The organism is Spiroplasma helicoides, assembly GCF_001715535.1.
In the GTDB taxonomy this organism is placed as follows: domain Bacteria; phylum Bacillota_I; class Bacilli_A; order Mycoplasmatales; family Mycoplasmataceae; genus Spiroplasma_A; species Spiroplasma_A helicoides.
Genome location: NZ_CP017015.1, coordinates 634,386 through 692,056, shown reverse-complemented (window position 1 = coordinate 692,056; position 57,671 = coordinate 634,386). Strand labels below are relative to the sequence as shown.

At 25.0% G+C, this 57,671-nt stretch carries 57 protein-coding genes (2 of these 57 cut by a window edge); 45 read left to right on the top strand and 12 right to left on the bottom strand.

The window, feature by feature from the left end; translation table 4 throughout:
- From recD2 to SHELI_RS03065, 9 genes are all read left to right on the top strand, one after another.
- Window positions 1-244, top strand: the 3' portion of a protein-coding gene (gene recD2, locus SHELI_RS03105) for an SF1B family DNA helicase RecD2 (protein WP_069116589.1). It extends 1,958 nt beyond the left edge of the window; only the last 244 of its 2,202 coding nucleotides appear in the window; the start codon falls outside the window, past its left edge; its stop codon occupies window positions 242-244.
- Window positions 245-270: 26 nt separating this feature from the next.
- Complete coding sequence (scm1, locus tag SHELI_RS03100) at window positions 271-1,497, top strand: motility-associated protein Scm1 (RefSeq protein WP_069116588.1); 1,227 nt, start codon at window positions 271-273, stop codon at window positions 1,495-1,497.
- A 51-nt stretch (window positions 1,498-1,548) separates the two neighbouring features.
- On the top strand, window positions 1,549-2,694 hold the full coding sequence (gene nagA, locus SHELI_RS03095) for an N-acetylglucosamine-6-phosphate deacetylase (protein WP_069116587.1): 1,146 nt from the start codon (window positions 1,549-1,551) through the stop codon (window positions 2,692-2,694).
- Window positions 2,684-3,289 carry a hypothetical protein gene (locus SHELI_RS03090; protein WP_069116586.1) on the top strand — a complete coding sequence of 202 codons (606 nt, stop codon included), beginning with the start codon at window positions 2,684-2,686 and terminating at the stop codon, window positions 3,287-3,289. The genes nagA and SHELI_RS03090 overlap by 11 nt, the downstream gene beginning before the upstream one ends.
- Window positions 3,290-3,291: 2 nt before the next feature.
- Window positions 3,292-4,284 (top strand): Gfo/Idh/MocA family protein, encoded by a 993-nt coding sequence (locus tag SHELI_RS03085; protein WP_069116585.1) that lies wholly within the window; start codon window positions 3,292-3,294, stop codon window positions 4,282-4,284.
- A complete protein-coding gene (gene deoC, locus SHELI_RS03080; RefSeq protein ID WP_069116583.1) occupies window positions 4,275-4,937 on the top strand; it encodes a deoxyribose-phosphate aldolase in 663 nt (220 codons plus the stop codon). Before SHELI_RS03085 ends, deoC begins: the two co-directional genes overlap by 10 nt.
- A gap of 276 nt (window positions 4,938-5,213) precedes the next feature.
- The gene (locus SHELI_RS03075; protein WP_069116582.1) at window positions 5,214-8,156 is read left to right on the top strand and encodes a lipoprotein; all 2,943 of its coding nucleotides are present in this window, start codon (window positions 5,214-5,216) and stop codon (window positions 8,154-8,156) included.
- Window positions 8,157-8,270: 114 nt separating this feature from the next.
- Complete coding sequence (locus SHELI_RS03070; RefSeq protein WP_069116581.1) at window positions 8,271-10,457, top strand: coiled-coil domain-containing protein; 2,187 nt, start codon at window positions 8,271-8,273, stop codon at window positions 10,455-10,457.
- A 19-nt stretch (window positions 10,458-10,476) separates the two neighbouring features.
- Complete coding sequence (locus SHELI_RS03065) at window positions 10,477-12,390, top strand: PTS transporter subunit EIIC (RefSeq protein ID WP_069116580.1); 1,914 nt, start codon at window positions 10,477-10,479, stop codon at window positions 12,388-12,390.
- An 8-nt stretch (window positions 12,391-12,398) separates the two neighbouring features.
- Here the strand turns inward: SHELI_RS03065 and coaBC are convergent, their stop codons facing one another.
- Window positions 12,399-13,571: a bifunctional phosphopantothenoylcysteine decarboxylase/phosphopantothenate--cysteine ligase CoaBC gene (coaBC, locus tag SHELI_RS03060; RefSeq protein ID WP_069116578.1), complete on the bottom strand. Its 1,173-nt coding sequence runs from the start codon at window positions 13,569-13,571 to the stop codon at window positions 12,399-12,401.
- A 184-nt stretch (window positions 13,572-13,755) separates the two neighbouring features.
- Between coaBC and rpsU the strand changes: the two genes are divergently transcribed.
- From rpsU to SHELI_RS03015, 9 genes are all read left to right on the top strand, one after another.
- Window positions 13,756-13,920, top strand: a complete 165-nt coding sequence (rpsU, locus tag SHELI_RS03055; protein WP_023789442.1) for a 30S ribosomal protein S21 — start codon at window positions 13,756-13,758, stop codon at window positions 13,918-13,920.
- Between the two features lie 110 nt (window positions 13,921-14,030).
- On the top strand, window positions 14,031-14,507 hold the full coding sequence (locus tag SHELI_RS03050; protein ID WP_069116575.1) for a hypothetical protein: 477 nt from the start codon (window positions 14,031-14,033) through the stop codon (window positions 14,505-14,507).
- A 56-nt stretch (window positions 14,508-14,563) separates the two neighbouring features.
- A complete protein-coding gene (locus SHELI_RS03045; protein ID WP_069116574.1) occupies window positions 14,564-15,121 on the top strand; it encodes a Holliday junction ATP-dependent DNA helicase RuvA in 558 nt (185 codons plus the stop codon).
- A complete protein-coding gene (gene ruvB, locus SHELI_RS03040; RefSeq protein WP_069116573.1) occupies window positions 15,105-16,055 on the top strand; it encodes a Holliday junction branch migration DNA helicase RuvB in 951 nt (316 codons plus the stop codon). Before SHELI_RS03045 ends, ruvB begins: the two co-directional genes overlap by 17 nt.
- Before the next feature lie 54 nt (window positions 16,056-16,109).
- Window positions 16,110-16,985, top strand: a complete 876-nt coding sequence (locus SHELI_RS03035) for an LD-carboxypeptidase (RefSeq protein ID WP_069116571.1) — start codon at window positions 16,110-16,112, stop codon at window positions 16,983-16,985.
- A gap of 65 nt (window positions 16,986-17,050) precedes the next feature.
- Window positions 17,051-17,611 carry a hypoxanthine phosphoribosyltransferase gene (gene hpt, locus SHELI_RS03030; RefSeq protein ID WP_069116569.1) on the top strand — a complete coding sequence of 187 codons (561 nt, stop codon included), beginning with the start codon at window positions 17,051-17,053 and terminating at the stop codon, window positions 17,609-17,611.
- Window positions 17,612-17,707: 96 nt separating this feature from the next.
- Window positions 17,708-18,241 (top strand): hypothetical protein, encoded by a 534-nt coding sequence (locus SHELI_RS03025; protein ID WP_069116567.1) that lies wholly within the window; start codon window positions 17,708-17,710, stop codon window positions 18,239-18,241.
- Window positions 18,242-18,284: 43 nt separating this feature from the next.
- The gene (locus SHELI_RS03020; RefSeq protein ID WP_069116566.1) at window positions 18,285-19,769 is read left to right on the top strand and encodes a hypothetical protein; all 1,485 of its coding nucleotides are present in this window, start codon (window positions 18,285-18,287) and stop codon (window positions 19,767-19,769) included.
- A gap of 7 nt (window positions 19,770-19,776) precedes the next feature.
- Entirely contained in the window at window positions 19,777-20,622 is an 846-nt protein-coding gene (locus SHELI_RS03015; RefSeq protein WP_157087581.1) for a hypothetical protein, read from the top strand.
- 28 nt (window positions 20,623-20,650) lie between these two features.
- On the opposite strand, the gene SHELI_RS03010 is transcribed toward SHELI_RS03015, so the two are convergent.
- Window positions 20,651-21,466, bottom strand: coding sequence for a hypothetical protein (locus SHELI_RS03010; protein WP_069116562.1), 816 nt, complete (start codon window positions 21,464-21,466; stop codon window positions 20,651-20,653).
- A gap of 109 nt (window positions 21,467-21,575) precedes the next feature.
- On the opposite strand from SHELI_RS03010, the gene SHELI_RS03005 reads away from it, so the two are divergent.
- The 3 genes from SHELI_RS03005 to SHELI_RS05940 all read left to right on the top strand — a co-directional run bounded on the left by SHELI_RS03005 (window position 21,576) and on the right by SHELI_RS05940 (window position 25,646).
- Entirely contained in the window at window positions 21,576-22,508 is a 933-nt protein-coding gene (locus tag SHELI_RS03005) for a hypothetical protein (protein ID WP_069116560.1), read from the top strand.
- A gap of 301 nt (window positions 22,509-22,809) precedes the next feature.
- On the top strand, window positions 22,810-24,432 hold the full coding sequence (locus SHELI_RS03000; RefSeq protein ID WP_069116558.1) for an amino acid permease: 1,623 nt from the start codon (window positions 22,810-22,812) through the stop codon (window positions 24,430-24,432).
- Window positions 24,433-24,503: 71 nt separating this feature from the next.
- Window positions 24,504-25,646 carry an IS3 family transposase gene (locus SHELI_RS05940; protein ID WP_084449221.1) on the top strand — a complete coding sequence of 381 codons (1,143 nt, stop codon included), beginning with the start codon at window positions 24,504-24,506 and terminating at the stop codon, window positions 25,644-25,646.
- Window positions 25,647-25,692: 46 nt separating this feature from the next.
- Here the strand turns inward: SHELI_RS05940 and SHELI_RS02990 are convergent, their stop codons facing one another.
- Window positions 25,693-26,076, bottom strand: coding sequence for a hypothetical protein (locus SHELI_RS02990; RefSeq protein ID WP_069116556.1), 384 nt, complete (start codon window positions 26,074-26,076; stop codon window positions 25,693-25,695).
- Window positions 26,077-26,199: 123 nt separating this feature from the next.
- On the opposite strand from SHELI_RS02990, the gene SHELI_RS02985 reads away from it, so the two are divergent.
- The 6 genes from SHELI_RS02985 to SHELI_RS02960 all read left to right on the top strand — a co-directional run bounded on the left by SHELI_RS02985 (window position 26,200) and on the right by SHELI_RS02960 (window position 31,647).
- Window positions 26,200-26,781: a YqeG family HAD IIIA-type phosphatase gene (locus tag SHELI_RS02985; RefSeq protein ID WP_069116554.1), complete on the top strand. Its 582-nt coding sequence runs from the start codon at window positions 26,200-26,202 to the stop codon at window positions 26,779-26,781.
- Window positions 26,768-28,066 (top strand): ribosome biogenesis GTPase YqeH, encoded by a 1,299-nt coding sequence (yqeH, locus tag SHELI_RS02980; RefSeq protein ID WP_084449244.1) that lies wholly within the window; start codon window positions 26,768-26,770, stop codon window positions 28,064-28,066. Before SHELI_RS02985 ends, yqeH begins: the two co-directional genes overlap by 14 nt.
- 71 nt (window positions 28,067-28,137) lie before the next feature.
- Window positions 28,138-29,103: an ROK family protein gene (locus tag SHELI_RS02975; RefSeq protein WP_069116553.1), complete on the top strand. Its 966-nt coding sequence runs from the start codon at window positions 28,138-28,140 to the stop codon at window positions 29,101-29,103.
- A gap of 31 nt (window positions 29,104-29,134) precedes the next feature.
- Window positions 29,135-29,359 (top strand): DUF896 domain-containing protein, encoded by a 225-nt coding sequence (locus SHELI_RS02970; RefSeq protein WP_069117603.1) that lies wholly within the window; start codon window positions 29,135-29,137, stop codon window positions 29,357-29,359.
- A gap of 50 nt (window positions 29,360-29,409) precedes the next feature.
- Window positions 29,410-31,380, top strand: a complete 1,971-nt coding sequence (gene tkt, locus SHELI_RS02965) for a transketolase (RefSeq protein ID WP_069116551.1) — start codon at window positions 29,410-29,412, stop codon at window positions 31,378-31,380.
- 51 nt (window positions 31,381-31,431) lie between these two features.
- The gene (locus tag SHELI_RS02960) at window positions 31,432-31,647 is read left to right on the top strand and encodes a YneF family protein (protein ID WP_069116549.1); all 216 of its coding nucleotides are present in this window, start codon (window positions 31,432-31,434) and stop codon (window positions 31,645-31,647) included.
- Between the two features lie 78 nt (window positions 31,648-31,725).
- Here the strand turns inward: SHELI_RS02960 and SHELI_RS02955 are convergent, their stop codons facing one another.
- Window positions 31,726-34,107: a hypothetical protein gene (locus tag SHELI_RS02955; protein WP_069116547.1), complete on the bottom strand. Its 2,382-nt coding sequence runs from the start codon at window positions 34,105-34,107 to the stop codon at window positions 31,726-31,728.
- Between the two features lie 221 nt (window positions 34,108-34,328).
- Here SHELI_RS02955 and SHELI_RS02950 point away from each other — a divergent pair, with 221 nt between their 5' ends.
- Window positions 34,329-34,610 (top strand): MBL fold metallo-hydrolase, encoded by a 282-nt coding sequence (locus SHELI_RS02950; protein ID WP_069116545.1) that lies wholly within the window; start codon window positions 34,329-34,331, stop codon window positions 34,608-34,610.
- Between the two features lie 209 nt (window positions 34,611-34,819).
- Window positions 34,820-35,011, top strand: a complete 192-nt coding sequence (locus SHELI_RS02945) for a hypothetical protein (RefSeq protein ID WP_069116543.1) — start codon at window positions 34,820-34,822, stop codon at window positions 35,009-35,011.
- 6 nt (window positions 35,012-35,017) lie between these two features.
- Here SHELI_RS02945 and plsY read toward each other — a convergent pair whose 3' ends face one another.
- The gene (plsY, locus tag SHELI_RS02940; RefSeq protein ID WP_069116541.1) at window positions 35,018-35,797 is read right to left on the bottom strand and encodes a glycerol-3-phosphate 1-O-acyltransferase PlsY; all 780 of its coding nucleotides are present in this window, start codon (window positions 35,795-35,797) and stop codon (window positions 35,018-35,020) included.
- Window positions 35,798-35,905: 108 nt separating this feature from the next.
- Between plsY and SHELI_RS02935 the strand changes: the two genes are divergently transcribed.
- From SHELI_RS02935 to SHELI_RS02865, 15 genes are all read left to right on the top strand, one after another.
- Complete coding sequence (locus tag SHELI_RS02935) at window positions 35,906-36,589, top strand: hypothetical protein (RefSeq protein ID WP_069116539.1); 684 nt, start codon at window positions 35,906-35,908, stop codon at window positions 36,587-36,589.
- Window positions 36,590-36,610: 21 nt separating this feature from the next.
- Window positions 36,611-36,895 carry a hypothetical protein gene (locus SHELI_RS02930; protein ID WP_069116537.1) on the top strand — a complete coding sequence of 95 codons (285 nt, stop codon included), beginning with the start codon at window positions 36,611-36,613 and terminating at the stop codon, window positions 36,893-36,895.
- A 71-nt stretch (window positions 36,896-36,966) separates the two neighbouring features.
- Window positions 36,967-37,257: a hypothetical protein gene (locus tag SHELI_RS02925; protein WP_069116535.1), complete on the top strand. Its 291-nt coding sequence runs from the start codon at window positions 36,967-36,969 to the stop codon at window positions 37,255-37,257.
- Between the two features lie 56 nt (window positions 37,258-37,313).
- Window positions 37,314-38,210 (top strand): riboflavin kinase, encoded by an 897-nt coding sequence (locus SHELI_RS02920; protein WP_069116533.1) that lies wholly within the window; start codon window positions 37,314-37,316, stop codon window positions 38,208-38,210.
- Window positions 38,211-39,116 carry a deoxyribonuclease IV gene (locus SHELI_RS02915; RefSeq protein ID WP_069116531.1) on the top strand — a complete coding sequence of 302 codons (906 nt, stop codon included), beginning with the start codon at window positions 38,211-38,213 and terminating at the stop codon, window positions 39,114-39,116. It begins immediately after the preceding gene.
- 67 nt (window positions 39,117-39,183) lie between these two features.
- The gene (locus SHELI_RS02910) at window positions 39,184-40,320 is read left to right on the top strand and encodes a hypothetical protein (protein WP_069116529.1); all 1,137 of its coding nucleotides are present in this window, start codon (window positions 39,184-39,186) and stop codon (window positions 40,318-40,320) included.
- An 83-nt stretch (window positions 40,321-40,403) separates the two neighbouring features.
- Window positions 40,404-40,811 carry a transcription antitermination factor NusB gene (locus SHELI_RS02905; protein WP_069116527.1) on the top strand — a complete coding sequence of 136 codons (408 nt, stop codon included), beginning with the start codon at window positions 40,404-40,406 and terminating at the stop codon, window positions 40,809-40,811.
- 80 nt (window positions 40,812-40,891) lie between these two features.
- A complete protein-coding gene (gene xseA / locus SHELI_RS02900) occupies window positions 40,892-42,169 on the top strand; it encodes an exodeoxyribonuclease VII large subunit (protein ID WP_069116525.1) in 1,278 nt (425 codons plus the stop codon).
- A complete protein-coding gene (gene xseB / locus SHELI_RS02895; RefSeq protein ID WP_069116523.1) occupies window positions 42,169-42,375 on the top strand; it encodes an exodeoxyribonuclease VII small subunit in 207 nt (68 codons plus the stop codon). The genes xseA and xseB overlap by 1 nt, the downstream gene beginning before the upstream one ends.
- Window positions 42,376-42,403: 28 nt before the next feature.
- The gene (locus SHELI_RS02890; RefSeq protein WP_069116521.1) at window positions 42,404-44,035 is read left to right on the top strand and encodes a 1-deoxy-D-xylulose-5-phosphate synthase N-terminal domain-containing protein; all 1,632 of its coding nucleotides are present in this window, start codon (window positions 42,404-42,406) and stop codon (window positions 44,033-44,035) included.
- A 67-nt stretch (window positions 44,036-44,102) separates the two neighbouring features.
- Window positions 44,103-46,124: a hypothetical protein gene (locus SHELI_RS02885; RefSeq protein WP_069116519.1), complete on the top strand. Its 2,022-nt coding sequence runs from the start codon at window positions 44,103-44,105 to the stop codon at window positions 46,122-46,124.
- Window positions 46,109-46,936, top strand: a complete 828-nt coding sequence (locus SHELI_RS02880) for a TlyA family RNA methyltransferase (RefSeq protein ID WP_069116517.1) — start codon at window positions 46,109-46,111, stop codon at window positions 46,934-46,936. Before SHELI_RS02885 ends, SHELI_RS02880 begins: the two co-directional genes overlap by 16 nt.
- On the top strand, window positions 46,923-48,233 hold the full coding sequence (locus SHELI_RS02875) for a Y-family DNA polymerase (RefSeq protein WP_069116515.1): 1,311 nt from the start codon (window positions 46,923-46,925) through the stop codon (window positions 48,231-48,233). Before SHELI_RS02880 ends, SHELI_RS02875 begins: the two co-directional genes overlap by 14 nt.
- A gap of 19 nt (window positions 48,234-48,252) precedes the next feature.
- Window positions 48,253-48,897: a SprT-like domain-containing protein gene (locus SHELI_RS02870; protein WP_069116513.1), complete on the top strand. Its 645-nt coding sequence runs from the start codon at window positions 48,253-48,255 to the stop codon at window positions 48,895-48,897.
- 127 nt (window positions 48,898-49,024) lie between these two features.
- Window positions 49,025-49,744, top strand: coding sequence for a hypothetical protein (locus SHELI_RS02865; protein ID WP_069116511.1), 720 nt, complete (start codon window positions 49,025-49,027; stop codon window positions 49,742-49,744).
- A gap of 3 nt (window positions 49,745-49,747) precedes the next feature.
- Here the strand turns inward: SHELI_RS02865 and coaE are convergent, their stop codons facing one another.
- From coaE to SHELI_RS02850, 3 genes are read right to left on the bottom strand one after another with little or no spacing between them, the layout of a single operon-like run.
- Window positions 49,748-50,314, bottom strand: a complete 567-nt coding sequence (gene coaE / locus SHELI_RS02860; protein ID WP_069116509.1) for a dephospho-CoA kinase — start codon at window positions 50,312-50,314, stop codon at window positions 49,748-49,750.
- Between the two features lie 27 nt (window positions 50,315-50,341).
- Entirely contained in the window at window positions 50,342-51,415 is a 1,074-nt protein-coding gene (locus SHELI_RS02855; protein WP_069116507.1) for a hypothetical protein, read from the bottom strand.
- A gap of 16 nt (window positions 51,416-51,431) precedes the next feature.
- Window positions 51,432-51,710, bottom strand: coding sequence for a hypothetical protein (locus tag SHELI_RS02850; protein ID WP_069116505.1), 279 nt, complete (start codon window positions 51,708-51,710; stop codon window positions 51,432-51,434).
- Window positions 51,711-51,873: 163 nt separating this feature from the next.
- Here SHELI_RS02850 and SHELI_RS02845 point away from each other — a divergent pair, with 163 nt between their 5' ends.
- Window positions 51,874-53,241, top strand: a complete 1,368-nt coding sequence (locus tag SHELI_RS02845) for a hypothetical protein (protein WP_069116503.1) — start codon at window positions 51,874-51,876, stop codon at window positions 53,239-53,241.
- A gap of 28 nt (window positions 53,242-53,269) precedes the next feature.
- Here the strand turns inward: SHELI_RS02845 and SHELI_RS02840 are convergent, their stop codons facing one another.
- The 4 genes from SHELI_RS02840 to holA all read right to left on the bottom strand — a co-directional run.
- Entirely contained in the window at window positions 53,270-54,424 is a 1,155-nt protein-coding gene (locus SHELI_RS02840; RefSeq protein WP_198146114.1) for a MalY/PatB family protein, read from the bottom strand.
- Window positions 54,417-55,271 carry a DUF3737 family protein gene (locus SHELI_RS02835; RefSeq protein WP_069116500.1) on the bottom strand — a complete coding sequence of 285 codons (855 nt, stop codon included), beginning with the start codon at window positions 55,269-55,271 and terminating at the stop codon, window positions 54,417-54,419. Before SHELI_RS02835 ends, SHELI_RS02840 begins: the two co-directional genes overlap by 8 nt.
- Before the next feature lie 91 nt (window positions 55,272-55,362).
- On the bottom strand, window positions 55,363-56,808 hold the full coding sequence (locus tag SHELI_RS02830) for a hypothetical protein (protein ID WP_069116498.1): 1,446 nt from the start codon (window positions 56,806-56,808) through the stop codon (window positions 55,363-55,365).
- A 7-nt stretch (window positions 56,809-56,815) separates the two neighbouring features.
- A protein-coding gene (gene holA / locus SHELI_RS02825; RefSeq protein ID WP_069116496.1) for a DNA polymerase III subunit delta crosses the window boundary here: on the bottom strand, window positions 56,816-57,671 show its 3' portion. 101 nt of this gene lie beyond the right edge of the window; the window shows 856 of its 957 coding nt (coding positions 102-957); its start codon lies beyond the right edge, outside the window; its stop codon occupies window positions 56,816-56,818.

Below are 57,671 nucleotides of genomic sequence, written 5' to 3'. Positions count from 1 at the left end.
ATGTAGTATCCACAAAACACAAGGTAGTGAATATGATTTGGTTATTTTAGTTTTGGACAGCAGTAATAAAATGTCAAATATTTTTTTAAATAATAAAATGCTATATACAGCTGTCACAAGAGCTAAGAAGAAACTGTTTATTGTGAGTTCTAAAACTACTTTTATAAAGGCTTGTTTAAATGACCCGATAAAAAGATTTACAACACTACAAGAAAGAATAAAAAATATTTTTGATGAAATATAGTTATAATAATAAAAAAGGAGTATATAATGAGACGTCATAAGATATCATTTTCATTTATGATAATTTCTACAGCAATATTTTTTTCTTTAATAGTGGCTTGTTTTATTATTGCTTCATCAGTTAATGTAGATGATGAATTTAACAGAATAAAAGAATATTCTTCATCAAGCGAAATTTTCAATTTTGCTGAAAAATGTAAATCTCACATAAGCAACAAGCTAGATCTTGCATATTTTATAATGGGTGTTGAAGGTTTATCAACAATGACTGCAATTCACTCTTTTTCGGCAGTTGTTTTAACTTTATTATGAGCTTTTATCATACCGATATTCGGAATAATATTTGGTGTAAGTGCACTGCAACAAATTATTCTAATTTTTATCGAAAAAATTAGAAGAGAATATGAATACAGAAATATGTATATTACAGTAAAAATTCTTTTGATAGTATTTATTTCACTTTTTTCATTATTTGCTTTGATTGGAATAATAACTACATCTATTATTGAAAACTCATTGAATAGCGTAGATTCTGATATGAAAAACTATCTTACTTTTTTAAATGGAAACTCAAGTCATCATATTTTCTCATATTTAACTGCATATAAATATTTCATTGATGGTGGTATCAATGAAATAATGAAAAATGGTTTTGAAAATAGTAATATCAATAATCCTGGTGATTTACATAATAATTTAGTTGGTGCTTCAGCTATTATTTCTGCTGTAATTATGCCATTGCTTTTTGCAATAATTTTATTAATACTACCAATATTTTTAGCTTCAATAATTTCAAATAGAGATAATTCAAGTTCAAGATTTTCTAATTGATTGCATAATTTAAGAATTGATTCTAAAAAAGAGTATTGATCTAATTTAATTAAAAATCCATGATTTTGAATTGCTTTTATTGTTTTTGTTGTTTCAATAATATTTCCTGGTTTTATTCATCCTTACAAAAATCAAACACAAATATTTATAACAATTTTTGCAGCACTAATATTACCTTTAGGATTTATACCATTAATTATTGCATACATGAAGATTGTCAAAATAAGAGTATTTAACTATAATAAAACAATGTTTAACCAAATTATTATTTTTAATATAGCAATAATATTTATTCAATTAAACTATTGAATTTTATTTAGAGAAGAAATGACTTATCCTGTTTGAGTTTCTCTAACTTGACCTTTTATATCAATATTTTTATCTTTAATTTCTTTAGTAGGATTTACAAGAACAAAAAAATAATGGTTATTGTATTAAAATTGGAATAGAATATTTTTATAGGAGATATTTTAAATGATTTTAAAAAATGCAAAAATAATTTTGGAAAAAGAAACTATTGAAAACGGATGATTAGAAGTAGAAAATTCTAAGATAAAATCAATAAATTCTGGATTAACAGAAAAAGAGGGAATTGATTTAGAAGGAAATTGTTTACTACCTGGTTTTATAGATTGTCACCTTCATGGTGGATATGGTGTTGATTTTGAATCTGGTACAACTGAGGCTTATTATAAGTTATCAAAATTATTGCCACAAGAAGGTATAACATCATATATACAAGGTTCAGTTACAAACTCAATGGAAAACAATAAAAAGTATATGAAAGCATTTAGTGTGTTTATGAATAATTGAAATAATGATGGAGCTAAGTGTTTGGGTATACATATGGAGGGACCTTTTATTTCACCTGAAAAAAAAGGAGCTCATGAACTAGCTTTATTAGAAAATCCAAATATCGAAAAAATGAAAGAGTTAATGGAACTAAGCGGTAATAATATAGCTATTGTAACTTATGCACCAGATCTTCAAGATGGAAGTTTTACACAATTTCTATTAAATAATAATATATTGCCATCTGCAGGTCATACAAATATGACTTTTGATCAATTTGTTAAAGATTACAAAATTGGTATTAGACATATTACTCACTTATATAACGGAATGAGTGAAATAAATCACCGTAGACCAGGTTTGGCAGCTTCTGGATTGTATTATAATGATGTTTTATGTGAGTTAATAACTGATGGTATACATCTACATCCTGATATTTTAAGATTTACATATGAGATTAAAGGTTATCAAGGAATATGTATAATTACTGATGCTATGAATGCTAAGGGTTTAGCTGATGGGGAATATAAACTTGGTAACTTGGAAGTTATTAAAGAAGGTATGAAAGTCTATTTAAAAAATGATGGTAATTTAGCAGGTGCAGGTGCCACATATGATCATAATGTTAAAACAATGATGCAAGAAATTCCAAATTTATCATTGAATAAATTAATTTATATGACTTCTATTAATATTGCCAAACAGCTAAATATATTTGATAAGACTGGAAGTATTGAGGTAGGTAAGTTAGCTGATTTAACTGTATTAGATGCTAATTTAAATGTACAAAAAACTGTAGTTAATGGAAAAATAGTATATGAAAAATAATATTAATCCTAAGTCTTACACTTTAATAAAGTACCTACTTACTATTTCAATGTTGTTCTTTTATTTGATTGGGATATTAGGAATTGTATATTCTATAAAAACTAAAAACTCAATAAATTATGATGACTTTTGAGTATCAAATTATTATTATCTAGCTGTTGTTTGTTTATTTATAGCAATTATGAGTGCCGTGTCTTATTTGATTATAAGAAATTATATGCATAAAAACTCAGGTCATAAATTTAATAAAAAAGAAAAAATTTACACATATTGTTATAGTTTTAGTTTTATAGTGGTTATATTTTTTACTCTAATAATTATTTTTGCAAAAGAATTTGCAGGATCGAGTTTATTGATAGTTGATTCAGTTGTTTTGTTTGTAGTTTTTGCAATAGGAATAGAAATCTCATTGCTAGAAACATATTCTAGAATAACTGAGCAAGCTCTTATTAATAAGATGTGATTTTTGAGAAAAGAGCAAGAAAAAAACGAAGCTATCAATGAAACTATAAAAGAAAACAATATTGAAAAATCAGAAAATAAAAAAGTTGAACTTAAAGATAAAAAAGACAAAAACCCATTTATGGAGGAGTAACAATGATAAAAGTTGGCACAATAGGTACAAGTGAAATTGTAACTAAATTTATTAATGCTACAAAAGAAAGTGAAGAGCTTAAAGTCACATGTTGTTATTCAAGGAATAAAGAACGTGCTAAGGAATTTATAAAATCAAATGATTTATTGGCAAAACCAGTTGATTCTTTTGAGGTTTTGATAGATGAAGTAGATGCAATATATATTGCATCACCAAACGGTCTACACTATCAGCAAGCTAAATATTTTTTGAGTCAACAAAAACATGTTTTGTTAGAAAAACCATTAACATTAGATTACAAAGAAGCGTGTGAGCTTGCTGAAATTGCAGAAATAAATGATGTTATATTGATGGAGGCTTATAGAACAGTACACTTACCACACTTTGCAACTTTGTTAAATGCATGTACAACAATTCAACCTTTTTTAGCAAATTTTAGTATGACTCAATATTCTTCTAGAATGGAAAAAGTAAAACAAGGTATTTATGATTCTGTATTTGATTCTAAATTAGGAAAAGGTTCAACATATGATATGTTAGTTTATCCTGTGGAATTAGCTATATCATTATTTGGTCCAGTAAAAGAAGTTAAATCAATGGGTTTAAAGCTTCCAAATGGGAGTGGATTAAATGATGTCGTTATTCTAAAACATGCAAGTGACGTTATTGTAAGTATTACTTGTTCAAAAGCAGCAAAAGGGAAAAACTATAACGAAATTTTATCAGATCAAGCAACAATACAATTTAAGGATTGTACTAATTTAAGAAAAATGAGTTTGCAAAAAATACTGGAAAAAAATGCATCTGAATTATTTAATGAAAATGATGATGTTAATCCTTTTGTATATGAAATCAAATCTTTTTCTAAAATGATTAACGAAAATAACTTTAGTTTGAGAAATTATTTATTGGATATATCATGTGAAACTATAAGAGTATTAAACTTAGTCGAATATAATCAAGGAAAAATAGGAGAAAATGATATATGGAATTAAATAAATATATTGATCACACTTTATTAAAAGCAGATGCAAATAAAGAAGATATTATCAATTTATGCAAAGAAGCAATGGAATATAATTTTGCAACAGTTTGTGTTAATCCAACCCATGTTAAATTAGCTGCTGAAATTTTAAAAGGCAGTGATGTAGGAATAACATCTGTAGTTGGTTTTCCTTTAGGGGCATCAACTACTGATTCAAAAGTATTTGAAACAAAAAATGCCATTGAAAATGGGGCAACCGAAATAGACATGGTCATTAACGTTGGAGCTATCAAAGATAAAAATTGAGATTTAGTACTTTTTGATATGCAACAAGTAAAAAAAGTTGCTAAAAATTCAATTGTTAAGGTAATTTTAGAAAATTGTTTATTAAAAAAAGATGAAATAATTAAAGCATGTGAATTGGCGGTTGAAGCTAAATTAGATTTTGTGAAAACATCAACAGGTTTTTCAACCAACGGTGCAATATTTGAAGATGTAAAACTAATGAAAGAAACAATAAAAGATAAAGCATTAGTTAAGGCTGCTGGCGGAATAAGAAGTTATGAAGATGCGATAAGGATGATTGAATCGGGTGCTTCAAGACTAGGTACAAGTGGTGGAATTGCTATAATAAAAGGACAAAAAAACGATAAAAGTTACTAAAGTTTTTTTATTTTTTTTAATTTCTATAAAAAACCTTATAAAATAAGGGTTATTTATTAGTTTTTAACACTTATAATAGTTAAAAAAAGTTTAAAAACTTGTATCATAATATAAAAATGTTAAGATAAATGTAGATTCTTTATGGAATTATTTTTTGGTAAATACTCAAAAGAATATTATATTAGTATTTTTGCTATTATCCAAAACAATAAACCACCTGGGCAATTGATTTATTGTTAAAGATATCTAAATATAAATATTAGGGAGGTTATAAATATGAAAAAATTATTAAGTACATTAGCAGCACTTACATTGATTGGTTCTTCTTCATTTAGTGTTGTTTCTTGTTATTCACCATTATTTTCGAAAGGTGCAAATAGCAATAGTAACAATAATGGAAGTGATAACGGAGATGACGGAGTAAATGTTGATTCACAAAGTAAAGCTTTGGCAAAAAGAGCTTTAAATCAAGAAGCTGATAAAGCATTATATACAGATTATTCAAAAAATAACGGAAACAATATAACAGTTCATAGTAATGATCCTAAAGTAACAACATTAAAAGGAAAAGACTATTTGGGATCAAAATTAGATGGAAATACTAAATTCACACCTTATGCAGATGCAGGAATTGTGCAAGATGTTGCAGAATATGCACTAAAACAACAAGGATTATCAGGAGCTTATAGACAACAAGCAATTGAAGCAATAAAGGCTCAAGGAATAGAAAATATTGACTATAGTATTGGTGGATATATCAAACACGTTCAAGAACAAAATCAATCATTTGATGGATTTAAACTTGGATTTATGCAAAATGCATCAGATACTGGTGAATTAGTTCCTATGTGAAATGCAGCTCCTGCAAAAATGCGTGAAGCGGCTGGAAAATTAGGGATTACAGCTGAAAGTGGTCAAGGTACAGAATATGCAAATTGATTTAATGAACGTATAGCAAGTTGATTAAATGATGGAACACTTCAACAAGATCAAATCACAGTCTCTTTTGGTCCATTTGCAAATTCATTCTGACATACAGCATGACAAAATAATAAAACACCAGAAGAATTAGCACAAGTAATTAAAAATATCGGAAATAGATATAAAACAAGTAAATTTGAATTTTATTTTGCAGCACCATATCTAACTGCAAATGGTGATTACATGGCATCACAAAAATTACTTGCAGCAGCACTTAAAATTTTAGTAGAAGAAGATTCTAATTATGATTTTTCATTAGCATTAGTAACATCAACAAAAGATGGAGTAGCTGTTTCTGATGACGAACAAGCAATGATTTTAGGAGATGAAGCTTCACCTTTATATACATTTACTAAGTATTTAGGTATGAACTTCAGATTAAATCTTGTTCCATACTTAACAGTGGCAGATACTGCGGCTGTTGAAGCACCAAGTATAAATGGTGATTGAGAAGAAAAAACTATTGAAGCAGCTGTAACTAATACTTCAAAAGTTTGAATGAATCTTGCTAAAAAATTATTAAGTGATGAATCATTAACAGGAATAAATGAAACTAATATTTATCAAAGAATGGGAGTTACACCTTGAATTGGTAGAAGAGCAGAAAAAGCAGCTTATAACTTTACTCAAAATGATGCTGTAAATTTAAGAAGCTGAGCTATCAAAAACAAATTAGGTAACTTATCTATGTTCTATATATCAAGAGATGTACCAAGTGAATTTATTTCAAATAACTCAGGTAATGTTAATGATTTAGCAGATCAAAATCCATTAGATCAAAACATTAGAAGTGGAACATTATATAAACAATATTCATATGCTGATGCACTAAGCGGACTTGTAACATCAAAAGAACAAGAAGCTGCTAACGTAGGTGAAGCAAAAGGTGTGGATTATGCAAAAGATATTATTGGAGGAAAAGTTAAAGAAGCTTTAGATGCAATATCTAAGCAACAAGGTTCAAAAGGATGAACTACCCCTGGACAAGCAACTCCAAATCCGTCTGGAGAAGGAAACAATGGTGAAGGAGCAATTCATGATCCTAATGTACCTACAGAAATTCCAACAGGATTTGGAAGTAGCAGATTTGATGATGTTAAAACTGCAAATCCAACTAGAACATCATATGATATAGCTAAAACAAGTAATGTAAATAGTAATTATTATTACTCACCATATGTTGATGCAGGTTTAAGTCAAGGAAATGACATTGCAGGTATTCAAGGAGCAACTGGACTAGATCATTTAACTTTAGCATTTGTACAACAAGCAAATGCACAAGATGATACTATGGAATTATCAGTTGCAGGTATGAGTACTACTGGAGATGCTTACACTTGATGACAAGACAAACAATTATGAGAAAAAATGTTAAAACCGATGGCTGAATCAGGAAACTTACAAAACGTTAAAGTTGCTTATGGTGGAGCTGCAACTGGAGGATATTATCAAAAAAATCCTTGAGATTGAGCATTAACAAAAGCTGGAAACGTTGATGGTGCTGTAAATATGTTAGAAGAAGGTCTAACAAAATATCAAAAAGGTTTATATGATTTAGCAGTATCTAAAAAAGTAAAAAATGTACAAATGCCAAAATCAATAGACTTTGATATTGAAGGACCAGCACAATTCAGACAACAACCAAATGAAGTTCTTGCAAAAACATTAGCAAAAATGAAAAAAGCTGATAGTCAATGAGACTTCTCAATCACATTACCTGTTTTACCGGCTGGTTTAACAAATGAAGGTTACAATGTAATGGATACATTTATAAAAGCTTATAAAGAAGCTGGACTATCACTAGCTGATTTACCAATTATAAACTTAATGCTGATGGATTATGGAGATCCAATTTACCAATCAGCAATGAGTGCTGGTAAATCAAATTATGATTTAGCAGTTGAAGCTATTGAAAGTACAAAGAAAAATCTAAGCAGTTCAATAAACTCAAACTTTGGAACTACTGGTGAAGATAGTTTATTGTACTCAAAAATTGGAGCTACTCCAATGATCGGAGTTAATGATACTATTTATGGTGTATTTACTGTTGAAGATGCAAAAGACTTATACAACTATGTTAATGAAAAAGGTCTTGGATACATTGGAATATGATCAATGAATGATGACAGAGGAAAAGACTTCTATAGCAAACAAGGTGCAAATAAATCATTGTTAACTCATGGTCTAACATACTTAGATGACTATGATTTTTCAAAAGCATTTAATGGTAAATTTTAATAAGTAAATAAAAAAAACACTTTATAGTGTTTTTTTTATTTACTTTAAAGAACCATTAAAATGTGCTTATAAATTTGTTATAATATATTAAATAGTTTATTTAGGAGGGTTTTTATGGCAACAAGACATGGTATAAAAATTGAAGATTATGGGTTACCAGAAACAATAACTAAAAGAATTGAAGATTTATTTGAATTAAATTTAAATCCTTCTACAATGAACTTATTGACTAGTGAATTTTCTGTATTTGATGAAAAAGTAAAAAATAATATTAGTAGGTATATAGCCGAAATTTTATTGGTAGAAAATGAAGTTTTAGATAATCAAATGAACTTATTAAAAAAGGATAATTTTGGTAGTGCAAAACAAGAAATGATTTTGAAGCAAAGAAAGTCAAATTTAATAAGACTACAACAAATCTTAGTATCAAAAGAAATTATAATTACTAAGCCAAAAAGTAAAGTGAATAATAATAGTGAGAAAGTAAAAAAAATAGAAAAACAAAATCAAGCTGTTATTAAAAAAATAGATTTGTTAAATATTGACAACGCACTTAAATTGAATCTTAATAAATTGACTGATAGAAAAAATAATTTAGAAAATGAAATAGAACAAAATCAAAAAAGTATTAAAAAGTTAAAAAAAGATTTAGAATCAAGAGAAACAGAGTTAGAGTCTATCAATAATCAGCAAACAATAGATGATTTTTTTAGTGTCGAAGGATTTGAAAATAGGGATCGAAAAAATAATGATATGCTAGAAAAGGGTATTATTGATTTAAAAGATAAAATAAATAAAATAGAAATAAGTTTAGAAAAACAAAACAAAGAATTAAAGCAACTATTAAAAGATGAAGAAATAGAATTAAAAAACATCAGTCAGACTTTAGAAAAAGAAGAAAAACTAGCAAAGGAAAAAGAATTAAAAGAAAAACAAGAACAAGAAAAACTAGCTAAAGAAAAAGATGAACAAGAAAAAAAACAAAAAGAAATTGAAAGACAAGAAAAGATAGCTAAACAAAAAGAATTAAAAGAAAAAAAAGAACAAGAAAAACTAGCAAAAGAAAAAAAAGAACAAGAAAAACTAGCTAAAGAAAAAAAAGAACAAGAAAAATTGCAAATACAAAAAAATAAAAATGAAAATTTGAATAAAGAAGTTAAATCTTCTAACATTTCATCATTAGCAGATATTGCTAGAAAAAAAATAGAAATAAATAGCACAATCAAAACTTATGATCATGAAAATGAGTTTGGTATAAATTATGAAGATAATGATGACGAAATTCTTATGGATAGTAAAGCTGAAAGTATTTTTTTAGAAAATCAAATAAATAAATTACTTAATGATAAAGAAGAAATACAGTTGCTTATTAAACTGCAAAAAGCAAGAGAAATTGCAAGACAAAAAGAAGAAGAAAGAATACTTTTAGAAAGAGAAGCAGAAAGAAAAAGATTTGATAGAGATCAAAAAATAGCAGAAGCGCAAGCAAGAGAAATTTGAAAAAATGAAAGAATAATAAAAAAAATCAAGAAAAACTCTATAGCTAAAGACAGAAGATTAGAAAAAATGGCTAGAGAAATAAAATATATAGCTCAAGAATTAGAAGATCTAAAATTAAAACAAAAAGTTGAAGAACTTAGAAGAATAGAAATTTTAAAAAGAAAAGCGGAAACATCAACAGATAAAATTTTAAAAAAAGATAAACAAAAAGTAGATACATTTTACAATATTTTGGAAAGAAAATGGCTAGCATCTAATATTGAATCAACTTTATTTTCAAAAGATAAAGCTTTAAGAGTTGTAAATAATATGAAGAAAAAAGCGGAAGAAGTTGATAAAAAGTATGGTAATAAAAATTTTAAAACACAATCTTCAGAAGTAAATAAAGAAAATGTAATAAATAATTACACAAATACAAAAAACGATTTAAGCGATACAACTAAGAAAAGATTAGAAGAATTTATTTTTAGACTTAACAAAAATAAAGAAAATAATTTTAGTGAAACTCTTCAGTCATCAATTCAAAAACCATTAGATAATTTTAAAAGTTATGATAAAAATTCTATTAAGAACTCTTTTAATAAAAGTCATTCTATAACAAATAGCAAAGATTACAAAGAATTTTTAAAAGATGAAAGTGATTTTGAAATAAATAAAAGAATTGAATATTTAGAAAGAAAAAAAAGTTTGAATATAATTACAAAAGAAGAAATCAAAGAATTAGAAAACAAAAAAGAAAACATAAAAAATAAAAGTATAAAAAAGAATATGAACTTAAAAAAAATAATAAGCTTAAGTTAAAATGTAAGGATTAAAATGAATGAAAAAAAATCAATTCAACAATAAAGACTTTGATAATTTACAAATAGATTTTAATTCAGATAGTTTTAAACAAAAAGTGTTTAATAAATTTGAACTTTCATGATACACAAAAAATAGTTTGAAAGGTTTTTTAAGAAAAGTAGGTACAAGTTTTGGGTTTGTGATAATACTTATGCCAATATTCGGTATTACATTATCTATAGGATACATTTTAGATACATATAAAGTATCTTCAACTGCTGTAAATGTTTTTAAAAGCATTGGATCTGTTTTATTTGCAAACATAGGAATTTGGTTTGCATTATCAATTTGTATAGGTTTTACTAATAATAAAGGAGTCTCTGTTTATTCCTCTATTATTTTTTATATTGTATTTAACATAGCAATATCTGCTTTTGTTAAAAATAATAATGATATTTTTTTTGATATTTTATTTTGAAAAAACTTAGAAAGTAAAATATATTTATCAAATTCTTTTGGAGTTAAAACATTTAACACTGGAGTTATTGGAGGAATATTTTGCGGATCAATAACAGCTTTAATATATAACAAGTTTAAAGATGTTAAATTAATAAAAGGATTAGAATTTTTTTCAAAAGAAAAGTTTGTTTTAATAATAGTACCTTTTTTTGCTTTCATTGGTTCTATTTTATTTATGATGATTTGACCTATAATGGGTTATTCATTGAAATACATAGGTTCATTGGTTGATAAATCTCCTATAGGACTAGATTCTTTTATATTTAGAACTATCCAAAGGATTCTAATACCTTTTGGTTCTGGCTTACTATGGCAAGCTCCAATGTGATATACAGATTTGGGCGGTAACCTATCAAATTACCAAGGTCAATTGTTTGCTGAGTACCTATTAAGAAAAAATTTTGTTGATTCAGCATCAGAAATTTATCAATTTCTGTCTAACTCAAAATCAATGGTGTGATCTAATTTATCAAATATAGTTAATAACTTCGATTCTGGTAAATACAACAATATTTTTGAAGACTGAATTAAAAATACAAATCTAGAAAAGCTTTGAGACTTGAAAGGGGATCAAGTAATCTCGGTAGGGGTTATGAATAGCGAATATATAACTGCACAAGATTGTTGAAATTGTGGTATTAGAGTTACAAGATTTCTAACTGGGGGTTTTGTAAATTCGATTTTCGCTTTACCTACAATTGGTATAGTAATTTACTTAAGAATAGAAAAAATTGAAAGAACTAAATATTTAGGATCTTTTGTTACAGCTATTTTAACTTCATTTTTATTGGGGATTACAGAACCAATCGAATTTATGTTTTGTTATATTTGTCCTTTTTTTTTCTTTGCCATTTATGCACCATTGGTTGGGTTTATGGGTTTAACAACATCACTTTTAAATGTAAAAATAGGTACAACGTTTTCAACTGGATTATTTGATTTTGTATTTAATGGAATTATACCTACAATTAATGGTCAAAAAACAAACATTTGAATGCTGCCTATAATTGGAATTGTTTTTATAACTATTACTTTTTTAATAACTTGATTTTATTTTAAAAAAATAAAATTTGATCCACTGGAAAAAGCAGTAGAGAAAAAAGTTTATATAAAAAATACAGTATTAGAAATTAAGAATTTTTTTATTAGTACAAAAAATATAAATAATATATATAATAATGAAAACTGTATTGAGGTTACAACAAATAAACTTTTAACAAACAATGAATTTGATAAATTTTTTGATTGCGTTGAAGTTTTAGGAAATAAAAAATATAAATACAAAATCAAAAATAATCTAAAGGAATCATTTCAAATATTTATAAATGCATATGATGCAAATAAATTTATAAATTATCTAAAATTAAACTATAAAGTTGAGTATAAAAAAATAAAAAAAGAATACATAAAAAAAATAAAGTCTAAAAAATAAATATATCTTTAAATTTCATCATGTATTGTTTTTAATATCATATGAGCTAGATTGTTTTTATTATCAAAATCAAATTGCACTACTTTTTTATTTCTTTTAATAATAATTTTTATTTCGCTTTCTTTTGCATTGATTGCTGAAACCAGATTAACAATAAGCATATCTAAATTTTTTTCTTCTAACTTAATTCATGCTTTATCAAAGTCAAAATCATTTGCCAAACTAAAACCCACTAAATACTGTTTATCTTTTTCTTTACCCAATTCTTTTAAAACATCTACACTATGTTTTAAATCAATTTTTAGCTGTTCATTTTCGATTGATCTTTTTTCAATTTTTTTATCTACTTTGTTCAAAACTTCAAAATCATTCAAAGCCGCTGAACAAATTACAATATCAGAATCAATGTATTGCTTTTTCATTTCTTCTAACATTTCATCGTTAGTTTGTGCATAAATATTATTTTCATCTAAATTAACAATATAATCAGTATCCCCAAAAATTGTTTTAACATCTTTAAAATGAGGTTTGGCATTATTTCTAAGAGATATACCCATTAGACCACTACTTGCGTTTGTTATGTATCTTACTTTATCTATTCAACTTCTTGCTCTTCCAACATTTATTAGTATTTTCTTATCATTAAACTTTTTAAATTCTAAAAAATGTTTATCAACTATATCTGAAACTTCTTTTGGCTCTAAGGCTCTACCTATACCTATATGTCCACTGGCCATTTTACCCATTTTTGGTTCAATTCATACTATATTTGATAACTTTAATAATTTGTTTTTATTTTCCCTCAAAATTGGATTAGAATACATGTTAAAATTCATACTTGGAAATAAAATTAAAGGTGATTTGCTAACAGCAAAAACCAATGAGCATATATTTGAGGCTAAACCATTAGCGATTTGTCCAATAAAATTGTAACTTGCTGGATACACAACATTTAGGTCAGCTTCAAAAGCTAATTTTATATGATCTCCATATGAGTGATTATTATAAAAATCTTGTTCAAATATTTTGCTTATAGTCTTGATTTGTTCGAAATTTACAAATTTTGAAGCATTATCACTTAAAATTATATTTACTTTATATTTTTTAGATAATAATTCATATATTTCTTTTGATTTAGAAGCGGCAATACCACCTGTAACTATCAAATTAACACTTTTCATTGACTTATCTCCATTTATACCTAAATATTACATACTTTTTTAAAAAAATATCATAAAAAAATATCAATTTTATCTTTTTTTTGGTATAACTATCTTGAAAAGTATTTGCAGTTTATAATTTATTTATATCTAGCAATTCTTTAGAAACAAGTGAATACTTTTAATTTTAGGAGTTGAAAAATTAATGGCAAGCGTTGTAGTACGTGAAGGTGAACCAATTGAAAAAGCTTTAAAACGTTTTCAAAAAGTAGCTGCTTCCTCAAAAGCTGAAGCAAGAAAACGTGAATATCACCTAAGTAAGAAAGAAAAAAGAATTTACAAACAAAAACAAAACAGAAAATTTGGGTAATTACCCATTTTTTTATTGATAAATAATTTTTTAATATATATTTATTTTACTTAGTAGTTTTTAAATACTTAACTTTAATATATAATATTAATAGTTACAGGAGTAGACATATGGAAAAACAAGCAAGAAAAAAGAGTGTAACTCAGCCAAAAGGTATGATGGCAATTAAAGAAACAGGTTCAGATGAAAAAATGAAATCTGGAAGGGTTGTTCAAAAACCTAAGATTTTAGAAACAAAGGTATCTAGAACTGATATGATGGCTCAATCTAATGCTATAAATGCATTCAAAAAAAAGGGTAAAAACGATATTTCTATATTACCAAAAGGTATACAAGAATCATTAAAACAAAAAGAACGTATTGATAAGGCTTTAAATGCTGAATTGGGAAGTAATACAGTTGATGCAATTAAGAAAAAATATGAGTTTTACTCAAAGCCAATTAATTTAAAGAAAGCTAAGGAAATCACAGAGTCTAGAAATAGTTATTTCGAAGAAAAAAGAAATAAAAAAACTAAGGGACCTGTTATTGCCAAAGAATCTAAAAAAGTTAATAAACATCTTGCTCAAAAAGTAAACCCAAAATAATAAAAAAATGGCTAAAAAGCCATTTTTTTAACGATTAACTTATTGGAGGTGACATTATGTATTATTTAAATGCTAAATTAGTAAATGTTTCTTCGAATGAAATTATAGTTGAAAGTAATGATATTGGATATAAAGGTTTTATTGTTGATTCATATGATAAAACATTTAATGTCGATAATAATATAAAATTATATGTTTTAAACTATAAGAACGAATATGTGGATGAATATTTATTTTTTCAAAACCTAGATGTTTATAAAGTGGCTAATTTATTATTAAGCATAAAAAATTTTGGGATTAAATCTTTATTAGCAATATTCAGTAATATAGATTATGAAAAATTTATAAATTATGTAAAAAATAAAGAAATTATAGAACTGGTAAGAGTTACTGGTATTGGCGAAAATAAGATTAAAGACATTGTCACGGTAATATCCAAAAACTTATTAAATGAAAAATACAGTAAAAATCAAATGGTTGTTATAAGTTCATTGCATAAACTAGGTTATAAAATATCTAGTATCTACAAAGTGATTTCACTAATTGATGGAAAGTCTGATCAAGAAAGCATTTTTAGAGAGGCGGTAATAAAATTAAATGAAGTTGAAGTTTAATGAAAATAGACCCTCAAGTTTTGATAATTATATTGGACAATCAAACATAATAAAAAATCTAAAAATATATATAAAATCTTGCATAAAAAGAAAATCAGTTTTAGATCATTTATTATTTTATGGACCAAGTGGCCTTGGTAAAACAAGTCTAGCATATCTTATTTCTTTAGAAATGAACAAAAAAATTTATGTTTTAAATGGCACTTCACTACAAAAACCAAGTGATATAATTTCGCCTTTAACAACTTTAAAAGAGGGAGAAATACTTTTTATAGATGAAATTCATGCAATATCAAGAGAAGTTTTTGAAGTTTTATACCCAGTTTTAGAAGATAATAATTTAAGTATTATAATTGGTAAAGATTATAATTCAAAAGTAGTTAATATTAATTTACCTAAATTCACATTAATTGGAGCAACCACAGAATTGAATAAACTTACTAATCCTTTTATAAATAGATTTCCTATTAATTTCTATTTTCAAGGATATTCTAATGAAGAAATAGCAAAAATAATAGAAATTAATGCGCCTAGACTTAATCTAGAACTCAATAAAAATGTATTGAGTTTTATTGCAATTCATTGTAAAAACAACCCCAGAATTGCTATAAATGTCTTAAAAAGACTAAATGATTATATAGTCATCGAGAATCCTAAAATTATAGATATAGAATATATCTGTAAAGTGCTTAAAAGCCTAAATATTTATAAATATGGGATAACTGCACAAGATATATTTTATTTAAAAATATTAAAAGAAAATAAAATAATAGGATTAGAATCAATAAAACAAATAATGAACACTCAAACTTCTACAATTATTAATAATATTGAACCGAATTTACTATTTAATAACCTGATTGTTAAAACAAATAAAGGAAGATCTATTACGAAAAAAGGAGAAGATTTTTTAAATGAAATAAAATTTTCTTAATTAAATAAATAAAAAAATGTAATATTAAATTATAACCAAAATAGGAGAAAGATTATGAAGCTAGGTTTATATCATCCATCAGACTTTATAAATGATAATGAATTTGAGTATGAATTGGCACAAAAGTTTTTCGTTAAAAAGGGTTTTAAAATAATAAAGCCAAATGAAGATAGCATAAAACATGGCTTAAACGTTGCTCTAGCATTTGAATTTAATAAAATGATTTCTAGAAAACCTTATTTAGTTTTACCTACATATTGCTTTGAAAACACCAATTCTTTTTTAGATCTTATTGATTATAAGGCTATCAAACAATCTAAGGCTATTTTTTGTGGAAATTCATATACAACATCAATATTAAGCTCTATTTTCAACAAGACTGGTAATAGCACATTTTATGGTCCAAATTTTATTAGACAATTTAATCAAGTTGCAAAAAATGAAATTTATGCTGATCTGATAGATAGTATTACAAATAAAGTTTCTTTTAAAGGTAACTACGATAAAGATAATATTTTACAGAATGAATGATTATTTGATGGTAAGGGTGAAATAACGGGTTATTTTTATGGAGGAGAAATAGAATCTATAATTAAAATATGAAATACAGAATATATACCAAAAATTAGTTCAAAAACTATATTTTATATTGACGGAATTATAAATGACAGATATAAAATATTATCATTTCTAAACTTTTTTAAACAAAAACAAATATTCAGCAAGTGTAAAGCGGTGATTTTTGCTAAATCATTAGTCAATGATGAAGAATTAAAAAAAATGGTTGATAGTCTACTTATAGGTTCAAAAAAAGCTAATGTTGTTTATGGTGTTGAAGGCATGTTTTCTGAAAAAATGATTATATGAAAATTAAATGCAAAAACTACTATAAACTTCAGTAAAAAAACTATATATCAACAAAACTATTAGTTATAAATATTTTTTAGACAAAAAATATTTATAGTATAAAATAATTTTGTGAGAGGAAAATTTAAATGCACCCATTAGTAAAAGAAGTTCTGTATACTGAAGAACAAATAAAAGAAAGAATAAAAGAATTAGGAAAAGAAATTAGCGAATATTACATAGAAAATAATCAAAGTAATGATGCTGTTATTATGTTAGGTCTATTAAGAGGATGTATTACATTTATGGGAAACTTTTTAACCACTTTTACACCAGAGTGTGAAATTGATTTCATGACTGTTTCATCATATAGCGGTACTGAAAGTTCTGGAAAATTAAAAATAACTCAAGATGTTAAAACATCTTTGAAAGATAGAACAGTTCTTATTGTAGAAGATATAATTGATACTGGATTAACATTAGAGTTTGTTAAAGACTATTTATATTCTCAAGGGGCAAGAGATGTCAAAGTTGTTGTTTTATTTGATAAACCAGGCTCAAGAAAAAATAATATTCAAGCTGATTGAAGAGGTTTTTCGATAAAAAATGATTTTGTTATAGGATTTGGTTTTGATATTGATAATAAACTTAGAAATTTACCATATGTAGGAATATGTGATACAGATAAGTTAAAAGACTGAAAATGATAATTATTTTATATTAATTAATATTTATAACGTATAACCTATTAATAATAGGTTTTTTAGTGTATAATATTCTTAACACTCAAAGAAATGAGGTAAATTATGGATAAAAAAATTTATAATTTAAAAGAATCTAGTTTGGGAAAAGTTACTTTTTTAGATGGAACTGCCTTTATCGCTATTGCCTTTACAGCAGATAATGGAGAAAGAATTAATGAAGTTTTAATTTTAGCAAGTGCTGAAGAAGCTGTTAAAAGATTTCCATCTTATATAATGGAATTAGTATTCAAACACATTCAGGATAAACAAAGTTTTCACAATAGTATGTTGGATTGATTGGTAGAAAATTGATTTGATCCAGGAATTTTAACTTTACAAAAAGAATTAGCAACTCAATATGGTTTCCCAGAAATAATGAATCAGGACCCTATTGAATGAATAAAATCTGAACCAGAAATGGTGCCTTTATGTTTAGCGCATATTGCAGCAAGGTTCACAAATGGTTATATTAAATTACCTAGTTCAATAAGAGACATGGAGTTTACATGCCGATTTGTAAAAAACGTATTAGCTATAAATTTTTGAGAAGAGGGTAATCCCAAAAGTAGTGAACCAATAAAAAAACAAGATTTTTAAATCTTGTTTTTTTATTGGTATAATTTAAATAATAGGTGGTTATATGGTTATTAATAAATTATTTAAAACTGGTTTAGGAGTCGTGTTATTAATGCCGAGTTTATTTACTATATCTTGTTTTCAAAACTCAAATATTATTGCTCACTACAAAATGAATAATAATATGGCATATCAAAAAGTTTTTTCTATAAAAAACAACAAAACAATACCAGATCAAGAGTTTAGCTTGCTGCCATTTTTAAAAGAAAAAAATCAGCAAAATGATTTTGCTAGCACAAAAGATAGCAATTCTCAATTAAAACAATTAAAACTAGATAATGAAGATAATTATTTACAAATAAATACATCTAAATATGTATTAGAAAATGAATACACTTATAATGGTTCAAGTCTTTCGATAAATCATTATAATAATTTAGATAATGATTATAAATATAAATATCAATATGAAGAAAATCAAAAAGCACAATTTGCTTATGATTATCTTGCAAGTAAATATCAAATTAGTGCTTTTAGCGGAAAAAATAAAGATGAAATATATGATTTCTCAAAAATAAATATTAGAACTAATTTTAATAATACTAAATATTACTTTAATCAATCATATGATGCCCAAGAATTGTTTTTAAATTCAAATCAAGAAATTAAATATATGTTTGAAAGTAGACAAGATAGTTCATCAACAGATTTATATGATTACAACCTAAAATTAAATATAAACACTTTAAATTATTTTTTAGAATCTGAAGGTATATCGATTAAAAATAATGAAATTATAATAAATGTTGATGAAAGAATTTTTTTATCTTCAATTATAAAAGTTTTAGATTTGGGTTTAATAGATAAACCAATCGATGTAACCTCTATCCTAAAAGCTTTGAATAAAGTTAATAATATAAACTTAAGTGAAAAAGATGTAAAAATTGAAATTGATGAAACTCATAATAAAGCTAAAATAACTGGATTAGGAAAATATAAAGGAGTTGTAGAAGTATCATATAAAGTAAATGAAATAATAGACATTAATAATTTGATAAAAATAAAAGAATTAAGAGAAATTAACATTAGTGGTGAAAAAATAACTAATGAAGAATTATGAACAGCTATTCAAAAAATCAATAAAGATACAATTGAACCTTTAACATTAGAGGATGTTAAAATAACTGGAATTGATGATAATCAAACAAAAGCAACAATAAGTGCAAACAATACAAAAAAATATAAAGGAACTTTAGATGTTACGTTTAGTGTAGTGTCAAAGAATCAAGAATCAAAATTAATAAAACAAGAGGAAAATGAAGATATTCCAACTTCTTCAAAATCTGTGGTTGAATATAGATTGAATAAGATATTTTACTTTTTTAATAATTATGAGAGTTTTGGTTTCAGACTTACAGAAAAAAATAATGAAAATGAAATTTACTCAGCTAATTTTATAAAAAAATTTTTGATAGATGATGTTTTGGTTTCCAAAATAAAAATTATAAAAACTTTCAATATACAACCAGAAGTTGAAGGTGAGGAATAAAGATATGATGAAGTTATTTAAATTTTTTATGGTGTTTAACTTTTCTGTTCAAACATCACTATTTGTTGCATCATGTGAACCAGTTAAATCATTTCCATCAATCAGTTCTAAGACGGATTTGACTACTTTAAATTATTTGTTTGAAAAAAATAACATAGAAATTATAAATTTTGATTACTTAAATTACATTAATGGTTATTTTGAACATAATGGTTTCACAGATGTTCTAGAAACAAAAAAAATAACAAATAATATTTTAGAAGTTAATAATAGTTGAACTGAAGAAATAAAAAGCTACTATGAATCTCTATCTAAAATATATTTGCCAATAATTAATGAAAATGTTTATGATTTTACAGGAATGACTTTTATAGTTGAAAACATTTTTGTTGATGACTTTTCATTTTTGATTCAAAGCAGTGATGATAATGATAACGATTTAAAATCTAAAGTAAGTTGCACAATGGCTATAACAATTTTAAAAGGATGAGAAACAATGGGTAAAATACTTTTAGATGTTAGCATGAATGAGAGTGATTATTTTACAGGTACAGATTCATTTCAATTTATAAATAAATGAATGGAAACTATCTATAGCGACATCAAAATTATTGGATTAGATGATGAAAATAGATTTATAGTAAATAATTTTAAGTTAGATGAAAATTCAATAGAAAATTTTAAAAAGACTTTAATTTCTAGAGAATCTGATCTTAAAAATTTATATTTAAAAGAAGATGATATTAATTATTGATCAGAAAACGAAAAAGTTATTGATGAATCAACAGGTAAAGAAACAATTGATAAAATAGAAGGTTTTACAATTAAAAATCAAAAATACGTTTTTAATTAAAAAAAGCAGAGTATTACTCTGCTTTTTTTTAATTTTCTAATAATTTTTCAATGATTATAGATAGTTGTATTTTTGCTGTTAATTCTTCACAAATAACAACACCTTTATTATAATTTATTATTTTAGCTGCTTCTTTTCCCTCTGGTTTAGACATAACGGCTATTTCTGATTCAGTCAACTCATTATTTATTACATTGTCAAAATAGTGCGTGATTATTTCGATTGCATCTTCTTTAATAGAAAATTTAGAGTTTGACATTAAAATTATTAATTCTTCTTCAAAATTTTTACTCATTTTTGAATTATTTATCGATCATTCTTTTAATTTATCAACACTTTTTAAAATCTCTGTTTGCAGAATGTAATAAACATCTTCTCGGTCTATATCTGAAAATATTGTATCTTTACCTAATTTATTTAGTAAAGAATCAATCATAGAAAAAGCTTTTGAACTACTTTTCAAAATATTTCCTATTTGCATTTTAATAATTAGCTCAGTTATTTTCTCGGCTACTTTATCTGGATTTTCTTTTATAGAATTTATTAATTCTTCATCTAAAGCAATATTAGCTATTTTATTATCCTTACTTCTTTGTTTTAATGAATTTTTATCAATAAATTCAGTAATTTCCTTCATTGTTAACAATTGTTCGGCTTGCTTTTTAAGAGAAACAAGAGTTTGGTTCATTAGTTCAATGTCAGGAATAAATTCTGTTCTAAAAGTATCGTTTGTTCCTTCCATTAAACCATTTTTTAATTCATCAAGTTTATCATTAAAAAACTTTCTAAACCATTGTTGTGAAATTATATCAATAAAATCTTGTAATAGAGCATAATTACCCATATTTAATCTCTCCTTAAATATTATCAACTATATAATATAACAATAAACTAAAAAAAATGAAAAAATTGTTATAATAGAATTAATAATAGTTCTAAGAAGGTACTTATATATGAAGAAAAATTCAATCAGTATTATTGATGAAGGTTACTTTTTATTAAATGAGAATCAAACTTTTAGATTTGATAAGGAAGTTGCTAAAAAGTTTTTAGAAAATATACAATTTCCTATAATAGTTTTAGATACAGAATTTTTTAATCACTCTCATGATAGTGGGGAATATGAAAAAACACTTTTTACAGAAACACAAAAAGATTTGGTTTATGTAATACAATATAGTTTTGCTAAATCTCTTAAAGAAATATCATATAGAGATAATCACAAAGCAATAAAATCAATAACTATAAAAAGAGGGCATAATGAACCTAATTATGATTTTCATGATCAATATTCAAAAATGATTACAAGTTTTTTAAATATGTGTAGAAATAAAGATATAAGAACAATTGTGTGTGCTGGTGCTAGTAATGATGTAAAAATAATAAATCAATGAATTAACGATAATAAGAAAATATTTGCTAGAAAACCACTAAGTATGGCTTTTTATAATAAAGATAAAAAAGAGCTTAATGCTAATTATTTTGATATTTATGAAATATTAGAGAATGCATTTAGTTTTTCAAACACCAACTCAGAGGGAAATGAGTTTTACAATCCTAATAATTTACCACCAGGCAAGCAATCAAGTGAAATGATAGCTTTAACAAGTAGTAAAAAGTTTTTTGATTGATTTGAAGTAATTGATGACAACATACTAAAAGATGAGGATGATGAAATAAGGAATATGTGTAAAATAGCTTATAGTTTTTATGCATGTCCAAAAGATAAAAAAATAAGTTTCGACCAATATAAAAGTATGAATAAAACAATCAAAAAGGTTGTTGATCACTGCTATAATGATGTTTTAAAAGTTTTGATTTTTTTAGATTTTGTATTTCAATTTACAGCTCTTCCCTATGCCAAAAATAGTTATATAAAAAAATAAAAAAAATAAAAAAAATAAAAAAAAGTAGTTTTTTTATTTTTTTTATTTATAATAGTTATATATTTGAGTGAGGAAAGAATATGTTTAATTTATGAATTAACAACAAAATTGGAGGACGAAAACTTTAGCACAAAGTATCTTTTGTTTTGCTAGAAAGATATTGGTGTGCGTTTTTTAAATAATATAATTTAGTATTAAATTACTTTTTGTATTATTTTTTTTATAGCAAAATTATAGATTAAGGAAGGTGAAAAAAATGTCGTCGAGGGCGAAATCTTTAACCAAAATGACCATAATTTTTATGAGTTTTGCTATCATTTTTGGTTTTAGAAATATTGTTAACAACCAAAATCAATTTGGTTTTCTAGCCTGCATATTATTTTTGGTAGGAGGGGCTATTTATGCAATTCCAATGGTTCTTATTACAGCAGAATTTGGAAGTGTAAAAAAACTTAAAGATCAAGAAGCTGGTCTTGGAAGTTTCTGTGTATTTGCTTTAGGTGAAAGAGGAGGTTTCTTAGCTAGTTGATCAAGCTACTTTGGTAATTTATTTTTCTTTGCAACATTAGCACCATTTACAATTATAGCTTTGAGTTATGGTTTTTATGGTAAAAATGGATTTGATGAATTAACACAAACTTTTGTAGATAAAAATATGCTAAGCACAGATGATTCTGCCAGAACAAGTGCATGTATACTTGCTTTGTTTGCAATTATATTATTTTGAGCAGGAACTTATATATCTAAAAAAGGTCCAAAATGATTAGGATACGTTACTAACATTGGTGGAACAGCAAGTTTAATTCTTGGTGTATTATTTATATTATTTGCTTTATTTTATACTTTACCAGTACATGGAATACAATCTGATTTTAGAGGTGTTCAAGATTTAGATGCAGTTAATTCAGAAAGTTTTGAAGGTGATTGATGAGCGTTTATGTCAGCATTTCCATGATTGTTATTTGGATATAATGGTATTGAAACAATAAGTGTATTTATAAAAGATACAAAAAATGGTGTAAAAGCATTTAAAATTGCTTCAATTATAGGTATGTCAATAGTTGTTGGTTTAATGGTTGTGGGTAGTTTAGTTTTAACTTTAACAATTAGTCAAAAACAAATTACAGATTGAAAAATTCCAAACGCTGACTTCTTAGTGTTTCCATACATGATAGGATTGGATGAGCACTCAGCAGGAGGAAAAGCAATCATTCATATTGCTGGTTTAGTAACAGCTTTAAATGGTATTGGCTCATTGTTTTTCTGAACAGCTGCTCCAACAAAAGTTTTCTTTTCAGAAACACCAAAAAATGTTATGGGAAAATGATTATCAAAAACAGATGAATATGGAATGCCACATAATGCTCTGTTAGCACAAGCTATTGTTGTTACAGTTATTCTTGCTGTAGTTGGTGTTACATCAACTGCATCAGATCCAAACGCAACAACAAATATAGAAAGTTCAAGTAAATTCTTGATGAAATCGATTGATGCAACGACCACACTAGCGATAGTACAAATGTTCTATTACTTCTGAGGTTACATAAGATTTAGATGGAAAATGGATGACACAGAAAGAGGAACAAGATTCTTCAAAAATAAAGTTTTCCCAATAATCATTTGTTCAGTGACTCTGGTCATACTAACAGTTGCTTTCTTCTTTGGATGTATACCAAGTCCAAAAAGTTGGTCAAAAGATCCAGGACAAGCAGCAATAGACTTCTTATTCATTTTTGGAGGATGTGTATTCTTTATGGCTGCTGGAATGTTAGCTTATTGATTTAATGTTGACAGAAAAGCTAGAAAAAGTATATCTGTTGATAATGGTAACAGTAGCGATGAAATTAGTGAAATAGGTGCTAGAAATTCAAGCAACAACAATAGTTCACAAAAAGCTGCTTCTAAAGAAGCTGTTGAACAATAATATTAAAAAAACTTATCATTTATAAACTGGGAAAAATAAATTCTACACTAGAAAGAGGTGTAGAATTTTTTATGTCAAAAAACCTAACTGTAGAAGAATGAATGAAAATAATTCAAATATATAAAAAACAAGGAATTCAAATTGCAGAACAAGAATATCGTATAATTAAAGCAAAACAGATTAAATTTTCACAATTTATTAAAAAAAGAATAAAACAAAAAACTTATTTAGTAGATAATTATGGTATGAAAAGTTTAAATAGAAAAAAAGGCTCTGGAAGATACAAAAAAAGAGATGATTCTGATATTCCAGGAATAATTAGTGATCTGACTGAAGAGCAAAAAAGAGAAATAATTGAAGATTGAATAAAAAGTCAGAGAGATAAAAAGGAAAGAAATGCGATTAGCAAAATAAAATCTCTAAACATAAGTATGAAAGCAAGAATTATATCAATGCATAGAACAACATTTTACAAAAAACCAAAAGTTAGAAGATATAAATACAATAATTTAAAAAACACAGTTGAAGAAATATTAAAGGAGTCCAAGTTTATATATGGTAGCAGAAAAATAAGTGTTTTATTAAAAGAAAAACATATGTCAATCAACGATAGAACTTTAAGGCACTATCTAAAAAGATGAGGTTTTATAATTAAAACCCGAATTAAAAAAAGACAAGCAGAATCAAAAAATATTAATACTAAATTTAAGGATTTAGTGAAGCGCAATTATAATCCTACTATAGACAATATAATTGCTACTGATGTTTCTTACATTCCGGGTTTGGTAGAAGGAAATAATTACTATTTATCTGCAGCTATTAGTCATAAAACTAAAAAAATTGAATCATGATGTTTATCAAAAAACAACAACTCGCAATTAGTTATAGATACTTTAAATAAAATTAATAAATCAAATTTTATATTACATTCAGATCATGGCTCTCAATACTCTAGTAATGAAGTTATAGAATTGGTAAAACAAATGAATTGTCAAACTTCAATGAGCAGAGTTGGCAATTCCTTAGATAATAGAGAAATAGAGTATTTTTTTAGTTGTTTAAAAGGTGAGTATCTAAATCACATTAATACAAACAAAATGAATATTGATGAAATTTATAATCATATAGATTGATATATAGATTGATATAATAATAAAAGAATACAAAAAATTTTGAATTGAAAAACGCCAGCTACTGCCGGCGCTATTATTTAAAACTGTAGAATTTGTTTTTCCCAGTTTATTTAAATGATAAGTTTTTTTAATATTCTATTGTTCTTATTGATTCATTAAAATTAGTTATAAGTAAAACAATATAAAAAGCAATTGTAAATAATAAAATAGATGAATATATGTATATTGTATTTTTTGTAAATGGTATAACTATTGGATATGTTATAAATATTATCAATATAATAACTGTATAAATAAACGATAAAACTAAAGAAATTTTTATTTTCAAAACTTGTCTGAAACAGAAAAGTATTATAATCATAGATGCACATATCGACAACAAGCTACCAATTACCGCTGCTATAACTATGAATAATGATGTATTTGAGAATAAAACGGATAAAAGTGATATAAATCCAATAACTATTATAAAGCAAGAACAACCCACTATAATTCTCTTAGCAGTACTCATTTTTTTCACCTTATAAACTATAATTATACCATAATTATATCATAAAAAAGGAGATTTTTCACTATAAGAATAAGGTTATTTATAATACAATTGTTGTATAATAATATATATGAGGAAAATTTTATGGCTAAAGGTAAAAAAAGTTTTTTATTACTAAATTATTTTAAACCATCAATTTACTTGGAAAGTTATAAAAAAGTAAATTTAGAGTCTTTAAAAAATAGTGGTATAAAATTAGTAATGTGTGATATGGATAATACTTTGATTGGATGGAATGAGAGAATTCCAACAACTGATGTTATAAATTTTGTTAAAGCTGTTTATGCACATAATATGGAATTTGTTTTATTTTCAAACAATATAAGAAGTAGAGTAGAAAATTTTGCAAAAAAGGCAGGCATAAAAAATTATTTTTGAGACTGCAAAAAACCTTTATTAGGTAAAATGAAGTTGGTCAAAAAATTAATGCCTTATAAAGAAAATGAAGTAGTATTGATAGGAGATCAATTAATTACTGATGTTTTAGTGGCAAATAGATGTCACATCAAAAGCATACTTGTTTCACCTGTAGGACGTAATAACGGAGAATCAAAATTTATGCAATTTTTAGAAAACTTTATTTTTAAAAGATTAGCACAAAAAAATATATTGCACGAAGGTTTTTATAATGAAGGAGAATTAGGTGGAAATTATGAAATACTCTAATGAAGATGAAATTAATAAATTAGAAAATGAAATTAATGAATTGGAAGATAAAACATTAAAAGCATATATAAAAGGTAAGAAAGTAGCTAAATTAAAACAAAGAAGTAAAGTTACATTAACTGAATTAGAAAAAGGCATAGGTAATACAACAAATTTAGATAATAATGGTCCCAGAAAGTGTGTTGGTTGCGGAGCTGAATTACACAATAAAGATGAAAAAAAACCTGGATATGTAAAAGATGTTTTAGGTCAAGATTACTGTTTAAGATGTTTTAAAATAAAAAACTACAATAGATTAGTAGAGCAAGAAATAAATGATAAAGACTTTATAGATATTTTGGATAACATAAATAAAACAACTGAAAAAATTAGATATTACTATGTTATTGATATTTTTGATTTACCAGGTAGTAGGTTGGATTGACTTGAAAGACTAATAAGTAAAAAAGAAGTGGTAGTTTTAATTAACAAGGCTGATTTACTTCCTAAATCTGTGAATAAAGCAAGAATAATTAAATATGTTAAAAGATTTTTTGAAGAATCTCCAATTAGTGAATCAAAATTTATTTTAACCTCATCAATAAAAAAAGATTATGTATATTCGTTGGTAAATGAATTGAGATCTGTTGAGTGTGATCAATATATAATAGGTATATCAAATGCTGGTAAATCAAGTTTGATAAATGCTTGTTTAGTTGCAAATCAGCAAATACCTTCAATAGTTACATCTAAATATACAAACACAACTTTAAACAAAATAAAAATAAATTTTACAAAGAAAAATTATATTTATGATACACCAGGTCTTGTAAAACATAATCACATTGCAATCGCAACATCTCCTAGCTATTGAGATTTTTTCTTTTTTAAAAAAGAAATTAAGCAGGTTACATTTCAATTGCTATCTAGGCAAACTATATTTTATGGTGGTATAGCCTGATTTACATTTGAAGAGGGAGAAATTTTCGATAAAAATAAAAACAAGTTGATTAAAACTAGCTTTCATTTTTATGTAAATAAGCAAATGCCTTTACACAGAACTAAAGTAGCAAATGCTCACACTTATTTTAAAAAAAATAGACACAACTTATCACCTAGATTAAAAGAGCATGATAATGAGTTTATTTCACATAGTTTTAGTTTTGATAAAGAAGAATTGGTAGACTTACATATATCAGGTTTGGGCTGAATTAACTTTAAAACATACAAAGGTTTAAAAGTTTCTGTTAATGTACCAAAAACTGAATTTGATGTTAAAGTTAAAATACTACCTGCTATGATTTAATTAAAAACTAAAATATTTAAATTAATACAAATAAAAGTGTTAAAATAACATAAATAAGGAGGTTCAACAATATGAAACTAATTTTGTCTATAGAATTAGGAGTTAGCTCATCTAAAGTAGCTTTGGTTAATAACTATGGTGACATTCAAGCAAAATTTTTTGTTGAACATGACTTTAAAAAGGGTTTATTAGATAATTTATATAGTAAAATTGTCGAAGGTCTAGAAACTGTAGGAATTGATTATGAAGAAACTGTTGAAAAAGTTGGTATTGCTACAGTAGGTTATGTTGATCATGTTCTTGGAATAGTGAGATATGCTGGTTTGCTTGAATGAAATAATTATTATTTAAAAGATAAAGCAGAAGAATTATTTAATAAACCAATATTAGTTTTAAATGATGCAAATGCATCTGCTTTAGGTGAATTTTGAATTGGCGCAGCAAAACAATATGACTCAATTGTTTTTTATACTATTGATAACGGAATAGGGGGGGCAATTGTTTTAGAAGGGAACTTAATTTCTGGTTCTAGAGGTTTTGCCGGCGAATTTGGACATGGTGGAAGTGTATTTCAAGATAAATATGATTGTGTTTGTGGGTTAAAAGGATGTGTTGAACCAATGTCTTCTGGACTTGGAATAGCTAGATTTTTTCAAGATACTTTTAAAAATAACCCTAATCACCCTGCAGCAACTTATTTTAATGGAATGCAATCTTTCACCACAAAAGATATAGCTTCAATCTATGATGAATATGACAACCCACCTGAAATTCTGGAAATTTTAGTGGAAGCGTTAAATCCAATTGTTATGCATATGGCTATAATGGTTAATGCTTTAGACCCTGATGCAATTATTATTTCAGGTGGTTTAGCAAATATGGGAAAAGTTTTGATAGACATAATAAAAAATAATATTAAAAAATACATTATATCAAAATTTGCTGATGACTTAACTGTTGAAGTTGCATCATTAGGTAATGATTCTGGTATAATTGGAACTGCATATTATGCATTAAATGACTGAAAAATCTTTTAAAAGATTTTTTTTGTTTAATAAAGGAGTAATTATGGAAAAGTTAATTAAAAGAATAAATGAACTTGCTAAATTAAAAAAAGAAGGTAAGTTAACACCAGAACTAGAAGATGAACAAAATATGTTACGTCAAGAATATATAAATAAGTACAAAAAAAATTTAGAAGATCAATTAAAAACATTAAAAATTGTCGATGATAAAGGGAATGACATAACACCTGAAAAACTAAAGGAGTTAAAAAAGCAAAAAAATAAATAGTTTTTTAAAATTATGAATTAAAATAATCTTGTAGATTAAGGAGATAAAAAATGAATAAAAATAATCACAATTTAAATGCTATGAGAATACTTGGTATTGAGTCTGTAAATAAAGCTAATTCAGGACACCCTGGTATAGTTTTGGGTGCTGCACCTGTTTTATATACATTATTCACTAAAATAATGAAAATAAACCCAAAAAATCCAAATTGATTTAATAGGGATAGATTGGTTTTAAGCGCTGGTCACGGGAGTGCTTTGTTATATTCAGCACTACATTTATCAGGATATTCAATTACTATTGAAGATATGAAAAATTTTAGACAATTAAATTCTAAAACACCAGGTCATCCTGAATATAAACATACAGAAGGTATTGATTCAACAACTGGACCATTAGGTCAAGGGTTCGCAATGGCAGTAGGTATGGCTTTAGCAGAAAATCATTTAGCAGCAAAGTATAATAAAAAAGACTATAAAGTAGTTGATCACAATACATTTGTCATTTGTGGTGACGGTGATTTACAAGAAGGTGTTTGTCAAGAGGCAATTTCGTTTGCGGGAAGATATAAATTAAATAAACTTGTAGTATTTCATGATTCAAATGACATTCAATTGGATGCTAGAGTTGAAGTTGCACAATCTGAAAATATGCATTTGAAATTTCAAGCAGCTGGGTGAAATACAATAAAAGTAGAAAATGGTGAGAATTTAGAAGAAATTCATAACGCATACTTAAAGGCTAAAGATTCAGATAAACCAACATATATAGAAGTAAAAACAGTTATAGGTTTAGGTTCTACAAATCAAGGAACACAAAAAGTTCATGGTGCACCATTAGGTGATGACATTAAAGTTGTTAAAAATTACTTTAATTGAAAAGAAGAAGACTTTACAATTCCAAAGGATGTATACAAATTTTATGAAGAAAATGTTTCATTAAGAGGTCAAAAAGAAAACGAAAAATGAGACGCTGATTATAGTAAATATAAAAAAGATTTTTCTGATTTGGCAAAACAATTAAAAGATGCAATTAATAATAAATGAAATATAAATGAAGTTGATTTAGTTGAATTGAATGAAAACAAAGAACAAGCAACAAGAGTTTCATCAGGTAATGTTATAAATTACATTGGAAAGGTAAACCAAAGTTTCATAGGTGGTAGTGCTGATTTAACAGAATCAACAAAAGCTAAAGGAGCTGATGGAAATTACGACTATAACAATCCATTAGGTAGAAATATAATGTATGGAGTAAGAGAATTTGCTATGGCAGCAATAAATAATGGTATAGCTCTTCACAAGGGTTTATTGCCATTTTGTGGTGGATTCTTTGTATTTTCAGATTATATGAAACCAGCTATTAGATTGAGTTCTCTAATGGGCCTACAAGCTTTATATGTGTTTACTCACGATTCAATAGCTGTTGGAGAAGATGGACCAACACATCAACCAATTGAACAATTAGCAATGCTTAGAAGTATACCTAATATAAATGTTTTTAGGCCTTGTGATATGGCTGAAACTTCTGCTAGTTATTATGCAGCATTAAAAGATTCATCTAGACCTAGTGTAATAATAGCTACAAGACAAAATCTAAAAGAACTAGTTCATCCTAAAAACTTATTTGAAAGTGTTGATAAAGGAGCTTACTTATTTGAAAAAGAAGAAAATGCCAATATAACACTAATTGCTTCAGGTAGTGAAGTTTCATTAGCTCAAGAAGTAAAAAAAATATTGCAAAGTAAAGGGCATAAAGTTAATATAGTTTCTATGATTAACTTAAATTCTTTTGAAAGACAAGATCAAACTTATATCGATTCAATTATTAACAAATCTACTAAAAGATTTTCTATTGAGCTTGCTTCAACTTTTGGATGACATAAATATCTTGGAGATGATGGAGAGGCATTTGGTATAAATCATTTTGGTTATTCAGCTCCACTAAATGATATATTAAAATTTATTAATTTCAATGCAGAAAGTATAGCTGATAAAATAATACTTAAAATAAATAAATAAAATTTATGTTATATTTATATTGTATGTATTTATAAAAAGGAGTTTATTTTAATGGCTTGATGAGGAATATTGTTAATCGGAATTGCATGTGCAATTTTTGGTGGAATTATTGGATTCATAATAACAAGAAAAGTAATTCAAAAACAATTGAGAGATAATCCACCAATAAATGAAAATCAAATTAGAGCAATGTATAGAAGTATGGGTAGAAAACCATCAGAAGCAGACATAAAAAAAACAATGAACGCAGTTAAAAGAGGTAAATAATAATTATCTTAAAAAAAATCTAATTTAAAACTACAAAGTATTTACACTTAAAAGTTTTTAATTAGATTTTTTTTACGATTAGTATATATTGAAAAATTCTTCTCCATTTTTATTGTAAGATTTTATATCTACTATTATTCAATAAGGATTTTCAACATCATTACTTACATTTTTTCAAACCACTTTATATTTATGATTAACATTTTGGTAATTTTCTGCTAGGCCATCATATTTCATAATTTGTTCATCACTCATATTTAATTGTTCTTTTCCTAATATTTCTCCTGATTTTTTACTTAAATCTATTTTAGATTTTAAATCTGTTAAATTAGCAAAATCTTTTTGATTATCAACAATAGTTTGATAGGGATTAAAGTTTTGTGGAACATTTACTTTTTTAGTTTGTTGATCTGCATTTGAATCACTATCTCCAACTCCATTATATTCTAGTGTAAATTCCATTTTTCCATTTACTTCTGTTGGATCTGTTGCATCTATTTTTATATCACTTGTTTTTCAATATTCTTTATTATTTATATATTGAGTAGCTCTCTCATGAACAGGTGCTATTGAATCATCAACACCTTTTTTTAAAAATTCAAATAAGTTATTTAACTCATTGACACCTGAAATGCTTGTATCAGATAATAAACTATAGTAATTTTTTAAAAATGAGTTATCTTTATATTTTTTTTCTGCTACATTATAACCCAAATTTTCTAATAAAGTATTTTTTTCAGTTCTATTAAGATCACTTAATACTTTATTTTTATACTTTTCAACAGTAACATTTATTGTTTTTTGTGTATCTTCTTTTGCAAGTCCTTCATAGGCTTTAGATATAAGTTTAAGTAAATCCGCAGCTTTTGAACCATCACTACCCATACATTCTTCTCATCCACTTTGTGTAAGTCCACCCAAATCTATCAATCCCTCAACCTTAGGATTTATTATTAATTGATAACTTTTACCAAAAGGAGTATTTTCGGTTTTAAAAAACTTATCTACAAATTCTTTTTTTAAATTTTCAGATAAATTACTTTGAAAACTTGCTATTTCATTTAAAAAAGTGGCAACTTTATTTAAATTTTCTAGTGGATTATCCACAATGTCTTTATTATCAGTACTATCATTTTTTTTATAAAAGTTTTGAACTGACACACTTTCAGGTGTTGGTGATAATAAATCTCTAATTCCAATTGCAGGTCTTATATTTATTTTGTCTTTTAATATATTTTCATTAAAACCATTTGTTGTTAAAAAGTCTTGCAAACTTTTACTGTTTTTTTCATCTTGTATAATGTTAATGGCTTCTTGAGAATTGTACAGTAAACTAGAAACCGCTCCTTGTATAGTCACATCTGTATAAGCGGTAGGTTTAGATAACATTGGTGTCATATAATTTGCGAATGTTAAAAGTGAATCGGCTCCATAGTCTGATTCTGAAACGCTATCTTTAAGTGTTGCAAATTTGTTTATATAACCTTTTAAGTTTAAAATACCTGCTTTCATAGTCATCAAAGCTCCAGTATAATTAAAATTTATACCATCAACAGAAGAAGAGTAGTCTCCATTTAAAATATCAGCGCTATCATAATTCGTATCTTTAATTTTGTCTTTTATTAATTTATTTTTGAACTCTTCAAAATCATTTACTTTTGACTTACCACTTGCAAGTATAGAATTATAATATAAATATCCTGCACCATTTGTACCACCATTATCACCTTTTCTATTTGCTGGTAAATAGGGGGTATTAGTTCCATTAGATCCACCAGGATAACCACCATCAAAACCTTTTGATAAAAGATAATTAGACAGTGCTCCATTATCTTGGATACCTCAGGCCAAATTTCTTCTATTTTCATCTTCTGATAATGATAAATTTTTATTCATTCCCATTAGAATACCCATTTCATTTAATTGGCCTTCACCAAGTTTATTAAAACCAGAATCTCCAGTTTCATTGAAACCATCTTCAAAATAACCTTTGTCAATAAAACTTTGATAAAAACTATCATCATACATTCCCATAATATAACTGGAATATATTCCTGAATGAACACCTAAGTTAATTTTCTCCATTGAGGGAACTAAAAGGTTTTTATATCTATTTATTAATTCACCCAAATTAATATTTCTTCCTTTGTAGTTGTATGAAGAGGGCATATTCATTTCTGAAGTATATGGAGTTAAATATGAAGATAAAATTTCATTCATATTGTAATTCAAATTTTCATGTCTACTAGCAATAATTATTCTCGAAATCACTTCAGCTCCCGTTTTCATTTGGTTTTGCATATTGGTTAAATTTGGATCAATGCTAAAGTCCGGGGTTTTTGGATCATAAACACCATTATTTTCTTCGACTTTTTCATTGCCTTTATTACATGCAACAACAGAAACTAATGTTTGAGTTATAAAGCTTATGCTTGATAATAAATACAAAAGTTTTTTCATATAATCTCCTTTAAAAATAAAAAAAATAGTCTATTTGTCATTCATTGAGAAATAACATATAAATATTTTAATACTATTGTTCTTTTTATTCTCTAATCCATAACAAAAAAATAACTCTTAAAATTATTTTTATTTAGATAAAAATAATTTTATTTTAGAAAAAAAACTACTTATATGTTGTATAATCATAAGGATTTATTTTTACTTAGGAAAGGAGAAAAATGATTAAAATTTTTAGTGATATAAACTTTAAAGAAGTAAATGCTTATTTAATTTATAACGATAAAAATCAAGCAATATTAATAGATACTGCAAATAAAGCACATAAAGAAATAATTGAATTTGTTAAAAACCAAAACTTAATACTTACAGACATTTTCATTACTCATGGTCATTTTCCTCATTTTTACGGTTTAAATGAAATATGCAACCAATTAAATCACCCAAATGTTTATATAGGTAAAGAGGATATGACATCTTTATTTGATTCAAAAAAAACCTAAGTAATTTTTATAATACACTTGGTTTTGACTACGTTGCTGAACCATGCAAAAATTTAAAAGTTATTAGTCAAGATGAAGAAAGACATGTAAATGATTTTTTCATAAAAATTATAAAAAGACCAGGACACACACCTGGATCATTTATAATTGAAATACCTGAAATTAAAAGTGTTTTTAATGGGGATACTTTATTTCTAAATCATGATGTAGTGGAAGTCACTTCACATGAAGAGGATAGTGATGCAGTATTGAGAAATATTAAATGATTAATTGAAACCTTTCCAAAAGGTTATAAATTTTATCCTGGTCACTTTGATTATGGATTTTCTATTAGAGATGTCTTAGAAGAAGATAATGTAATTCAAAAAAGATATTTAAGAGCAATTTCAAAAGATATTTAGTTAATATTAAGCTTCTTTATTAGAAGCTTCTTTTTCTTCTTCTTGTTTTGTTTTTCTTCTATAATTAAAAAATTTAGGTTCTTCATTCTTGATAAGTCTTTTTATGTTTTGATGGTGTCTAGTAATTAATACTAAAGCAGCAATTGTTATAACTATACATATTGTTAAAAAACTTTCATAGTAATTTGGAAGACTATTTGTGTGAAATTTATTCATTCACACAAATAAATTAGAATTATTTTCAAAGAACTCGTTACCATTTATTGTAAATACTTCTCCACCAGATATTTGAGGAATTCAGATCATTACAACAGCTACCAATGCAGATACTATTGAACATACACTTATTGTTCTAAATGTTAATAATAATATTATAAAAACACAGAAAAAAACTAAAAAAATAATTCAATTTGTAACAAGTGTTATTCCTAAAAAACAACTAACTGCTTTACCACCCTTAAATTTATAATAAACAGGATAACAGTGACCAATTAAAGTAAATAATGCAGGAATATAAAAGCTTGTTTTATTAAAAGCCTCATGAGGAATGTAAGTAAATGCATAAGCCACAAATGCAATAAAAATAACTTTTGAAGCATCTAAAATTAAAATTAATACTCCTCATTTTTTACCAAGCATTCTACTAACATTTGTAGCACCAGCGTTTTTACTACCATAATTTCTAATATCTTTTTTTGTTTTTATTTTATAAATAGTTATAGAGAAACTAAAAGCCCCAACTAAATAACCTAAAATTGATATTATTATTGTACCTATAACGCACATAACAAAAAATCTTACCTTTCAAAATATAAATCTTTTATATTTTACTACAATTTATTAAATATAAATATTTTTGTTGTAAAATAGTATATATTGATTACAGAGGTATTTATGGAGTTAAATGAAAAAATCAATTTAAATAACATAATATTTGATTTGTATAGAAAAGACAGCACAAATTTAGTGGATTCTAAAGAGTTTAATTTATCAAAAAATGATAAAGATGAATTATTTTCACTTGCATTAACAGATAACTTAAAGTCACTTTTTGAAGGTTTGGCAAATATCTTTGAAAAAAAATTAACTTCAGAAAATTTTGATTTGAGTTTGATGTTGACTCTATTTTTACAAAGATATAACTATTTTTATAGAACTGAAATACAATGAGTAGAATATTGCAAAACAATTAATAAAATTAACTTTAAAGATCCAGGTAATTTCTTTTTAGAATACATCGCCTCATTTTTTGAAAAACAAATAGATGCTTATAACGATAATTATTGTGATATTTTAACAAAATATAGTGTGCAATTATGGAATAAACATTTTTATAGTAAATTGGTATCTCTAACTTCCAATATAAAACACGCTAATAATTTTCAAAAAAAACTAGGTGAAACTGAAGAATTGGTGAGATTTTTACAAGACACAAAAAATATTTACTCTTCACTAGAAGGTGTTGGATTAGAGCATGAAAAAAAAGAGTTTTTAGCTCACTCAAACGAAATAAAAATTGTATATCAATCAATGAATCACTTAATAAATGAAATTCTAAAAAAAATAATAAAAAATTAATAATTAAAAAGGAGCTTTCAGATGTTCGAACAATACAAAGATATGAGTAAAGAAGAAATGAAAAAAGTTAAAATAAATTTAGAAAACGAAGTCTTAGAACAAAATAAATTAGAAAAAAAGTTAGAAAAGAAATTGAAGAAAAACTTGTTTTGATGATATTTTTTACCAATTTTTGGTCTATTTGTTTATAATTCAATGTACTACAAAAGAAGAGATAAAACTAAGCTTGGGCAAGAATACAAATCATTAAAAGAAAAAACAACAATGTTAGAATTAGAGATCAAATATATTGAGGCTAGACTATAAGCAAAGAATGTATTTGTTAAATAAATAGCATATTTTTATGTTAAAATTATATAAATAAGGAAGTATTTAAAATGTCAAAAAAAGAATTGCTAGAATATGATAAGAATTTAAAAATGAATACAGATAAAATTTATTGTTCAAAAAGATTTAATAATTGTCAACATTATGAGATAGCTATAGATAAAAGAGATGGTATAGTTAAATGTACTAATTTAGGTTGTTGAAGACAGTTTTGGTTTGAGAAAAAAGAAGATTTTTGAATTTATGAAAATAGATTTAATGATGAAGGATTCGATTTTGATAAATCAGAAAAGGAATACATAGAGTCATTAAAAAAAGGTGTTAATAATAAAGATAATTAAAAACTTCTAATAGGAGTTTTTTTATTTAGTTATAATTAAGTTAAGGAGCTACTTATATGTCAAATGTGATTAATTATAACAATTTATCTAGAATTTTGTTAAATCTAGATGATTCAATTGCTTTGGTTTCTGATTTTCAAAATTGAAACGAGTTTGAAGATAGAATGATTATAAAATTAAAAAATGTAGCCAATAAACTAGGAATAAAAACAACTATTTTTATACCAACTATTAGTGAAACAGATTATGGTATTTGAAATAAAAAAAATATAGTTAATTTAGCAAATGAACATAAAATCGATCAAGTAATTTTTTATATAAATAGAATTACTAACAATAAAGAAGAAAAACAGTATATTTATGAAAATATTAAAAATATGCTTTCAATTAAAAATATTTTAATTTCAGATAATTTTAAGTTAGATAAGAGCTATTATTATGACACGGATTTTTTTGTAAATTTTTGAAAAGAAAACTGCATAGTTTTTGATAATTTTTTAAATAAAGCAAATCCGTTAAATTTATACAACTTATTAAAAACTAGTAATTTTTTGGATTTTAAGAAAATAACTAAATTAGATTATCAATTTTCTGGAAGAGTTGTAGAAGGTAAAAAATTAGGTAGAAAAATAGGTTTTCCAACTGCAAATATAGTTACACAAGAATTATTACCTATTGATAATGGTGTTTTTATTTGTGAAGTTTTTATTGAAGCAATAAATGAAAGTTATTTAGGAGCTGGATGTTATTGAAACAATGAATTAAAACAAAAGGTTTTTGAAGTTAATATAATAAACTTTAATAAAGATATTTATGGATGACTAATTGATATAAAAATATTAAAAAAAATCAGAGATGAAGTAAAAGTTAATTCACTAGATCAGCTCAAAGAACTTTTAAAAAGTGACGTTGATTATTGTAAAAACTATATTAATAGGAAAGAGGAAACATAAATGAATAAAAAAATATTACTAGGTAGTCATGTTGGTATGAATGCAAAAGGAAAATATTTAATAGGTAGTGCTCTTGAAAGTATTGAAAATGGCGCAAATACTCTTATGTTTTTTACAGGTGCTCCACAAAACACAATTAGAACAGCTACTGAAAAACTAAATATTCAAAAATTTCAAAGAATTTTAAAAGAAAATGATATTGATATAAATAAAATTCTTTGTCATGGGCCTTACACAATTAATCTAGCTAATACAATTAAAAAAGAAACATATGAATTAGGAGTAAGACTTTTAAAAGAAGAACTTATTAGATTAGAAGAAATAGGAGTCAATTTAGTTGTTTTGCATCCTGGTGCATCTGTTGGAGGAGATAAAACAAAATCGCTTCTAAGTGTGGCTAAAGGTATAAATCAAGTATATAAAGAACTACCAAACTCATCTGTAAAAATAGCTTTAGAAACAATGAGCGGAAAAGGCACAGAAGTATGTGTCACATTTGAAGAAATAAAATTAGTATTAGAAAATATTGACCGAAAAGAAATGGTTGGAGTATGCTTTGATACTTGTCACATGCATGACGCTGGATATGACATTAAAAATAATTTTAATAAAGTAGTTGAAGAATTTGATAAGGTAGTAGGCTTAGATAAATTATGGGCTATTCATTTGAACGATTCTAAAAACCAAATTGGAGCACATAAAGATAGACACCAAAACATTGGTTATGGATATATTGGTTTCAAAACTTTGTGTGAAATTGTTCATAATCCAATATTCAGTGAAATACCAATAATTTTAGAAACTCCATGAATAAACGGTGAAATATGTCCTTATAAAAAAGAAATTGAAATGCTAAGAAACAAAAAATTTGAAGACAATTTTAAATTAGAAATTATTTTTGATTAATATTTTAATAATATAAAAATATTAAGTGTATTAATGTAAAATAATTATTGAATAAGGTGATTAAATAATGAAAAAATTATTAACAATAATGTCAGTATTATCCATTTCTACATCTACAATTCCTTTTCTAGTAGTGTCTTGTGGAGTAAAGCCGATAAATAATGATTTTAAAGATGTTAAATCTTTAGAAAATTTATGAAATACTAAGGAAGCTAAAACAATTTCGATGTCTTCTGTTGTTTCAGAAGTTAAAGCAAGCTATCAAGAAACAAAGAATGTTAAAATTGAATCTTCAGAAACTCATCAATATAATTTAGATTTAAATAAACTAGGAAAAAAAATAGAACAACTTATAGAATATAGAATTAGTAAAAGTACTGTGCAAAATTTCAAAGATAAAGAAGCTAGATATATAATAAATTATTTAGGACAAACATTAGGTGAGGCTAATCCAAACTTGAATGAGGGAACAAATACTTGTAATTTAACAAATATTATTGATTATTTTGAAAATATGAAAAAAGATCAAAATTCTTACTATAATATTCCAATAAACTTTGTAATTAAAATTGATGGTGACAACAGTGGTAGAGAAAATATTAATACCTTGGATAAATTTAATGGACTACCTTTATTTTTAACCAATAAAGCTTCATTCGAAAATGATGGCGATGATGGTAAAACAGTTAAGTTAAATAAAAAATTTATTTCTGAAAATCCAGAAAGTAATGGTAATCAAAGCGTTACTAATGATAGTTTTGTAGAAATAGGAAAAGAAAACACACTTTATCTTGATGATAGAAAGTTTTGAAAAGATAAATTTAGCTATGAATCACAAAACGGACAATTTAACGAGGAAAGTTATAAGACATATTTAGAGTGATACATTCCTAGATTGGTCTATTATTCTCTCTCAAGAATAATAAAAGAAGAAAATTATTCTCATTATATAATTAAACTATATGAACAAGATGGAGTTTCTTCGTTTTCAAAAGATAATTGAAAAACATATTCATTAGATCAATTATTGAACTATGATTACAAATACCAAGGTTTTGATGGATCAAATATATCTTCTATTCAAGGAAGAAAATTAGATGAATCATTAGTAAATGATTTAATACTCGATAAAACTTTTGAATGAACAGTTCTGGGTGTTAAAATAAATGTAAAAACTTCACTTACGCTTGATTTAAAAAGTTAACTATTTGGTTAACTTTTTATGTTTTTAATTAATAATAAATAAAGCAATAATTTGATATAATCTCATTGTAAAAAGGAATTATTATGCAAAAAAATTCAATTAATTACTTAAAAAAAAGAAGAAGATTAACTGTACAAATTATATACAAACTCCTTATTTTCGATGAAAATAAGGAGTTTATCAAGCAAGAATTACTAGATGGTATTCAGTTTGAAGAAAAAGATGAAAAAATAGATATTTATATAGAAGATGTTGTTGATCAATTTGAGAATATTAAAGAAAAAATAAAAGAGTTATTATCAACTACTTGAAAATGAGAAAGAATACCAAATATGACAAAAGCTATACTAGTTACTAGTATTTATGAAATAAATAAAGATTTTAGTGAAAAAGCTATCATAATTGACGAAGCACTTCAAATGGTAAGAGAATATATACCTAGCGAAAATACTGCTTTTGTGAATGGATTACTAGATAAAATAGATAACTAATTTTTAGTTTTTTTGACCTAAATTATAAATATAATTCGATAATTTAAGTAAGAGTGATTCCAGAGAAAAGGGAGGTCAATATGAATAAAAATATTTTAAAAATTTCTGAGTTAAGTGACAAAATAAAAAATCATTTAGAGTCAACTTTGAACTTTAAAAATATTTCTATAAAAGGCGAAATTGCAAATTTAACTTTTAATAGATCAGGTCATATTTATTTTTCTCTAAAAGATAATGATTCAAAAGTAGATTGTGCAATCTGAAAAACCAATGCTTATAAATTTGTTAATTTAAATTTGAGTGAGGGCACAGAAATAATAGCTTTAGGATCAATTTCTTTTTATAAGCCATCTGGAAAAATAACATTTACCATTGTAGATATAAAAATTGATGGTATTGGTGAATTGGCATTATTATACGAAAAAAGATATAAAGAATTACATGAAAAGGGATGGTTTGATAAAGAAAACAAGCAACCTATACCTAATAAACCAAATAATATAGGTATAGTAACAGCCGCAACAGGAGCTGCAGTTGAAGACTTGATTTCAACAATGAAAAGACGTTACCCTTTAGTAAACATTTACTTATTCCCGGCATTAGTACAAGGTGAAAGTGCAGCGTTTGATATAGCTAATAAAATAAAAAAAGCTAATAATTTTAAAATCAAATTAGATTTATTAATTGTTGGTAGAGGTGGGGGAAGTTATGAAGATTTATGGTGTTTTAATGAAATGCCTGTTTTAGAAGCTATACATAATTCAATAATACCTATTATTTCTGCCGTAGGTCACGAACCAGACAACACATTAGCTGATTATGTTGCAGATATCAGAGCATCAACACCAACAGCAGCAGCAGAACTGGCAACACCAGAAAAAGATAATTTAATAAAAGCGTTGAATTCTGTTCAAAATGATTTTGTAAAAGTACTTTTAAACAAAATAAATATTTTAAAAAATAACTTATTTAATCAAACAAGTTTATTAAAAAATAATATTATACAAAAGAAAGATAAAGTATTTAACAACTATAATAATGAAGTTAATAATTTTGTTAAAAATATGAAGTATAAAATTAACTATATAAGAAATTTTTTAATTAATAACAAAAAGGATTTTCAAACAATCTTAAAAAATAAAATTCAAAACAATAAGTTAGTTTTAACAAATGAATATGAAAAACTTAAATTACTAAATCCAATTAAACCATTAGAAAAAGGTTTTACTATTTTAAAACAGAATGACAAAATAATTTTCAATATAAAGCAAATTGATAAAAACATTAATTTAAATGCACAATTAATTGATGGTAGCATTGATTTAAGTGTAATAAAAATAAAGGAGGAGGATGAATAATGAATAATAAAAATTTTACAGAAGTTTTAGAAGATATTAAATCAATTTCAAAAAAGTTGAATGATTCTGAAACAAGTATGGAAGAATCTATTGAATTATTTAAACAAGGTAGCGAGTTGATAAAGATAGCTAAAAAACAACTCGATTCTTTAGAAGGAGAAGTAAAAAAAGTGCTTGATGATAATAATTTAGAGGATTTTAAATAAACTTTTAAAATCTGGAGGTATAACTATTATGAAGTTATCTAAATTTTTAAATCATAAAGGTATTTATGGTAATAGAAACAAAGAAGATTTGTTAGAATTATGTGATGATATTAGAAAATATTTGAATGAATACACAAATATACATGGTGGTCATATAGGTAGTAACTTAGGGGTTGTTGAATTAACTGTTGCAATCCTAAGTTTTTTTGATTTGAATGATTCCATAGTCATGTTTGATACCGGTCATCAGTCTCATGTATATAAATTACTAACAGATAGATATGAAAAATACAATACCATAAAAAAAATGAATGGTATTTCTAATTTTCAAGAAACAAAAGAAAGTAAATATGATTGAATTTCTAATGGACATAGCGGGACTGTATTAGCTTATGCATATTCATATGCTAAAACAAAAAAAAGCAAAAATATTATTTCAATTATAGGTGATGCTTCTTTTTATGGTTCTTATACACATGTTTCATTACTAAATATTGCAAATCTAAAAAATAAAACAATTACAATTATAAATGATAATAATGAGTCTATAGGAGAAAATGGGATCAAAATTAAGGATTTAAAAACATACAGTGAAAGCTTAGGTTTCAATTATATATACTGTGATGATGGTCATAATTTTGATAAGTTATTTGAGTGTTTAGATAAAGTCCAAAATAGTAAAAATCATGTTATTTTACATATAATTACAAAAAAAGCTTTTAAATACATAGGAGCTAATTGTCTTGACAATAATCATACTATTAGTGAAGATAAAAAAAATAGTTATCAAGAACTAGTCGCTGATATTTTAGAGAGTAAATTTGATGAAAATAGTATACTACTTTCTCCGGCAATGATAAACCCCAGTTTATTCACAAACATACAGAGAAAATACCCCAATAATGTTATAGATTGCGGTATAAATGAAGAGTTATGTGCATTGTTAGCAGCAGGATTTGCAAACCAAGGTAAAAATGTTTATGTTTCTGTTTACTCAACTTTTTTTCAAAGAATGTTTGATCAATTGATGCATGACATTGTGAGAAATGATCTAAAAGTTACATTTTTGATCGATAGGGGAGGTTTAAGCTACAGTGGGGGAGTTAGTCACCATGGTATTTATGATATTTCTCTTTTAAATAATGTAAAAAATTGCCTAATTTATAATCCTTTTAATAAAGCAGATATTTTAAATATTTCTAATGTATTGAAAAATCCTACAAAACTTAAAGTGATAAGATATGAAAAAGCTAAGGTTAGTGATTTAGAGTGTTTTGTAAGTGATAATTATAAATGATGTGAAATTATTTATAACAAAGAAAATGAAAAAACGCTTATTTCATATGGTTCTGTGTTAAATGAAATGTATGATTATATAATAAATAAAAAGTTAAGTATAAATTTAATAAATGCTAGATTTATCAAACCATTAGACCTTGATTTATTAAAAAAACACATTAAAAATAAGATATTTGTATATGAAAATATTATTGAAGGTAACAATTTATACAGTTTGATCAGAGACACAAAAATTGAAGATATGAATATAGAAGGTAAATCTATAAACTTAAATCATATTGGACATGGTGACAAGGATGAGTTATTAGATTCTATAAATATGAATGTAAGCGATTATATAGATTATATAAACTCTAAATAATAGTTTATTAATAGATTTTTAAATTTGATATAATTTTATGTAGATAAACAAAAATGGTGGTGAAATTTTGCAACAAATAAAAGATAAAAACTATTTTTTAGAAAAGTTATCTAAAGATAGAGAAATCAATAAATTATTAGAAAATGAGTCTAAAAAAAATGTTGAAAATTTCTGAGAAAATCTTAAAGAAATAAGAAGAATTCTTCATATCAAAGAAAAAACAGATAAAAAAATTTTGGAAGAATATAATAAAAAAATAATTATACCTACCGGTAGTGAAGAAACTTTAATTAGAGAATTAAATCAATTTAATAAAGTTATGTATGATGATTGACCAGAGCATTATACACTGGATATTTCAACCCCAGATGGACAAGAACCATTTATTGTTAAAAAAATTATTGATCCAAATAAAAAAAATAAATTCAAGAAAGTTGATTTACCGAAAAATATTTTGGGTTTATCTAATCCTTATGTTCAAGAGTCAAGTTTAGATTTAGAAAAAACTAAAGAAGCTATGGGTGAAGATAAAAAAATATTTGATAAGTATTTTGAATCTTCTGAAAATATAAATGATAAAGAAAAAGATGAATTAGAAGCTATAAAAAAAATAAACATAGCTTTAGATAATATAGAAAAAATTTTAACTATAGAAAAAGATGGCAAAGATTTAGAACTTAATAAAAAAATAAAAAATAATTCAAAAATTGAAATGGTGGACGAATTAGCTAATAAAAATATTGTATCAGCTAACTATAATGTTGATTCAGCTATAAAAAATCTTGATAACTCCACATTAATGGGAGAATTATTTAATATAAATTTAGAAAGTATAAATAATAATGATTTAGCAAATATTTTATTTGAAATTTATAAATCACATAATAATATTAAAAAATTTACCAAGTTTTTTAATATTACGGAAAATGACTTTATTCAAATATATGGTTTAGAGTTTATGAATTATATAAGTAAAAATAAAGATGATATAAATGATGAAGTTAAATCTATTCTAACAAATAATATAACTAGCAACATAATAAATAACAGTATAAATTATAATTTTTTAAATTCAGAAATACAAAATGAAGTTATGATGTTTTATAAAAAAAATAACATTGATTTTGTAGAAGATAAAATTAATAAAATGATAAATTTACTTACAGAATCTTATGATGATTTTAAACAAAAAGTAGACATTACAAAAATAAATGTAAAAAAAATACACGAATTATTTCTAAGCATAAAAGATGATGAAAGATCATTTTTGTTGCTTGATCATGCAAATAAAAATTTAAAAATGAGTTTTAAGAATTTAACTGTAGCGAAATCTAATTTAGAAAACTTAAAAGAAGTTAGTAAAGTTTTTAATAACAAAGATGTTTTAGAAATTTTTTTAATAAAAGTTTTTAATAATATTGATGTAGCAAACATAAATTTAAAAACTGCTTATAATAATTTAAATATAATAGGAAGTAGTTTTTGTGAGTATAAAAATGAAAATGGTATTTTAATAAATTTTATTCCAAATGAAGAAGCAAAAAAAATACTAAGTGAAGATGTTTTATTAAGTAAAGATAATTTTTGAAATAAAAGTATTTTAGATAATCGAGATTTGAATGATTTATTGAATAAAACAAACAGTACTGATAATTTAAAAAAATTAGATAATCAAATAGAAAAAAAGTTAGAGCATACAAAAATTTTGAATGATAACGAAGATATAATAGTTTCAAATGAAAATGAAAAGTATAAAGAGCTAAGTAAGGTTAAGTACCAACTTGATGAAGGTAATTATGGTAAACTAAATTTAACTAGAACAATGTCTATTACTTGTGCTAAATACATGAATAGATTATCAAATTTAAAGAAAAGTATTGAAAAAAGTTATGGATCAGAAATTTTTAAAAAAATAACAGATTTAATAGCACAGGAAAACTATTTGTATAGAAATCTTGATTCTAATAAAAAAATACAAGAGTTAAAAAATAAAAAAATAAAATTAAAGAGATCTAGAATAAATAAACAAAAAGTTAAAAGTTTTTTTGGTATAAAAACCAGGGGTAAAGTTTCATGAAAATTAGATTAGATCAAATACTTTTAGATATGAAAATATTTGAGAATAGAAACAAAGCAAGAGCATATATAATAGATGGTTGCATTTTAGTAAATAAAGAAAAAATAATAAAAGCTGGTACAATGTTTGATCCAACAAAAATTATTATTGAAGTCATAAAAAAAGAAAATGATTATGTAAGTAGAGCCGGCAAAAAACTAGAGAAGTCTCTATTATTTTGAAATATAGATTTAAAAAACAAAACTTGTTTAGATATAGGTAGTTCAACAGGAGGTTTTACTGATTGTTGTTTAAAATTTAATGCTAATTTTGTTTATGCAGTAGATGTGGGGACTAATCAATTAGATTGAAAGTTAAGAAATAATGTTAAAGTTAAATCTATGGAAAAAACAAATTTTAGAAATGTTAATAAATCATATTTTGATAAAAAAATAGATTTTTTTTGTTGTGACGTTAGTTTTATATCTGTTGAAAAAATTTTAGAACCATTAAGTAAAGTTGTAGATTTTGAAATTGAAGGAATAATTTTAATAAAACCACAGTTTGAATCTGATAAAGAAGATGTAAAAAATGGTAAAATAAACTCAAAGTTAGGACATAAAAAAAGCATCGAAAGAGTTATAGGATTTTGCAATAAAAATGGTTTTGAAGTTTTAGATATAAACTATTCACCAATATTAGGGAATAAAAAGAAAAATATTGAGTATTTATGTTGAATCAAAAAAAAGAAAAAAGTAAATAATTTATTTGATATAAGTAAAACAGATTTAATTATTGATGAGTGTTGAAACTATTTTAGGGATTTAGAAAATGAAAGAAAATAAAGTTATATTTTTATTAGATATGGATGCTTTTTTTGCACATTGTCATATGGCTAAAGATTCATCTTTAAAAGATAAAGTTTTAGTAGTAGCTACACCAAACAGAAGAGCAATAATTTCTACTGCAAGTTACAATGCAAGATCTTATGGAATTAAATCAGGTATGCCATTATTTAAAGCCAAAGAATTATGCAAAGATGTTTACCCAGTTGATAGTGATTTTGCTTTATACATTGGTTACTCACAAAAAGTATTTGATATTATATATAATAATTTTTCAAAAAAAATAGAGGTTGCTTCAATAGACGAATGTTATATAGACGCAACAAACAAATGACAAAAATTTGGGTCCGTAAAAAAATGTGCAATTTTTTTAAAAAATTTAGTTTTTGAAAAAACAGGACTTACATGCTCGATAGGAATTAGTTCTAATAAATTTTTAGCTAAAAGTTGTGTAGACTTTAATAAACCAAATGGAGTTAGCATACTTTTACCATCTGAAATTGAAAAAAAGTTATGACACTTACCAATAAAAGATATGTATATGATAGGATCATCAACTGAAAAAATTTTAAAAAATAATAATATAAATTTAATAGGAGATCTTGCTAAATCTAGTTTAGAAAAAATATTAGATTTAATAGGTAAAAGAGGTTTAACTTTATGAAATTGAGCAAATGGTAGAGGTAATGATGTAGTAGAAGAAGAAAAAAATGAATTAAAGTCAATCGGAAACGAGTTTACTTTGAATTATACAACTTCTGATACAGAAGAAATAGAAGAAATGATATATGAATTGAGTTGTAAAGTTAGTGACAGATCAAAAAAAAGATTTTTAAAAAGTAAAACTATTACAACAATAATTAGATATGAAAGAAATACTAAGCAAGATTTTGATCCAAAAATACATAGAAAAACAGTATCTAATCAAACTTCTATCGATAAGTGAACAGATGAAGTAGAAATTATTTATTCATTAGCGAAAGAAAATTTTTATAGAATATGAAATGGTGAACCTATTTCTTTGATAGGGGTAAGATTATCAAATATTATAGATTCAATCAATGCTAAAGATCAATTAACAATCAATCAAATAAACTTAAGTGAAAGTTTTTTATTAAACAAAAAGGAAAAAGTGCTTGGAAATTTAAAATTAAAGTATGGAGTTAAAGTTATTTTTACAGGAGATCAGTTATTGAAATATAATAATAAAAATAGAACTCAAAGTAAATATTTAAAAAATGATGATGTTCACTTATCTAATAAGCAAATTACAGAAAAATGAAGCAAAAAAAAATAAATTAAGGTGATAGATAATTATGGATAAAGTTATGATAGATGATTTAATATTAGAGCTTAGTTTAATTCATCATCAAATAAATAAAAAGTTATTTAATAAGGAACTTAAAAAAATAAAGATTAATATTTCAGATAATAAAAGATTGAAAACAAAATTAAAATTAGGACACTTCGAAGCAAACTCAGGATGAGAAGATAATGATATGCAAATAATAATTTGAACTTTAGCACTAGATGGAGATCCATACAACATAATTTCAGTTTTGATTCATGAAATGGTTCATCAATGGAATTTTCAACATAATATAAAAGATGTTGAAAATAATGGAAGACATAATAAAAAATTTAGAGATAAAGCATTAAGTATAGGACTAGAAATACCCAAAACCATTAGAGGTGATAAAACAAATAAACATGGTAGGGGATTTGATAGAACTAATTTATCTAAAATTTTGAAAGATATAATTAAAAAAGATTTAGATTTTAATTGAGATATATTGAAATTTAAACATAGAAATGCAATAGAGTATGAGTCTAAAAGTTATAGCCAAAGATACACTTATTATTGTTTGTGTATATTCGATAATAGAAATTTTAGCTTTAGTAGTAGTAAGAAAATGAAAATAAAATGCCTGATTTGTAATAACGAATTTAAAATAAAGTAACTTTAAATTTATAAAGTGTATATTATAATATGCACTTTATAAATTTAACTTTTTTAACTAAGTAGCATTAAAAATGATAATATATATTTATATATTATGCTTATATTATATTGGAGGATTTGTTATTATGAAAGAAAAAAGCTTAGTGCCTAAATTTTGTTCTACTCACCTTAAAATACATGTTTGTGAGTTGCAAGATGTTACACGTAAAATTACAAAAATTGAAAGTGAAATTGGTGCCAAAGTAAGAAGATTACATGGAACACAAACTCCTGAAGAAATAGAAAAAAAATTAAAACACACACCCGGTAGTTTTGGTGATATATTAGAAAAAGCAAAAAAGAAAATAAAGGCTGAAAAATCTAAAATAAAAAACATTACAAAAGAAGAGGAAGTTTTAGAAGAGAAAATAGTAACAGAGAGTGAGATTGTTGATAGGATGGCTGCACTTAGAGCTAAAATGTTGGGTGAATCTTCCCTCCCAAACATTGAAGAGCCCCCTATCAAAGAAAAAATTGATAGAAAAAGTAGCAATAGTAAAAGTAAAACTATAAAAAAAGATTTTTTTGATATTGAAGAAGATTTTGATGATCAGAGTGAAAAAGTTAAACACAATGAAGTAAATAACGTAAAAATACAAGAAAATAATAAGAAGATGTTTACTCAAGAAGAGACTCAGGAATTGATCAATACAGCTGTTAAAGAAGCATTACTTCAAGTGGGATTGATAGATAAGGATTATAAACCTATAAAAAATATTTTAAGTAGTAAAAAAAATACAACAACAAAAAAAGTTACAAATAATAAAAGTTCAAAAACTACAAAATCTTCAAATACAAAAAAATAGATGCTAATTTATAAAAATAGCATCTATTTTTTTGTATAAATCTTTCAAATTTCCATTATTCTTTATAATGTAATCAAAATGTTTATTTTCTAATTTTCTTTTTTGATAATCGGATATTTTTTTTATCTGTTCAACATTTCTTTTGTCTCTTTTATGAACATTTAAAACTCTTTTACTTTCATCTCTTTCTATAAATATTGTTTTATTATAATTAAGTTGTATTCCGCTAATAATGGCTGCTTCAACTATAACATAATCATACTCATTTGAAACTTTTTCTATTATTTTTTTTATTTCTTCAGTGATGAGCGGTCATATTATTTTTATAAACTTTTCATTTAAATTATAATCATTGAATATTACATCCCCTACTTTTTTTCGATCAATAATTCCATTTATGTAAAAATTCGGTATATATTTATTTAAAAATTCTATAACTTTAGGTTCATAAATAACTTTTTTACTTATTAAATCAGCATTAATCAAATAAGCATTATACCTTTCTTTTAAATATTTTGACAAAGTAGATTTACCACTACCTATTAGTCCTCCAACTCCAAATAAAATCATAAACAAAGTCTCCTAACAAATTAAAATCTAGCTTTTTGCAAATTCATCAAAATCAGATTTAAAATCTCTATACCTTAAACAATCATTAATCATTTTAATTTGTCTAGAAGTAAGTTCGAACGATTTAAATGTAAATTTTTGTTCTTCACTTAAAAATATTCCTTTTTCCTCAATAATGTGCTCAGGTTTAACACAACCTGGCATTATTTCTTTATTAACTTTTTCACTAGCTATATATTTAAATAATGGTCTAAACTCTCCTCTACCCGGTCCTAAATTAACTAAACCTATCGCAAACCTTGGATCAACAACAAAAACACTTAAAACATTTAATTTTGATTTTTCATCGATAAAAGTAGCAATAGTTTTATTTGTAAGAATAAAAGATGTTCTATCCAATGGAGAAACTTTGTATATTTTTATAAAGGTATTATTAACAATATTATGAAAATATACATCTAAAAATTTATAGTTTTGTGTTTTCATGACATCCTTAGGTACTAAAATTTGTTTTTTATATTCTTGTTGAATAAAATTAACATCTGAATTCTCAACATATTCATAAAGACTTTCAAAACTTCTCGGAGTGAAAATATAATCATACATTTCAAATAATGCATAACTTACAATTGATAAAATACCTTTTCTAATTTCAATAGACTCATCAGCATTCAAAACATCAAAAATTCTATATGATTTACCTATAGAACTAGAATCAAATACATATTTATAATCTCCATTCATTAAACTAATTAAAAAATAAAAATATTTTAAAAACAAAATCTCTTTACCTGTCATTTGTATAAATTTATCTTTTCTTTCGATTCTTCTCTCTAAAATAGCTTTTGCAATTTTAGCTATTTGTTTATATTGCTTTAGAATTCTATCAATATCAAAACTATCATCTCAAATAAAAAGCATTTTAATTAATGAATCATTTTCAACTTCTATTTCAACTACTTGATCTGAAGAAAAATCTATATATCTAAAACATCTTGTTCCATCTTCTTTTTTGCTAATTCATTTATCTAGAAAATCAGCTGGTAAAGCTAAACTTCTTTTGACTTTTTTCTTTGTTTTTACTTGTTGATCTCCAGCCATATAATACTCCTTTATTTTATTCGTTTTCAATTAGGTCTAATTGTTTAGTTGGTGATATCGGTGTTGCGGTTATTATCAATTTATCTGGTTTTGTAATTACCAAAAATATATTGCCTTTATTTGTTTTTATATAAATATTTTTTGAAGTTTCAAACATTTCAGTTGAATTTTCTATTATATCTAAAACTTTGTCTTTTAATTTAAATTCATCTGCATTTCCAAGGTTTAATCTTTGTCTAATACGTTGTATTGCGTGAGTAGAAAATTTAAATTCATGTCTGTAATAATAACTCATAACGTACCCTATTTGCCTCTTATTAATTATAATAAAAAAAATAACTTTTTAAAAAACTAATTTAATAAAAAGTTATTTCTTTTGATTTAAAAATGCATCAGAAAAAAGGAAGCTAAGTAGACCAGTTGTATATACAACTGGTTTTTATATTAGAAAGGAAAATATGCCTAGAAAGTATAGTGAAGATTTAAAAAAGAATGCCTTAAAAAGGTATTGGTCAGGAGAAAATTTAGATAAAATCGCTTTAGAAATGAATATTAAGGCTGGTTCTCAATTAATAAGAATTTGAGATAAAAAAAGTAAACTTACTCATTATGATAGTAGAATTAAAACATGCAAAGAAGTTGAAATAATGAGTAAAAAATTAAAAAAAGAATTTGTATATAAGGATTTAAAAACAAAAGAAAAAGAAAATAAAGTTTTAAAAGAAAAAATTAGACTTTTAGAAAAACAATTAAAGTTCGAAAAAGAAGAAAAGATATTAGCAATGGCAAGTAAAGAAATTTTGGAAAAGTCCATACCTTCTTGCACAGCAACTATAATGTTGAACATGTTGAAGATGAGCAAGAAGGACAAGATAATGATAATGGCAACAAAAGCTTATAAACATTATGCATGCTGTCAAATATATTATTTTATTGCTAAGCATGGTATGGGGACTAATAGATTAATTAGTTATTTTAAAATTCATAAAAATACATTTTCTAAGTTTAAACTAAAAAATAATTTAGAGAACCCAATAATTATATTTAAAAATGGTCTACATTTTAATGATTTACCAAATTTTAATAGTCCTAAATATACAATAGCCAAAAAACTAATAATAGACTATAATCTAAAAAATAATAGTTTAGCAAGCGGCGCAAATTTAATAAGTAAGTGAATTTATGTAAATAAAGGCGTAAAAGTATCTGAAAAAATGATTAGAAAAATTAGAGTAGATCATCCATGAATATTAAATAATCCAAGTAGAAAGAAACGTAGTGTTAAGAAATCAGAATCAAAAAAACATAATATCTATGTTAGAGAAGACTTGGTGGAAATGAATTATAGTCGACCAAATATAATTGGTATGGATGGAACAAACTTTAAGATATTTTTAAATAATGGAAAAAACAGAAGTAAAATTAATTGTTTAATATCATATGATTGAGAAAAAAGAACTATAGTTAGTTATAGTTTTGATAAAAGTGAAAATTCAAATAGTGCATTATCTGTTTTTAAAGAAACAAATAACTATGCCATTGAAAAAGCAAATCAAAAGATAATACAATCTGATAGAGGTTCTGCCTTTGCTAATGAGCTTATTTTTAACTATGTAAATGAAAATGATTTTATAGTTCATTCTATGTCTAAAAAAGGCTTTAAACATAATGCACCAACCGAAAGTCTAAATGGATGAATTAAACAAAAATTTTATAAAACTTTTGGTAATAAATTTGAAAATAAGGAAAATTTTTATTATTATTTTAAGAAGTTCTCAAATATTTACAATAATTTACAACAAATAAAATATAATTTTAATATATAAAAGACCATTTATTATATTTGCAAATGGTCTACTTAACTTCCGTTATTCTATCTAATGAGGTAAAAAATCTTTTTAAAGCTAGATTCAGCATACTTTTTGGACAAGCAAAGTTTCACCTAATAAATTTTTCGCCATTTCCTTTAAATTCCTTACCTTTTGTTAAAATCAAGCCACTATATTTTCTTATAAAATCACACAATTCAGATGTATCATTGCATATTTTTGAACAATCCAATCACATCAAATAAGTCGAATCACAATCAACCACTTTAATATAAGGAGCATTTTCACTAATTTCTTTAATAAGATAATTTTTATTTCTTTCAAGAGCTTTTAAGGTATTATTCAATCATTTTTCAGATGCCGTAGCAGCCTCAAATGCTTGCGTTGCAATAATGTTAGGATATGCTACTTCATCTGTATTTATTGCTCTATCAACTTTTTTTCTAATTTCTTCATTTTTTATTATAATTGCTGATGACTGAATACCAGCTAAGTTAAATGCCTTTGACATAGATACACATGTTATTGTAATGTTTGCTATTTCATCCGAAATTGAAGCCATAGGTGTATATTTTATACTATATGTTAGATCACAATGTATTTCATCACTTATTATTAAAACGTTATATTTAAGACATAAGTCTCCAACCTTTTTAAGAGTTTCTTTATCTCAAACCTTACCTATAGGGTTGTGTGGATTACACATTATAAGCATAGTTGTTTTATTATTTGCTAATTTTTTTTCTAAATCTTCAAAATCTATTTCATATTTACCTTCTTTATAAACCAAATCACTTGGTAGAGGAACTTTATTGTTGTTGATTATTGAGTTAAAAAAGATATAGTATACTGGTGTCAAAACAACAATATTTTCACCATCTTTGACTAACTTTCTAATAGTAGAAGATAAAGTTGGTATAACACCTGCACAAAATAAAATTTCCTTTTTTTCAAAATTTCATTGATGTCTTTTGCTTCATCATTTTTGAACTGATTCATAAAATGAGTCGGGTACATAAGAATATCCATAATTATCCAAACTAATTCTTCTTTTCATCGCTTTTTTTATTAAAGGTGCTGTTTTAAAATCCATAACAGCAACAGTCATTGGAATTTCATTTTTATCTATTTTTCATTTTCAAGAGTTTATTTTTTCTCTTTTTATTTTATTTTTAAACATTTTTTTCTCCATTTAAATAAGTAATATTCACATTTTCTTTCTCTATTTGATTATCATTTAGTATTAAATTTGTTTTTCCATTTATAGAAAGATTAGCTAAGTATGGGTTTTTTATACTTTCAACATCAGTTAAAATATTACCTTTTACTCTAGAGTACTCAAAAGCTAAATCAGTTTTTATTATTTTGCAATCAATTAAAAATAAATCTTCCATATAGCAAAAACCTTGTTCACTCTCTATTATACAATTTTTAAACGTTACATTTTTTGAATTTCATCCAATATATTCCCCTGTAATTATACAATTTTCAGCATGAACATTTTCACAATTTCAAAATGCATCCTTAGACTCTATTTTGCAATTTTTTATATTTATATTCTTAGCACCATCAAATGCATAATTTCCACTTAAAGATGTATCCATTATATCAATTTCATTTGAATTCATACAAAAGTAATCACCTTTGATTTGACTATTTTCTATTTTTATATGTTTAGAATTTCAAATTGATTCATATGCGTTAAACATTTGAACATTACTTAATAATATCGTTGAAGATCTTCTAAATGTTTTTGGGGCACTTATCACACTATTTTTAATACTTATATTATTAGTGTATCAAATACCAGACCTAGCACTTTCATGAAAAACAGTATTTTCCACAGATATGTTATTGGAATATCATATTGGATATTTTCAACTAAAAACACACTCATGAATTTTTATATTCGAAGATTCTTTAAGTGGTGATTCCCCGTTATAAAAAATACAATTTTCTATTATTAAGTTCGATTTTTTAAATAAATCTCTTTCTTCATTAAAACTTAAATTTTTAATTAACTGCATTTTAACCTCCTTGATTTAAATTAAGTATATAGCATTCGCCTTAGGTTAATGCAACTATTTTCAATAAAAAAAAGTTTTTTTAAAAACTTTTTTAATCATCTTTATTTTTATTTTTCGAGTCTTTTTCTCTTAAATCTTCATAAAATTGTCTAACTTCACTTTCAGGTTCATAAAAACTTTCATCCATTGTTGCTTTTCTACCTTGCATTAATTCACTAATCATATAATCATAATTTTGATTTGCTGCAATAATTTTTGGTCTATCGTATTTTGGATTTATAATTATTATCACAACTATAAATAATAGAGAAAGTATTAATGATGATAAATTAATTCATAGGAACATTTTGATAGTTTGGGCTTGACTAAATCTTTCAACAAGTTCTTGAATAATTCCATCAGCACCATCTAAAGATGGTTCCTGTATATTTTCATTTTTAGCAATTAAATCTAGTAAATATTTAATATTATCTTGAATAGATCTGCTTCCTGTCATAGTTGGAACTAAATTACCTAAATAAATTAATCCATTAGAAATTAATAGTATAAAACAGGCAATCAATATTGTATAAGGGATAAAAAACTTTTCTCTATAATTTCTAATTGGCTTAACAAGCATAAAAATTATATAACTCATTATAGCAACTGTTACTATTACGTAAAAGTAACTATATGTACCCCCGTTTGTCATTCCTAATAAATATCCTTTTGAAAAAATAGAAGAATAATCCTTTTTATTAAAAATTGTGTTTATAGTTGAATTACTTATCAATTCATCATTTGTCATCAAAGGATTTCCTACCAATATCAATAAAATTGGTATCAAGAATGTTATACCACAAGTTATCATTGCAGCAGTCAAACACATTTTATATCATCTAACACCTTTTAATTTTGTTAAATATGGGTAAAATCTTTGATCAAGCATAGGTTTTGGTGGTATATCTTGAATATTACCAAAGCCATTGAAACCTCCTCAGCCATTTTGAGCAGCTCCACCAAAACCAGCTCCCATATTTTTATTAAAGTTTTCGTTATTTGGTTTGTCACTTTTGCTATCTACAACTTCCACTTCTTGCTTTGAAGAATTAGATGAATCACTACCTACCTGATTTTGATCTAAATCAGCATATTTAATTTTCATTTCGTCAGTTACTTTAGAACTATATTTTATTTCTTCCTCAGTTAACTCCAATTGATTAGTCAACGATTCTCTATCTACACTATATAAGTTTAAACATACAGTTAGAAGACCTGAATAATCGGCATATGAGTCTTGCACTGATTTATTATCGGGTTTTTCAAACTTTATTTTCTCTTTTGAAATGTTTACAACAGCTTTAGCAAAATTAGAGCTTCATGTTTTATCCTTATAAGTTGCTTCATAATCAACTTCAAGTGATAATAAGTTATTTACATTTGTAATAACCTGGTTTCTAAACTCTGGATTTAATACTATTTTTGTTCTTAACTTTTCGTTTCTAATTAAATTAAATAAGCTAAATATAATGCTTTCATAAACACTTTTTGCTTCCATTAAAATCTTACCCTTCTAAAAAACACTTTATTAACTCTAATTCTGGTAATATTTTACTATCTATTTTACCCCTTTTTATATTATTTTCTAATTTATATAACAACTTAATTCTATCATTAATTTGATTTATATTTAGTCTATTTTCTATTAGTAATTTTTGAATCCTGTAAGGATTTTGTTTTAAAAAGTCTGCTATTTCATTATTTTTAAAATTTTTCTTTTTTAATAGCAATGAGTTTCTCAAAACGCTAAATTGATTTGATAATAATGCTAAAAAACTATATATATTACCATTAGTTTCTATGTAAGCACTTCATCCTTTTAAAAAAGCTTTTAAATCGAGATTTATAAATGAGTTAACTATCTTGTATATATCATAATGAAAATCTCTATTAGTTATGTTTTTTACCAACTCAACATTTACATGTTTTTGAAGATTTATAATCTTATTTAATTCAGTTGAAAAAACTTGCATATCATCAGATATACAATTGAAAAACTCCTCAATTGCTTCTTCCTCATAACTGATAGCATTTTTAGTTAGTTTATTAATCATTATTGATTTTTTTTGATCATATGAAGGTATTTCTAAATATAGTGTTTTAGCCTTTTCAACCATTTTTTTTGAAATATTTAGTTTTTTTGATAACTTATCACTATTTAAAGTGAATATTATTTCTACATTATTATTATTGAAATTCATAATATTTTCGATTATTTTAGAGTCAAAATCTTTATGTAAAGATATCTTAGACTCATTCAAAAAATAGCAATCGTTTATTATTACAATTTTTTTGTTTGCAAACAACGAATAAGTATTTATTTGCTCATAAATATTGTTAATTGAATCTTCAATTAAAGAG